This is a genomic window from Streptomyces sp. Ru72, from assembly GCF_002920635.1.
Taxonomy (GTDB): domain Bacteria; phylum Actinomycetota; class Actinomycetes; order Streptomycetales; family Streptomycetaceae; genus Streptomyces.
In genome coordinates, this window is the sequence record NZ_PQSR01000002.1 from 113,775 (window position 1) to 171,445 (window position 57,671).

General features: G+C 71.5%; 42 protein-coding genes and 1 pseudogene (1 of these 43 only partly in view). 16 read left to right on the plus strand and 27 right to left on the minus strand.

The genetic code is table 11. The annotated features are described in order from the left end of the window. The first annotated feature begins 559 nt into the window (after positions 1–559). Complete coding sequence (locus C3488_RS01640; RefSeq protein ID WP_103837472.1) at positions 560–1,417, plus strand: alpha/beta fold hydrolase; 858 nt, start codon at positions 560–562, stop codon at positions 1,415–1,417. 301 nt (positions 1,418–1,718) lie between these two features. Next, the gene (locus tag C3488_RS01645) at positions 1,719–3,221 is read left to right on the plus strand and encodes a M23 family metallopeptidase (RefSeq protein ID WP_258053249.1); all 1,503 of its coding nucleotides are present in this window, start codon (positions 1,719–1,721) and stop codon (positions 3,219–3,221) included. A 117-nt stretch (positions 3,222–3,338) separates the two neighbouring features. Here C3488_RS01645 and pcrA read toward each other — a convergent pair whose 3' ends face one another. Then, complete coding sequence (gene pcrA, locus C3488_RS01650) at positions 3,339–5,849, minus strand: DNA helicase PcrA (protein WP_103837474.1); 2,511 nt, start codon at positions 5,847–5,849, stop codon at positions 3,339–3,341. Positions 5,850–6,308: 459 nt separating this feature from the next. On the opposite strand from pcrA, the gene C3488_RS01655 reads away from it, so the two are divergent. Further along, positions 6,309–7,469: an NlpC/P60 family protein gene (locus C3488_RS01655; protein ID WP_103837475.1), complete on the plus strand. Its 1,161-nt coding sequence runs from the start codon at positions 6,309–6,311 to the stop codon at positions 7,467–7,469. A 308-nt stretch (positions 7,470–7,777) separates the two neighbouring features. On the opposite strand, the gene C3488_RS01660 is transcribed toward C3488_RS01655, so the two are convergent. Next, positions 7,778–8,740 (minus strand): phosphotransferase family protein, encoded by a 963-nt coding sequence (locus tag C3488_RS01660; protein ID WP_103837476.1) that lies wholly within the window; start codon positions 8,738–8,740, stop codon positions 7,778–7,780. Positions 8,741–9,066: 326 nt separating this feature from the next. On the opposite strand from C3488_RS01660, the gene C3488_RS01665 reads away from it, so the two are divergent. Continuing rightward, positions 9,067–10,041 (plus strand): tellurite resistance/C4-dicarboxylate transporter family protein, encoded by a 975-nt coding sequence (locus C3488_RS01665; protein WP_103837477.1) that lies wholly within the window; start codon positions 9,067–9,069, stop codon positions 10,039–10,041. On the opposite strand, the gene C3488_RS01670 is transcribed toward C3488_RS01665, so the two are convergent. Next, positions 10,019–10,372 (minus strand): hypothetical protein, encoded by a 354-nt coding sequence (locus tag C3488_RS01670; RefSeq protein WP_103837478.1) that lies wholly within the window; start codon positions 10,370–10,372, stop codon positions 10,019–10,021. The two genes, C3488_RS01665 and C3488_RS01670, sit on opposite strands and share 23 nt — an antisense overlap. 443 nt (positions 10,373–10,815) lie before the next feature. Here C3488_RS01670 and C3488_RS01675 point away from each other — a divergent pair, with 443 nt between their 5' ends. Beyond that, the gene (locus tag C3488_RS01675) at positions 10,816–11,883 is read left to right on the plus strand and encodes a C40 family peptidase (RefSeq protein WP_103837479.1); all 1,068 of its coding nucleotides are present in this window, start codon (positions 10,816–10,818) and stop codon (positions 11,881–11,883) included. Positions 11,884–11,899: 16 nt separating this feature from the next. Here the strand turns inward: C3488_RS01675 and C3488_RS01680 are convergent, their stop codons facing one another. Together C3488_RS01680 and C3488_RS01685 are read right to left on the minus strand one after the other, a co-directional pair. After that, a complete protein-coding gene (locus tag C3488_RS01680) occupies positions 11,900–12,607 on the minus strand; it encodes a response regulator transcription factor (protein ID WP_103837480.1) in 708 nt (235 codons plus the stop codon). After that, complete coding sequence (locus C3488_RS01685; protein ID WP_103837569.1) at positions 12,604–13,896, minus strand: ATP-binding protein; 1,293 nt, start codon at positions 13,894–13,896, stop codon at positions 12,604–12,606. The genes C3488_RS01680 and C3488_RS01685 overlap by 4 nt, the downstream gene beginning before the upstream one ends. Before the next feature lie 178 nt (positions 13,897–14,074). Here C3488_RS01685 and C3488_RS01690 point away from each other — a divergent pair, with 178 nt between their 5' ends. Beyond that, positions 14,075–15,721 (plus strand): PspC domain-containing protein, encoded by a 1,647-nt coding sequence (locus C3488_RS01690; protein WP_103837481.1) that lies wholly within the window; start codon positions 14,075–14,077, stop codon positions 15,719–15,721. Then, entirely contained in the window at positions 15,708–15,971 is a 264-nt protein-coding gene (locus C3488_RS01695; RefSeq protein WP_103837482.1) for a hypothetical protein, read from the plus strand. Before C3488_RS01690 ends, C3488_RS01695 begins: the two co-directional genes overlap by 14 nt. Here the strand turns inward: C3488_RS01695 and C3488_RS01700 are convergent. From C3488_RS01700 to C3488_RS01710, 3 genes are all read right to left on the minus strand, one after another. Beyond that, entirely contained in the window at positions 15,962–16,492 is a 531-nt protein-coding gene (locus tag C3488_RS01700) for a TQO small subunit DoxD (RefSeq protein WP_103837483.1), read from the minus strand. The two genes, C3488_RS01695 and C3488_RS01700, sit on opposite strands and share 10 nt — an antisense overlap. A 257-nt stretch (positions 16,493–16,749) precedes the next feature. Further along, positions 16,750–18,039: a hypothetical protein gene (locus C3488_RS01705; RefSeq protein ID WP_103837484.1), complete on the minus strand. Its 1,290-nt coding sequence runs from the start codon at positions 18,037–18,039 to the stop codon at positions 16,750–16,752. Positions 18,040–18,353: 314 nt separating this feature from the next. Then, positions 18,354–19,148, minus strand: a complete 795-nt coding sequence (locus tag C3488_RS01710; RefSeq protein WP_103837485.1) for a class II aldolase/adducin family protein — start codon at positions 19,146–19,148, stop codon at positions 18,354–18,356. A gap of 360 nt (positions 19,149–19,508) precedes the next feature. On the opposite strand from C3488_RS01710, the pseudogene C3488_RS01715 reads away from it, so the two are divergent. Beyond that, positions 19,509–19,983 (plus strand): annotated as a pseudogene (locus C3488_RS01715) (pyridoxamine 5'-phosphate oxidase family protein). Positions 19,984–19,992: 9 nt separating this feature from the next. Here C3488_RS01715 and guaA read toward each other — a convergent pair. Next, the gene (guaA, locus tag C3488_RS01720) at positions 19,993–21,573 is read right to left on the minus strand and encodes a glutamine-hydrolyzing GMP synthase (protein WP_103837486.1); all 1,581 of its coding nucleotides are present in this window, start codon (positions 21,571–21,573) and stop codon (positions 19,993–19,995) included. 346 nt (positions 21,574–21,919) lie between these two features. Here guaA and C3488_RS01725 point away from each other — a divergent pair, with 346 nt between their 5' ends. Together C3488_RS01725 and C3488_RS39900 are read left to right on the plus strand one after the other, a co-directional pair. Next, a complete protein-coding gene (locus C3488_RS01725) occupies positions 21,920–22,210 on the plus strand; it encodes a chorismate mutase (protein WP_103837487.1) in 291 nt (96 codons plus the stop codon). An 845-nt stretch (positions 22,211–23,055) separates the two neighbouring features. Beyond that, positions 23,056–24,063, plus strand: coding sequence for an LPXTG cell wall anchor domain-containing protein (locus tag C3488_RS39900; protein ID WP_107528736.1), 1,008 nt, complete (start codon positions 23,056–23,058; stop codon positions 24,061–24,063). A 100-nt stretch (positions 24,064–24,163) separates the two neighbouring features. Here the strand turns inward: C3488_RS39900 and C3488_RS01740 are convergent, their stop codons facing one another. The 9 genes from C3488_RS01740 to C3488_RS01780 all read right to left on the minus strand — a co-directional run bounded on the left by C3488_RS01740 (position 24,164) and on the right by C3488_RS01780 (position 42,280). Further along, positions 24,164–25,969, minus strand: coding sequence for a GMC family oxidoreductase N-terminal domain-containing protein (locus C3488_RS01740; RefSeq protein WP_103837490.1), 1,806 nt, complete (start codon positions 25,967–25,969; stop codon positions 24,164–24,166). 38 nt (positions 25,970–26,007) lie between these two features. Continuing rightward, a complete protein-coding gene (locus tag C3488_RS01745; RefSeq protein ID WP_103837491.1) occupies positions 26,008–27,648 on the minus strand; it encodes a succinic semialdehyde dehydrogenase in 1,641 nt (546 codons plus the stop codon). Between the two features lie 115 nt (positions 27,649–27,763). Beyond that, positions 27,764–29,527, minus strand: coding sequence for a serine/threonine-protein kinase (locus C3488_RS01750; protein WP_103837492.1), 1,764 nt, complete (start codon positions 29,525–29,527; stop codon positions 27,764–27,766). A gap of 91 nt (positions 29,528–29,618) precedes the next feature. Beyond that, on the minus strand, positions 29,619–31,253 hold the full coding sequence (locus C3488_RS01755; RefSeq protein WP_103837493.1) for a serine/threonine-protein kinase: 1,635 nt from the start codon (positions 31,251–31,253) through the stop codon (positions 29,619–29,621). A gap of 86 nt (positions 31,254–31,339) precedes the next feature. Continuing rightward, entirely contained in the window at positions 31,340–32,953 is a 1,614-nt protein-coding gene (locus C3488_RS01760) for a serine/threonine-protein kinase (protein ID WP_103837494.1), read from the minus strand. Between the two features lie 727 nt (positions 32,954–33,680). Then, a complete protein-coding gene (locus C3488_RS01765) occupies positions 33,681–35,372 on the minus strand; it encodes a serine/threonine-protein kinase (protein ID WP_103837495.1) in 1,692 nt (563 codons plus the stop codon). Between the two features lie 174 nt (positions 35,373–35,546). Further along, the gene (locus C3488_RS01770) at positions 35,547–38,021 is read right to left on the minus strand and encodes a protein kinase (protein ID WP_103837570.1); all 2,475 of its coding nucleotides are present in this window, start codon (positions 38,019–38,021) and stop codon (positions 35,547–35,549) included. Between the two features lie 174 nt (positions 38,022–38,195). Beyond that, positions 38,196–40,250 (minus strand): serine/threonine-protein kinase, encoded by a 2,055-nt coding sequence (locus tag C3488_RS01775; RefSeq protein WP_103837496.1) that lies wholly within the window; start codon positions 40,248–40,250, stop codon positions 38,196–38,198. Positions 40,251–40,573: 323 nt separating this feature from the next. Then, a complete protein-coding gene (locus C3488_RS01780; protein ID WP_103837497.1) occupies positions 40,574–42,280 on the minus strand; it encodes a glycerol-3-phosphate dehydrogenase/oxidase in 1,707 nt (568 codons plus the stop codon). Between the two features lie 263 nt (positions 42,281–42,543). On the opposite strand from C3488_RS01780, the gene C3488_RS01785 reads away from it, so the two are divergent. Beyond that, positions 42,544–43,752, plus strand: coding sequence for a nucleotide sugar dehydrogenase (locus C3488_RS01785; protein WP_103837498.1), 1,209 nt, complete (start codon positions 42,544–42,546; stop codon positions 43,750–43,752). A gap of 701 nt (positions 43,753–44,453) precedes the next feature. Here the strand turns inward: C3488_RS01785 and C3488_RS01790 are convergent. From C3488_RS01790 to C3488_RS01805, 4 genes are all read right to left on the minus strand, one after another. Next, positions 44,454–45,578 carry a GuaB3 family IMP dehydrogenase-related protein gene (locus C3488_RS01790; RefSeq protein WP_103837499.1) on the minus strand — a complete coding sequence of 375 codons (1,125 nt, stop codon included), beginning with the start codon at positions 45,576–45,578 and terminating at the stop codon, positions 44,454–44,456. Between the two features lie 137 nt (positions 45,579–45,715). Continuing rightward, positions 45,716–47,221 carry an IMP dehydrogenase gene (gene guaB, locus C3488_RS01795; RefSeq protein WP_103837500.1) on the minus strand — a complete coding sequence of 502 codons (1,506 nt, stop codon included), beginning with the start codon at positions 47,219–47,221 and terminating at the stop codon, positions 45,716–45,718. 230 nt (positions 47,222–47,451) lie between these two features. After that, a complete protein-coding gene (locus C3488_RS01800; protein ID WP_055493219.1) occupies positions 47,452–48,027 on the minus strand; it encodes a sigma-70 family RNA polymerase sigma factor in 576 nt (191 codons plus the stop codon). 293 nt (positions 48,028–48,320) lie between these two features. Then, positions 48,321–48,932: a response regulator transcription factor gene (locus C3488_RS01805; RefSeq protein WP_003948568.1), complete on the minus strand. Its 612-nt coding sequence runs from the start codon at positions 48,930–48,932 to the stop codon at positions 48,321–48,323. A 379-nt stretch (positions 48,933–49,311) separates the two neighbouring features. Here C3488_RS01805 and C3488_RS01810 point away from each other — a divergent pair, with 379 nt between their 5' ends. After that, positions 49,312–49,650, plus strand: a complete 339-nt coding sequence (locus tag C3488_RS01810) for a WhiB family transcriptional regulator (protein WP_103837501.1) — start codon at positions 49,312–49,314, stop codon at positions 49,648–49,650. Positions 49,651–49,925: 275 nt separating this feature from the next. Here C3488_RS01810 and C3488_RS01815 read toward each other — a convergent pair whose 3' ends face one another. Further along, complete coding sequence (locus C3488_RS01815; protein ID WP_103837502.1) at positions 49,926–50,822, minus strand: LysR family transcriptional regulator; 897 nt, start codon at positions 50,820–50,822, stop codon at positions 49,926–49,928. Positions 50,823–50,901: 79 nt separating this feature from the next. Between C3488_RS01815 and C3488_RS01820 the strand changes: the two genes are divergently transcribed. The 3 genes from C3488_RS01820 (at position 50,902) to C3488_RS01830 (ending at position 53,222) form a co-directional block, all read left to right on the plus strand. Further along, complete coding sequence (locus C3488_RS01820) at positions 50,902–51,576, plus strand: MOSC domain-containing protein (RefSeq protein ID WP_103837503.1); 675 nt, start codon at positions 50,902–50,904, stop codon at positions 51,574–51,576. Between the two features lie 89 nt (positions 51,577–51,665). Then, the gene (locus C3488_RS01825; protein ID WP_103837504.1) at positions 51,666–52,439 is read left to right on the plus strand and encodes an SDR family oxidoreductase; all 774 of its coding nucleotides are present in this window, start codon (positions 51,666–51,668) and stop codon (positions 52,437–52,439) included. A gap of 75 nt (positions 52,440–52,514) precedes the next feature. After that, positions 52,515–53,222 (plus strand): ester cyclase, encoded by a 708-nt coding sequence (locus C3488_RS01830; protein WP_103837505.1) that lies wholly within the window; start codon positions 52,515–52,517, stop codon positions 53,220–53,222. A gap of 69 nt (positions 53,223–53,291) precedes the next feature. Here C3488_RS01830 and groL read toward each other — a convergent pair whose 3' ends face one another. The 4 genes from groL to C3488_RS01855 all read right to left on the minus strand — a co-directional run bounded on the left by groL (position 53,292) and on the right by C3488_RS01855 (position 57,465). Next, the gene (gene groL, locus C3488_RS01840; protein ID WP_103837506.1) at positions 53,292–54,917 is read right to left on the minus strand and encodes a chaperonin GroEL; all 1,626 of its coding nucleotides are present in this window, start codon (positions 54,915–54,917) and stop codon (positions 53,292–53,294) included. A 116-nt stretch (positions 54,918–55,033) separates the two neighbouring features. Next, positions 55,034–55,342, minus strand: coding sequence for a co-chaperone GroES (gene groES, locus C3488_RS01845; RefSeq protein WP_009190181.1), 309 nt, complete (start codon positions 55,340–55,342; stop codon positions 55,034–55,036). Positions 55,343–55,696: 354 nt separating this feature from the next. Then, entirely contained in the window at positions 55,697–56,509 is an 813-nt protein-coding gene (locus C3488_RS01850; RefSeq protein WP_258053250.1) for a polysaccharide deacetylase family protein, read from the minus strand. Next, positions 56,506–57,465, minus strand: coding sequence for a polysaccharide deacetylase family protein (locus C3488_RS01855; protein ID WP_103837507.1), 960 nt, complete (start codon positions 57,463–57,465; stop codon positions 56,506–56,508). The genes C3488_RS01850 and C3488_RS01855 overlap by 4 nt, the downstream gene beginning before the upstream one ends. A 90-nt stretch (positions 57,466–57,555) precedes the next feature. On the opposite strand from C3488_RS01855, the gene C3488_RS01860 reads away from it, so the two are divergent. After that, positions 57,556–57,671 carry the start of a class I SAM-dependent methyltransferase gene (locus C3488_RS01860; RefSeq protein WP_258053251.1) on the plus strand. 1,057 nt of this gene lie beyond the right edge of the window, so 116 of the gene's 1,173 nt are visible here — the first part of the coding sequence; it begins with the start codon at positions 57,556–57,558; its stop codon lies beyond the right edge, outside the window.

Below are 57,671 nucleotides of genomic sequence, written 5' to 3' on the forward strand. Positions count from 1 at the left end.
CACGGTCGGCACGCCTCGAACCGGCGGATCAGCCCCGTCGGCACCGGCGTCCCGCGCCATACCGACCCGGGAAGTGAACGAACGTTATCGCCAGCATCCCGCAACCGGCAGTTTCACGGTGGTGACCGAGGGGGAAATCACACAATGGGACACGTTCGCCGCGCAGGGTCCCCCCTCCCCGCGGCACACGCGCCGCAGCAGCGGCTCGAGCGCCGTGGACCGAGGGGATCGTGCGCAAGGAGAGCCGCACCAAGGCGGCCGCACCACCGCCCCGCCAGCGGGGCGCCGTGGTGGTGGGGTACGCCGGCGAAAGGAATGCAAGGGCACGAAAGCGGGGAGTACCACCCGTACGAGGAGGACGGGACACCGCGCCACGAGGACGGGCGGGTTCGCGTCACCACGACGAAAGCGGCGCCCGTCGCGTCACCGGCGCCGTAACGCGCCGCACCCGCGGCACGGCCGTACCCGCGGCACCTGCCCCAGGCCACCGCCACGGCTTTCCATGAGGGCACACGGGGGCACGGAGACGTCCTCGCGCGTGCCGACGGGAGGTCGGCCAATGAAGGTCACCGGGGTGGTAGAGCCTCTGGTTCCGCTGTGCCAGCGCCTGTTCCCCAGCAGACTGGCCGGACTCTCCATCGCGCTGCTGAAGGCGACGGCTCTGGAGCTGGCGATTCTCGCCGGGCACCTGCTCCTCTACCCGTCAGGCATCATCCAAGAGCGCCGCTGCGCCCCGCTCCCGCCCCCTCCGGACACCACCACGCTCCCCACCGAGGCGAAGCCTCCGGTGATCCTGCTGCACGGGTTCATCGACAACCGCTCGGTCTTCGTCCTCCTGCGCCGGAACCTCGCACAGCACGGCCGTCAGCATATCGAGTCACTCAACTACTCTCCGTTGACGTGTGACATCCGGATCGCAGCCGAGCTGCTCGGCCGGCACGTGGAGGAGATCTGCGAGCGCACCGGGCAGCGGCAGGTGGACGTCGTCGGGCACAGCCTGGGCGGTCTGATCGCCCGGTACTACGTGCAGCGACTCGGGGGCGACCTCCGCGTCCGCAGGCTCGTCACGCTCGGTACACCCCACTCCGGCACCCGCGTCGCCCCGCTCGCGAACGCGCACCCCATCGTCCGCCAGATGCGTCCGGGATCCGAGCTGATCGAGGAACTGCGCGAGCCGGCGCCCGGTTGCCGGACGCACTTCGTGAGCTTCTGGAGCGATCTGGACCCGCTGATGGATCCGCTCGAGGCGGCATGCGTCGACCATCCGGACCTGGTGGCGCAGAACATTCGGGTGAGCGGCATCGGCCATCTGGCCCTGCCGGTGCACCCGGCGGTCGCGGCCGGGATACGGCAGGCCCTGGACCTCGAGGAGCCGACGGCGGCCGCGGCCCACACCGGCGGCCTCACGGTGGCGTGAGCCCCGCCGAGCGCCACGGCTGACACAGCGCCCGGCTTCCGCGCCCGACCCGGCACCCGGCACCCGGCACCCGCGCTCGAAACCCCGCCGGGACGGCCGTCGACACCTCCCGGACACCCGCACATCTTCGAACATTCATCGAACGCAGCACCAAGGCCTAGTGCGGTGACCCCCGAAACACGGCCGATTGCCCGTTTCCTGCCCACCGGAAACCTGCGGAAGATTGTCGCGCCCGCGTACCGCCGGGTACAGTCGCCGCACTGCTCTGGCAGCCCCTGTTGTCGAGGCGAAAGAGAAGTCGGTGCACGACCGTCACCCGTCGGGGACCGCAACTCCCCCGGCTCCGGCCCCCGATGCCGCCTCGGCGCAGTACGCGCCGTACGGCCCGCAGGGTGGCCAGTACGGTGAGTTCACGACCTACGCCGACTCCACCGCGGCCTTCGCGACCGATCCCCTCTTCGGCGACCTTCCGGGTGACGGCGGGACCGGTTCGTACGACACCGGCCAGTGGTCCACCGGCAGCCACGACACCGGCAGCCACGAGACCTTCGGCACCGGCACGCACCAGACGCTGCACTACGACCCGTACGCCGCCCAGCACCACGCCGCGTTCGACACCGGCGCCCATGACACGGCGGCCTGGGCGGCCGGGTACCAGCAGCTGGCCGCCATCCCCGCGCAGGCCCCGGCACCCGACGCCACCGGCCAGTGGGACGCTCAGGCCTGGCTCGAGGCGGAGCAGTCGGCGGTCCTCACCCAGCAGTGGGAATGGGGCACGCAGACCTTCGACACGGGCACGTACGACGCCACGCAGTGGAACTCGGCGGAAAGCCCGGAACACGAGTCGGAACAAGCCGCCACCGGCAGCTTCGAGCACGCCGTCCCCGAGCCCTCCGCCGACGCCGAGCCCTTCGAGCACCAGGCAGCCACCGCCACGTTCGATCAGCTCCCGTCCCAGCGGCGCCCCGACGACGACGCCCCGTCAGGAGCGGCCGACGACGTCTCGTTGCTCGACGACCAGGAAGAGCGCACACCCCTCCCGTCCTCGCGTACCGCGTCCCGAGCCGCGAGCCGTTCCCGGCGTCGCACCCCGGCGAGGCGGTCCGCGCTGCTGACGGTCGCGGTGCCGTCGGTGTGTGTGATGGGGGTCGCCGGGATCGCCGCGGCGACCGTTGGCGTGGGCGGGGAGGACGGGAAGGACACCACGGCGAGCGCCGCCGAGACGCCGGTGAAACCGTCCGCCGCCAACAAGAAGCTGGACTCCCAGCTCGCGAGCCTCTCGGCAGGCGCGAACGACTTCGCGGACCGGGCGAGTCGCACCCAGGAACGTATCGACCTCAAGGCCCAGCAGGCGGCCGAGAAGAAGAAGGCGGCGGCCGAGGCGGCGCTGAAGGAGCGGCTGCGTCCCAAGTTCGCGCTGCCGGTCCTGCAGAGAGGCCTGAGCGCCTACTTCGGCCAGGCGGGCGTCAACTGGATGTCCGTGCACACCGGCATCGACTTCCCGGTGGCGTACGGGACGACGGTGATGGCCGCGACCGACGGCACCGTGCAGACCAAGTGGAACAGCGCGTACGGCAACATGCTGATCGTGACCGCCAAGGACGGCACGCAGACCTGGTACTGCCACCTCTCCAGCTACCGGGTCCCCTCCGGAACGACCGTGAAGGCCGGTCAGCCGATCGCGTACTCCGGCAACTCGGGCAACTCCACCGGCCCGCACCTCCACTTCGAGGTACGACCGAGCGGCGGCGCCGCGATAGACCCGCTGCCATGGCTGCGGAGCCACGGGCTCGACCCGACCTGATCGACCGGCTCCTCGGCCGACCGGCTCCCCGAACGACCGGTCGCCGACCGTACGGCTCGCCGGACCGACCGACTCCGCGACGAGCCCCCGCCGTTCAGCGAGGGCCCGGACACACGGCTACAGCTTCTCCACCGGCGCGTACCGCAGCAGCAGCCGCTTCGGCTTCTCATCCCCGAAGTCGATCGTCGCCTCGGCGTTCGACCCCGTGCCCTTCACAGCGACGACCGTCCCCAGGCCGAACTGGTCATGGGTGACACGGTCGCCCACCGCCAGCGAGACCACCGGCCGCTCCGTCGCACCGCCCCGGCGCGTGGCGAACCCGGACGCACCCGCCGCCGACGAGCGGGAACGAGACGACGACAGCGAGGCGGCCACACCCGAGAGCGGCCCGGACGACGGCGCCGCGAAGGAACCACCCTTCCGCTTCCACTCCACGTGCTGCTCCGGGATCTCCTCCAGGAACCGCGAGGGCGGGTTGTACGACGGCTGGCCCCAGGCGCTGCGCATGGCCGACCGCGTCAGGTAGAGCCGCTCCCGCGCGCGCGTGATGCCGACGTACGCCAGGCGCCGCTCCTCCTCCAGTTCCTTCGTCTGCCCGAGGGCGCGCATGTGCGGGAAGACGCCGTCCTCCATGCCGGTCAGGAAGACCACCGGGAACTCCAGGCCCTTCGCGGTGTGCAGGGTCATCAGCGTGATGACGCCCCCGCCCTCTTCCTCGTCGGGGATCTGGTCGGAGTCGGCGACGAGTGCGACCTGCTCCAGGAAGTCGGCCAGGGTGCCGGCCGGAGCGGCAGCTCCTGCGGTCTCCGCCCCCTCTCCGCGCTCCTGTTCGAACTCCAGGGCCACCGCGGCGAGTTCCTGAAGGTTCTCGATCCGGGTCTCGTCCTGGGGATCGGTCGAGGACTGCAACTCGGCGAGGTAACCGGTGCGTTCGAGGACGGCCTCGAGGACCGTGGCCGGTCCGGCGCCCGACTCCACGATCGTGCGCAGCTCCTCCATCAGCACGTTGAACCGTTTGACCGCGTTGGTGGAGCGGGCCGCCATGCCGTACGCCTCGTCCACACGGCGCAGCGCCTGCGCGAAGCTGATCTTCTCGCGCTGGGCGAGGGCGTCGATCATCGCCTCGGCGCGCTCGCCGATCCCCCGCTTCGGCACGTTCAGGATGCGCCGCAGCGGGACGGAGTCCTCCGGGTTGGCCAGGACCCGCAGGTAGGCGAGGACGTCCCGGACCTCCTTGCGCTCGTAGAAGCGGACGCCGCCGACGACCTTGTAGGGCAGGCCGACGCGGATGAAGACCTCTTCGAAGACACGGGACTGGGCGTTGGTGCGGTAGAAGACGGCGACGTCCCCGGCCTTGGCCTCGCCCGCGTCCGTGAGGCGGTCTATCTCGTCGGCGACGAACTGCGCCTCGTCGTGCTCCGTATCGGCGACGTAGCCGGTGATCCGGGCGCCGGCACCCGCGTTGGTCCACAGGTTCTTCGGGCGGCGGGACTCGTTGCGCTCGATGACCGCGTTGGCGGCGGAGAGGATCGTCTGCGTGGAGCGGTAGTTCTGCTCCAGCAGGATCGTCGTGGCGTCCGGGTAGTCCTCCTCGAACTGGAGGATGTTGCGGATGGTCGCACCGCGGAAGGCGTAGATCGACTGGTCGGCGTCGCCGACGACGCACAGTTCGGCGGGCGGTACGTCGTACCCGTTCGGCGGGACGTCCTCGTCGTGCGCGCGGGTGCCGACGAGTTCGCGCACCAGAGCGTACTGGGCGTGGTTGGTGTCCTGGTACTCGTCGACGAGGACGTGGCGGAAGCGGCGGCGGTAGTGCTCGGCGACGTCCGGGAAGGCGCGCAGCAGATTGACCGTCGTCATGATCAGATCGTCGAAGTCGAGCGCGTTCGCCTCGCGCAGGCGGGACTGGTAGAGCGCGTACGCCTGGGCGAGGGTCTTCTCGAAGCCGTCGGACGCCTGGGCGGCGAAGTCCTCCTCGTCGATCAGCTCGTTCTTCAGGTTGGAGATCTTGGCGCTGAAGGACTTGGGCGGGAAGCGCTTGGGGTCGAGGTCCAGGTCACGGCAGACGAGGGCCATCAGGCGCTTGCTGTCGGCGGCGTCGTAGATGGAGAAGGAGGACGTGAAGCCGAGCTTCTTGCTCTCCCGGCGCAGGATGCGGACGCAGGCGCTGTGGAAGGTCATCACCCACATCGCGTTCGCACGCGGGCCGACGAGCTGCTCGACGCGCTCCTTCATCTCTCCCGCGGCCTTGTTGGTGAAGGTGATCGCGAGGATCTGCCCGGGGTGGACGCCCCGCTCGGCCAGCAGGTACGCGATGCGGTGGGTGAGCACGCGGGTCTTGCCGGAGCCGGCGCCGGCCACGATGAGCAGGGGGGAGCCGGCGTGCACGACGGCCGCGCGCTGGTTCTCGTTCAGCCCCTCCAGCAGCGCCTCCATGTCGACGGCCGGGCGGTGCGCGCCGTTGCGGTAGTACGCGTCCCTGTCCGGTGGCAGGTCGAACTTCCCGCCGAACAGATCGTCCGGAACCGGCTCCGGAACGTGCTGGTCCTCGGGCGGCGGGGGCTCCTCCTCGTGGGCCGGAGTGGCCTTGAGGTCCGCCAGGAAGCTGTCGTCAAAGAGGCTGCTCATCGCTCTCCGAGTCTAGGCCGCCCCACCGACAGCCCGCCGCCACCCCGGAAACTCCGCCTCGCGAGCGACCGCCCAAACCGTCGCCACCCGCCGGAATCACCCGCTCACCCTGCGCGCCCGGAAAGCGCTGACACCGTGAAGGTCACAAAAACGTATCGGGCATATCACGCATCACCTTCACAGCAGCCACACCAGTTGGCTACCGTGCCGGGCGGGCCGTACGACCACCACCGGCGAACGTCGCCGGGCCGCGCGGCCTCCGCCGAGTCCGGTGCCCGACGGGCGGCCGGAGCCGGGGACCCAGCCGGCCTCGGGGTGAATCGGCCGCCGCCCCGCGCGGCACGGCCGTAGGGCACACCTTCCGGACCCACCCGCCCGAACCCTCCCCAGAGCCTTGACGGCCTGGGGGCGCCCCCCACCGCTGACTCGGTAGGCGGACTACGGAAGGAGACGCCTTTCATGGCGCCGCACCGCAAGGCGCGCCCCGCAGGCACGCGTATCGCCGGCATACGGACCCCCGCCCTGGCGACGGCCGCCCTCACCTCCGTGGCCCTGCTCTCGCAGACCGCCGACGCCGCGCCCTCCGCCGACGGCAGGCCGAGCGTCGAGGAGGTCGAGAAGAAGGTCGACGACCTCTACCGCCGCGCCGAGTCGGCCACCGAGCAGTACAACGCGGCGAAGGAGAAGAGCGACCGGCAGCGCGGACGCGTCTCCGCGCTCCTCGACGACGTCGCAAGACGCACCCAGAAGCTCAACGAGGCGCGGGACCGGCTGGGTTCCTTCGCCGCGGCCCAGTACCGCACCGGGGAGGCGGCCCCCGACACGGCCACCTTCCTGCTGGCGGACACGCCGCAGGACTACTTCGACCAGGCCCAGCTGATGAGCCGGCTCACCAGCCGTCAGAAGGAAGCGGTCGACGAGTACGTCACCGAGCAGGCCGCGACGATGAGGAAGCGGCAGGAGGCCACCGAGAGCCTGCGGTCGCTCACCGAATCGCAGCTGAGGCTCCGGACGGCCAAGGCCGACGTCCAGAAGAAGCTCGCCGCCGCGCGGGATCTGCTGTCCGAGCTGACCGCGCGGGAGAAGGCACGGCTCGCCGCGCTGGAGAAGAAGAAGCAGGAGGAGGCGCAGCGGCAGGCGCAGGAGCTGGCGCGGCAGCAGGCGGCACAGCAACAGTCGCCCCCCGCGGCCCCCACGACCACGACGACCGGCTCGCCGGGCTCCTCCCCGGGCGCCACGGATTCCATAGACGCCTCGTATGCGACGAAAGCCGCCAAAGCGCTGGCGTTCGCCCGTGCCCAGATCGGCAAGCCGTATGTGTGGGGCGCCACCGGGCCCGGCTCGTACGACTGCTCGGGCCTGACGCAGGCCGCCTGGAAGGCCGCCGGGGTGTCACTGCCGCGCACCACCTACGACCAGGTGAACGCGGGCACGACGGTCCCGCTCACCGACGCGCAGCCCGGTGACCTGATCTTCTTCTACGACGACATCAGCCATGTCGGCCTCTACATCGGCAACGGCATGATGATCCACGCGCCGAAGCCGGGGGCATACGTCCGCGAGGAGTCGGTCTACTACGGGGGCGCCTCGATCATCCACAGCGTGGTGCGCCCGGCCTGACCTTGCCCAGCCCGACGACCACACCCTGGAAACCGCCCACGCCAAGTTCAGGATCCGCCGCAGCCCCGGCCCGCCCACCCCCTTCAGCAACATCTCTGTCGAGCGCCTGCGCATCACCAGACCGACGCTCATCCTCCTGCGGGATCTGGTCACTCACCCACATCAAGAGTTCTCCGGAGCGGAGGTCATCGCGCGCACGGCGGATCGGACCGTGATGGGGATGACCCGGAATTCCCCAGGATCTGCTCGGTTCCCACTCGGAGGAACGATGAACGATGAGGCGGGGCCGCGCCCCCGACCGTCTTGGCTCAGCCCAGCGTGTCCATCAGGGCGGTGACATAGGCATCCAGCCGCTCCTCCACGACTCGCGTCGTCAGGTCTGTCCTCCCTGCCTCCCGCCATGGCTGCGACACCGACTGCACTTCTTCTGAGGACGCCAGCCCGTCCCGGACCAGCCAGTACAGCCGCTCGCTCGCGGCCGAGGCCAGCACCCCGCCGGCCTCCTCATATGCCTCAGGGAACCGCAGACCCCACGCCGGGCCGTGCAGCAGCGCAAGATTGACGGAGCAGTGCGCCACGTCGAGATCCGCCGGGCCCCAGGAGGTCCCTGCCCAGTCGATGACGCCGGTGATCCGGGCACCTGCCGGCCTTGAGGGCGGCACGTCGAACAGCACATTGCCGGGCTGGAAGTCCCGGTGCAGGAACCGCCCTTCATAGGGCGGCACAGGCTTGCGGATCACGTCGATCGCCGCGGCCCATGCCATCGCGTCGGCGCCCTTCGGAACCACGACGGTGTCGGCGGTCGTCAACGTCACATACTTCCGGGGCCGCTCGGCAGGTCGCCATGCGTGGATCGCCACGAGTTGGCGGGCCAACTGAGGGACGCGCGTCTCCAATCCCCCATCGTCGAGGACCGTCCGGCCCGCCAGATGTGTCATGAGGAGCGACGGATACTCGCAATGCGCGGCGGTCGGATCAGCCGCGAGCAGTCCAGGGGCCGGCACGCCGGTCCCCGTGAGCAGGATCAGGGCGCCAGCCTCCCTGTTCAGCGAATCCTCGGCGTGCTCCACGTAGAACGGGTCGACGAAGCTCCGCAGCACCAGGTCACGTGTGCCTCCGTCCCGCGTACCGATGGTCAGCCTCCGCATTTCGGCAGTAATGCCGCCCTGCAGCACCTCGGTTCTGACGATTCGTTCGCCGACCTCCAGGTGCTGGTTCACCCAGGCCAGTGTCAACGGTCGGACGGCCGCCGCCTCATCGTGGTTGGTCACCGTGCCACCTCATCATCCGGACGGCGGTACGCGCGAAGGCTTTGTCGGACGCGATGTCCGTGCTGCTCAGTCGGCGACTCCCCCGGCAGTCTGCTCTCCCACCTGAGAACTCCGCCTCAAAGCAACAGAGGGGGGGTGCGAAGCGGTCCGACAACCGACTACATCAATCTCTATGCGGCGTGAGAGCCGAGACTTTACGCACCCACGCCCGTCGAACAGGTGCGCGTGGGACGCCCTCCGTCCGGCACGCGCGCGTGGGGTTGTTTTCCGTCGTCGCGCGCGTGCCCCCGTACGCAAGCCGTGTGCGCGTCCCTAGCATCGGGCGCATGTCAGGCACCTCCGCGCTGCGCACCTGGTGGGCGCCGCGTCCGCCCGCCACCGGGTCCGCCGTCATGGCGACCGGCGTCCTGTCGTTCGGGCTGCACCTGACCGGCCAGCAGATCCTCTCCCGCCTCGCCCTGGTCCTGGCGGGTGCCGCCTGGCTGGGGCTCGCCGCCGACATCGCCCTGCAACTGCTGTGGGACCGGGAGCAGTGGCGGGCCAGGGCCGGCTCGCCGGCCGCGCTCACCATGGTGCCGGCGACCACGGTGCTGGGCTCAGGAGTGTCCGCTCTGAACGGGCAGCCGCTCGCCGAGGCGCTGCTCGCACTGGCCGTGGTGCTCTGGGCCTGCCTGGTCCCGTTGACCGTGCAGGGCTGGGAGCGCCGGATGCCCGGCGCGGTGTTCCTCGGGTGTGTGGCGACGGAGGGGATCGCAGCGCTCGGGGCGGTGCTCGCGGCGGCCCTGGGGGTGGCGTGGCTCGCCCATACGGCGCTGGTGTTCTTCTGGCTCGGGCTGGTGTTCTACCTGATCGGGCTGGGTTGCTTCGACCCTCGACAGGTGGTGACAGGGCCGGGCGACCACTGGATCTCGAGCGGCGCCCTCGCCCTCTCGGCGCTGGCCGGTTCGCAGCTCATGAGCGCCGCGCGCAATGGGCTCTACCTGTGGAACAACGACGACGGCAGCGTCCTGCGCGGCGTGACCGTCGCCCTCCTCGTCCTCGCCCTGGCCTGCTACCTCGTCCTTGCGGTGGCCGAGGTGCTGCGGCCCCGGTTCCGCTACGACGTCCGGCGCTGGTCGACCGTGTTCCCGATGGGGATGACGGCGGCTGCGGCGCTGTCCGTCGCCTCCTCCGTCGGCGTGCCGTGGCTGCGCGGCCTGGGCCGGGTACTGCTGTGGATCGCGGTCGCGGCCTGGCTCCTGGTCCTCGCGGGAGCCGTCGCGTCCGCCCTGGCCAGCGTCAGGTCCAGAGCACGGCGATGAAGATGTTCGCCAGGGTCGCGGCGCCGACGAGGCCGAAGAGGGGCTTCTCGACGGTCTCCTCGTCCCGCTTCACATAGACCAGGCCGAGGATGACGATCAGCAGGGCCAGCTTGACCCCGATCTTGATCGTGTCGACCGAGTGGTGGTCCGCCTGGTTGAGGCCGACCAGCGCCACCCCTGTGACCAGCATGGTCAGCGCGCCGTGCAGCATGGCGGGCACGAAGCGTGCCGTGCCCTGACCCATCGCCTTCATCTGGGTGAGGAAGCCGCCGAGGAGCGCGCCGATGCCGACGATGTGCAGGCCGACGAAGAGGTGGATGAGTACGTCCATGGGGCCGGAGCCTAATCAGCTCGCCCGTGCCCGCTGACACCGCCCCGGCGGATGGGACGCCGCTCGCTCATTCCTCCGGACCGGTCGGGACCGGCCGCATATATGCGCCCCATAGCACTCCGCAGCCGCCCGGTGCACCGGATCCCGCGCATTGGTCATCGCAGAACGTGAAGACGGCGACCCGGCATCGGGATCACGGTCACATACGGTCATCGTCAGTCCGGTCGCGCCACTTCCGTACACCCGGTCACGGGCGCATCACGGACGGGTTTAGCGTCCTGCCCCAGGTGTCCGGCTCCCCATCGCCGCCCGGGCCAGGGGCGGCCGTCGGGCACCACCGCCGAGAAGGTCCGGCGGCGGCCTGTTCCCCCTGTGCGGACCGCCGCCGGACGCGTGGCACCGCCCGTGGCCCCGGCGGTCGTACGAAAGGACGTGACGTCCAGGTGGCAGCGCACCGCAAGCCCAGACAGCGTTCGCTCGGGGGCGGCACGGCCCGCACCGCCGCCACGATCGCCCTCGCGGGAGCGGCTACCGCGACCGGCTTCGACGGCACGGGGCACGCCGAGCCGCCGCTCTCGCCGGCCCAGGTCAAGGCCAAGGTCGACAAGCTGTACCAGGAGGCCGAGACAGCCACCCAGAAGTACGACGGCGCCAAGGAGCAGGCGCAGGAGGCGCAGAAACGGCTGAACGCACTGCGGGACGAGGCGGCCCGCCGCACGGACCGGCTCAACTCCGCCCGGGAGGCCCTGGGTTCCTCGGCGGCGGCGCAGTACCGCGACGGGGGTCTCGACCCCGCGGTGCGGCTGCTGCTCTCCTCGGATCCCGGACAGTACCTCGACAACGCCGCGTTCGCCGAGCGGGTGGACGACCGCCAGGCGGCGGCCGTGACGCGCGTACGCGACCAGCTGCGGGAGATCGAACGGCTGCGCGGTGCGGCACGGATCGAACTGGCCTCACTGACGTCCCGGCAGGCGGAGCTACGCCGGCAGAAGCGGACGATCACCGAAAAACTGGGCGAAGCACGACAGTTGTTGTCCCAGCTCACGCAGGGGCAGCGGGCAGGAGCCCCGGCCGACGGGGGCGCGGGGCGGGCGTCGCGGTCCGCGGGGCGCGATCCGGTGGGCGCCGTGTCCGCCGCGACAGCGACGGCCGAGGCGCCGGACGCCCGGGCGGCGGCCGCGGTGGCGTACGCGTACGGCAAGCTCGGCAGCCCCTACGTCTGGGGCGCGACCGGCCCGGACGCCTTCGACTGCTCGGGCCTGGTGCAGGCCGCGTACCGCTCGGCGGGCATCTCGCTCCCCCGGACGACCTACTCCCAGATCGGCGCGGGCCGGCGCGTCCCGCGTTCGGAACTCCTCCCCGGTGACCTGGTGTTCTTCTACTCCGGGATCAGCCATGTGGGGATCTACGTCGGCCACGGCCAGATGATCCACGCCCCGAACCCGTCGGCACCGGTCCGCCTGGCGCCGGTCGACGAGATGCCGTTCGCGGGGGCCACGCGGGTGGTGTGAGACGGAGGGCCCTCGGTCACACCAGCCGGCGTGCCGTCGCCCACCGTGTCAGCTCATGCCGGTTCGACAGCTGGAGCTTGCGCAGGACCGCCGAGACATGGGACTCGACCGTCTTCACCGAGATGAACAGCTGCTTGGCGATCTCCTTGTACGCGTAGCCGCGGGCGATGAGGCGCAGCACCTCGCGTTCGCGCTGGGTGAGGCGGTCCAGGTCCTCGTCGACGGGCGGTGCGTCGGTCGAGGCGAAGGCGTCCAGGACGAAGCCGGCCAGGCGCGGGGAGAAGACGGCGTCGCCCTCCTGGACGCGGAAGATGGAGTCGACGAGGTCCGAGCCGGTGATCGTCTTCGTCACATAGCCGCGGGCGCCACCGCGGATCACGCCGATCACGTCCTCGGCGGCGTCCGACACCGACAGCGCCAGGAACCGCACCGGCTGCTCGGGGTCGGCCGTCAGCGAGGCGCAGCGGCGCAGCACCTCCACCCCGCCGCCACCCGGCAGGTGGACGTCGAGAAGGACGACCTCGGGGCGGGTGGCGGTGATGACGGCGACCGCCTGGTCGACATCCGCCGCCTCACCGACGACCTCGACGCCGGTCAGCTCGGTCCGACCGATCTCGGCCTGGACTCCCGTACGGAACATACGGTGGTCGTCGACGAGTACGACCCGCACCCGCCGGTCCGCGTTTCCGCCGGACACCGCGGCCTCCCCGTTCGCGTCGCTCATGACGTCGTCTCCGCCCTCTCCATCTCCAGCTCGACCTCCGTGCCGCCGTCCGGTACCGCGCGCAGCCGTGCCGTGCCGCCGTTGCGCTCCATACGGCCGATGATCGATTCTCTGACACCCATGCGGTCGGCGGGTATCGCGTCGAGGTCGAAGCCGGGGCCGCGGTCGCGGACGGACACGAACACCGTCTTGTCCTCGACCTCGGCGTAGACCTGGACGGCTCCGCCCTCGCCACCGTACTTGGCGGCGTTCACCATTGCTTCGCGTGCGGCCTGCATCTGCGCGCCGATCCGTTCGTCGAGCGGGCAGTCGCCGACGATGACGACCTCTATGGGGACGCCGTGCTTGTCCTCCACCTCCGCCGCGTTGCGCCGGACCGCCTCCGCCAGGGTGTCCGGCTCCTCGCTCTCGTCCTTGCCGGTGCCCTCCGGTTTGTACAGCCAGGCGCGCAGGTCGCGCTCCTGGGCGCGGGCGAGGCGGCGCACCTCGCCCGCGTTCTCCGCGTTGCGCTGGATCAGGGTCAGGGTGTGCAGCACCGAGTCGTGGACGTGGGCGGCGACCTCTGCGCGCTCCTGGGCGCGGATGCGCATCAGGCGCTCCTCGGACAGGTCCTGGGTGATCCGCACCAGGTACGGTCCGGCGAGCAGGGTGATGCCGACGAGAACCGCCAGCGCGGCCTGCAGGACCGAGCCGAGGTGGGCGGCGGAGCCCTGCAGGACGAACATGCCGGAGACACCCGCGGTGACCAGCAGGACACCGGCGGCGGCACGCAGCAGGGTGAGCGTGCGGCGGCGGCTGCCGACCTCCATCCAGCGGGCCCGTCGCGCGTTGTCCGCCTGACGCCAGACCAGGGCGACGCCCGCGGCGACGAGCACGGCCGGTATGAGGTAGACCTTGGCGACGCCGTCGAGCTTCATGCTGCCCACGAAGGTCAGCGCGACGAGGACCATCAGGAGCAGGGCGACGATCTGCCCCCGGTCGGGCTTGCGGGCGACGAGTCGGCGGCGGCCGTGGGGTGAGGTCTCCGCGCCGACCGGGGACGGGGAGCGCCGGTCGTCGACGCCGCCGACCCCGAGCGGGACGAAGAACCAGAACGCCGCGTACAGCAGCGCGCCGAAGCCGTGTGCCAGGAACAGGCCGACGAAGACGAGGCGCACCCAGATCACGGGCAGCCCGAGGTGCCCGGCGAGCCCCCGCGCCACGCCCCCGAGCCAGCGTCCGTCGCTGCTGCGGTAGAGCTTGCGCGGCGGCCGCGGATCGGCGAGGGGCAGCGTTGCGGCGTCCGGCATGCCAACGATGGTCACACGACCGGACCGGCCGGGCATCAGGGTCGGCCCCTTAGACACCCCTGATCTTCGAATCCGGGTGATCGAACACTTCCCCCGGCGGCCTGTCGGGGCAGATTTCAGGGTTGCGCCAGGGTCGTCCCGACTGCCGCCCGGCGCCCGCGGCGGCGACCATGGACGCATGACAGATCAGCAGCACGCGGCAGCGGGGCACGGCCCCGGTGCGGGGCACGCCTCCACCGCGGGGCGCGGCCCCGGCGGGGAGCGGGGTGGCCGGCCGCCGGGGGACGGCGCGCCGGACGCCGCCCCGCAGCACGCCGGGCCCGTGTCCGGCCCTGCCGCGGGCGCTGCGGATGAGGAGCCGCGTGCGCAGGCGGGCGCGGGCGTGCGGGAGGATGCGGCCGTGCGCGAGAACGGAGGCGAGGACGCCGGCATGGGCCAGGACGCGGCCGGGCACCGGGAGCCGGGCGCCCGCACGGGTGGGGCGACGCGCGAGCGGGCGGGCTCCGGGAAGGACGCGCCCGGACGCGGCGGAACCGCCGCGCCCGACCACGCCGCGGTGGCCGAGGAGCCCGGCCGGTTCCGGCGTGACCGGCGGCACAAGATGCTGGCCGGGGTCTGTTCGGGCCTGGCCCGGCAGTGCGACATGGACCCGGTGATCTTCCGGATCGTGCTGGCGGTGCTCTCGGCGGCGGGCGGACTCGGCCTCATCTTCTACGGCTTCGTCTGGCTCCTCGTGCCCTACGAGGACGAGGAGGAGAACGAGATCCGCAAGCTGCTGACGGGCCGCGTCGACGGTCAGGCCCTGGCCGCGGTGCTCTTCGCCCTGGTGGGCTGCGGGATCTTCCTCTCGATGCTCAGGAACGGCAGCGTGCTGACCTTCGCCGCCGTCCTGTCCCTGCTTCTCGCCGGCGCGGGGTACTGGTCTCGACAGCGCGGCGCTCCCGACCCCGACCCCATTGCCGCGCAGGCCGTGGCCGACGCCCCGCCGGAGGCCACGGCACCGCCCGTCCCCGCCTCCTACCCCTCCTGGTGGCGTGACCCCATCGTCAAGGACGGCACCCACGTGGGCGGCACGGGCTATCTGTGGGGCCCGAGCGACACCGCCGGCCGTGACGTCGCGGCGGCGGTCGCCATCGCCCGCGGCTCCTCGTACGCCGAGCGCATACGCCCCGAGCCGCGGCCCAGAGCGCCGGAACCGCGCTGGACAGGCGGCTGGGTGTTTCTCCTCGCCCTGCTCGCGGGTGGCCTCGGCACTCTTCTGACCTGGGACCACCGGGCGCTCGGCACAAGTCTGCAGACGGGCCTGGCGTGCGCGCTGGTGGTCTTCGGCCTGGGCATCGCGGTCAGCTCGTTCCTGGGCCGCACGGGCGCCGGCTCGGTCTTCCTCGCGGTGCTCACGGCGGCCCTGCTCGCCGCCTCGGCGGCCCTGCCGAAGGACATCGGCACCCAGTGGAGGCACACCACCTGGGCGCCGGCCTCGGTGGCCGCCGTGCAGGAGAAGTACGGCCTGGGCACCGGCGTCGGCACGCTGGACCTCAGCCGTCTCGGACTCGCCGGGAACCAGACCGTGACGACCCGGGCCCAGGTGGGCGTGGGCCTGCTGAAGGTGGTGGTCCCTCGGGAGGCTGCGGTGGAGCTGAACATCGAAACGGGTGTCGGCGACATCCGCTTGCCGGGCGAGACCGACAAGGACGTGGATGTGAAGCCGGGCAAGCACCGGCAGGTGACCCTCACCCCCGCCGCGGGGACGAAGAAGACGGCCACGCTCCGCCTCGACCTCGAGGTCGGCGTGGGCCGCGTGGAGGTGGACCGTGCTGCGTCATGAGTTCCAGCCGGGCCGGCTCGTGGCCGGGGTCTTCCTGGCCGGTGGGGGCGTCGCTTACGTGGGTGATGCCGGCGGGGCGTGGGAGACACCGTGGTTCGCGATCATCCCGATCGTGATCGGCGGCCTCTGCCTCGCTGCCGTGACCGGCCTGCTGGCCCGCGCGATACGCAGGCACCGGGCGCGCCGCGCCGGCCGGCCGGCCGAACCGGAGGGGGCGAGGGCGGCCGCGGTGCCGCCGGCTCAGCGGTAGCCGCCCGTGCGTTGCCGTCGTCGGGCGCGCAGGGCGGCGTCGAGGGACAGGACCGGGGTGCCGGCGAGGACCAGGGGGATCCAGGCCATCAGATAGGCGAGGTCGTTGCCGTAGTAGTAGGGGGTCGAGGCCCAGCTGACGGTCAGCCACAGGCTCAGCGAGATCAGCGCGCCACCGAGCGCGGCGAGGCGGCCCAACAGGCCGAGGAGCGTGCCGATTCCGACGGCGAGTTCGCCGAAGGCGATGGCGTAGCCGAAACCGACGGGGTGCTTCAACGCCAGGTCGACCAGGGCCGGGATCGCCGACGAGCCGCGCACGGAGTGCATCAGCTCGCCGATGGACCCGGGGCCGGAGGCGTGCATGAAGGCGCTGTTGGTGAGCTTGTCCAGGCCCGCGTAGATGAAGGTGATGCCGAGGAAGACGCGCAGAGGGAGCAGTGCGTACCGCACGGCGGTGTCCCGCCAGGTGCTGCCCTCGTCGACGTAGGAGGTGTGGGAGTCCGTGCGAATGCCATGAACCATCGTGCCGCCGCCTCTCGCCCGCCGTGCCCAGCCCTTACCCCTCAACAGACCATACGTACGAAAGGAGCCAACCGCTCAACCGCTGCGCACACAAACTTTCCCGGCTCCTTGGTCCGGGAGTTCCGCATCGGCCCCGGACCGACGGGAGGAGGCCCCCGCTCGGCAGGGCGGACCAGAGGCACCCCGGCTGGGCCGAACGGGGCACCGCCCCCGGCGGTCACGAGAGTCCGGAGCCCGCTCGCCCAGCCCGTGCCTGGTCACTCCGTCACGTCGATGGCCACCCGGTTGGTCTCCACCCCGGCAGCCGTCACCACCTGCACCTCGATCCTGCCCGGTTCCACATCAGCCGGCACCGGCACCGTCAGCAGGGTGTCCGTCGGGTTGCTGAAGCCGCCGGTGACCGGGACCAGCGGGACATGGACGTGCACGGCGCCGATGCGGACCACCATCCGGGACAGCCGGTCCGCGTTCTGGGCGCCGGGCGGTACGAAACCGGCGCCGCGGATCTCGATGTCGTCGCCCGTGCGGATCGGCGCGTCCAGGTCCCCCGCCTCCCGCGCCCGGACCACCGAGAGGATCACCGGACGTCCGCCTTCCGCGTATTTCCCGGCGAGGTAGGTGGCCGCCGAGACCAGGACCAGCAGGGCCAGCCCCCACGGCAGATCGGGCAGTTGGTCGGGCCGGCGGGCCAGCCGTACCACCGCGAAGACCAGGGCGACCGAGCTGACGATCACATACTGCGTGTCCGGGAAGCTGCCCCGCCCCGCGTCGTCCGTGAGCAGGTCCGCCGCGCGCGGCCGGTCGGCGCGCACCTTCTGCAGCCGCTGGCCGAGCACCCGCAGCCCCACCACCCGCCGCACCAGCACCGAGATCCCGCACACCACGGCGACCACGGTCACCACACCCCCGCCGCGCGCGAGGCCGAGCCCGGCGATCAGCTCCTCGCGCCGGCCCTCGGCCGAGGCCGCCGTCAGCTCGACGACCAGCACCAGCACCGCGTACAGGACGAACAACACCCAGCCCGCGGCCACCGCCCGGGAGGTCGACAGCCGGTTGTCCTCGCCGATGACGGGCGCGAACACCCCGCCGCGCGCCCGGTGCAGATAGCCTGCGGCGGTCAGCACCGCACCCACCAGCACCGCCGCCACGAGCCCGGCCGTACGCGCCACGGTCCACCCCGCGCCGATCGCGGTGAGCGCCTGTGCCGGCAGCAGGACGCCGACGGCACCCCACACCGCGACCGCCGTGCGCCTCCACAACCGGCCCAGCCATGCCTCGGCGTCCGCGCGACCTCGCTCGGCGACGACCGCGGCGGACTGGGTCAGCTCGTCGGACACCCACTGGCGGGACGCGGACGCGGAGTGGGCGACCGCCGCGGGCAGTCCCCGCCCGGACGCGAACTCCTCCCGCTTCGCCAGGAACTCGGCGACCGCGCGCCGGTGCCCCTCGCGTGCGCCGTGCGGGCAGTCTCCGCAGGTGCAGCCACCCTCATGCGCACCCGGACCGTTCCCGAGCCGTTCGCCCTGCCTCGCCTCCTGCACCGCCACGACCGCTGCCGCCTTCCCCGCGCCCGAACACCACACCGCGCCCGGCCGCCGATCGGGCCGGACGTACGCTCACCGGAGCCACCCGGCCCCGCCGTACAACTGCCGTGTGACGACAGCGAATTGTGCCGTACGGAACAGCCCCCGCGTCCGTCAGGTCCGGTCAGGGCGGGTGAAAGCGCGAACCCCCGGTTGACCGACCGGCCACCGTCGGCGGCCACCTGGCGCGCTAGGGCGTGCTCAGGGCGCGGAGTTCGCGACCACGAGGGCGGTCGTGCTGCCCGGCTTCTGAGCGTTGCGGCGTCGGCGGGTCCGGGTCAGCCGAGCAGGTCCGGTTCGCTGCGGGTGATGTCCTGCCACAGCGGCTGGTAGTTGATCCAGGCCACCAGGTCACCGCCGAGCTGCTCCCGGGTGGCCACCGCCTGCCGGTGGTCGATGAGGACGGGGCGTCCCGCGGCCTTGGCGGTGAGCTGCACCTGGCAGGAGCGTTCCATCGACAGGAACCACCAGGCCGCCGCGTCCACCGAGTCGCCCACGGTCAGCAGCCCGTGGTTGCGCAGGACGAGTGCCTTGCGGCTGCCGAGCGCGGTCGCGATCCGGCGGCCCTCCTCGGCGTCGACGGTGACGCCGGTGTAGGCGTCGTAAACGGCATGATCTTCGTAGAAGGCGCAGGACTCCTGAGTGATGGGGTCCAGCAGATCGCCGAGTGCGGCGAGGGCTCGCCCGTGCGCCGAGTGGCAGTGGGCGACGGCGACGACATCGGGACGGGCGGCGTGGACCTGGGCGTGCACGGTGAAGGCGGCCTGGTTCACGTGGTAGCGGCCGTCGATCACCTGCCCGTCCTGGTTGGCGAGCACCAGGTCGCTCACGGTGACGTGCCGGAACGACATTCCGAAGGGGTTGACCCAGAAGCAGTCCGTGAACTCCGGGTCGCGTGCGGTGATGTGTCCGGACACCCCGTCCTCGAAACCGAGCCGCCCGAAGATCCGCAGGGCGCCCGCCAGCCGTTCCTTGCGGTGCCGTCGCTCGTCCTCGACCGAGTCGTGCATCGGCGGCATGGCGAACCGCAGCTGGTCGGTGGGCAGGGGCGGGGGCGGAGTGGGGCCGTGCATGGGTCCTCCGGCACTTGACGTCGTCGACGGGCCGGAAGGTACCGCCGGCCAGGTGAGGATGACAGGGCTGGTTGGTAAAGATGCGGCGCAGGTGGTGCCGTGACGCGGCTTGAACGCGAGCCGGGTGCGTCCGCCTCGAGCCGTGCGGATCCGATGCCCGAGCCGGGTGCGTCCGTCCCCCGAGCCGTGCGGCTCCCATGCCCGAGCCGGGTGGGTCCGGTCTGGAACCCCGCCGATCCGACACCCGAGCCCGGCAGATCCGACACCCGGGCCCGCCGATCCGAGACCCGAGCCCGGCGGATCCGATACCGGACAGAAGATGTCGGGTTTCGGCGTCAGACTCGCCGTATGGCAACGCGCATGTCAACGAAATGGGCGGCTTTCGCCGAAGCGGAACCGGACCTCGCCCGGAGCGTCGAGGCACGCTTCGGATCCTTCACGCACCACGTGCTGGCGACGCTGCGCCGGGACGGCTCTCCCCGCACCACGGGCCTGCCAGGTCCGCTTCCTGAACGGCGAGCTGTGGCTCGGCATGATGCCCGGCTCGCTCAAGGCACTCGACCTGCGCCGCGACCCCCGCTTCGCACTCCAGGCGAACCCGGGCCCGGGCACCGGGATGGGCGGCGGTGATGTGCGGATCAGCGGACGGGCCGTGGAGGTCGAGGACGACAGGACCAAGGGCGCGTACGTGAAAGAGGTGGAACCGCCGGAGCCGTTCCACCTCTTCCGCACCGAGTTGACGGAGGTCGTCAGGACCTGCGTCGAGGACGACACGTACCTCGTCGTCCAGGTCTGGAGGCCCGGAGAGCCGGTGCGCACTCTCCGACGGACGTGACCTGCGGGCTCACTCCCACTCGATGGTGCCCGGCGGCTTGGACGTGACGTCCAGCACCACGCGGTTGACGTCGCGGACCTCGTTGGTGATCCGGGTGGAGATCTTCGCCAGGACGTCGTACGGGAGCCGGGACCAGTCGGCGGTCATGGCGTCCTCGGAGGAGACGGGGCGCAGCACGATCGGGTGGCCGTACGTGCGGCCGTCGCCCTGGACGCCGACGCTGCGGACGTCCGCGAGCAGGACCACCGGGCACTGCCAGATCTCACGGTCGAGGCCGGCCGCCGTCAGCTCCTCGCGGGCGATGGCGTCGGCCTCGCGCAGCAGGTCCAGGCGCTCCTTGGTGACCTCGCCGACGATACGGATACCGAGGCCGGGGCCGGGGAACGGCTGGCGCTGGACGATCTCCTCCGGCAGGCCGAGCTCCTGGCCGACCATGCGGACCTCGTCCTTGAAGAGCTTGCGCAGCGGCTCGATCAGCTTGAACTCGAGGTCCTCGGGGAGGCCGCCGACGTTGTGGTGCGACTTGATGTTGGCGGTGCCGGTGCCGCCCCCGGACTCGACCACGTCGGGGTACAGGGTGCCCTGGACGAGGAACTCGACCGCCGGACCCTCGTCCGCGATGATCTCGGCCTGGGCCTGCTCGAAGACCCGGATGAACTCGCGACCGATGATCTTCCGCTTCTCCTCGGGGTCGCTGACCCCGGCGAGCGCCTTGAGGAAGCGCTCCTCGGCGTCGACGACCTTCAGCTGGACGCCGGTGGCCGCGACGAAGTCCTTCTCGACCTGCTCGGTCTCGCCCTTGCGCATCAGGCCGTGGTCGACGTACACGCAGGTCAGCTGGGAGCCGATGGCCTTCTGGACGAGGGCGGCGGCGACGGCGGAGTCGACACCGCCGGACAGGCCGCAGATCGCGCGCTTGTCACCGACCTGCTCGCGGATCGCCTCGACCTGCTCCTCGATCACGTTGCCGGTGGTCCAGGTGGGCTTCAGGCCGGCGCCGCGGTAGAGGAAGTGCTCCAGTACCTGCTGGCCGTGCGTGGAGTGCATGACCTCCGGGTGGTACTGGACGCCGTACAGCTTCTTCTCGTCGTTCTCGAAGGCGGCGACCGGGACGACGTCCGTGGAGGCCGTGACGGCGAAGCCCTCGGGGGCGGCGGAGCAGGCGTCGCCGTGGGACATCCAGACCGACTGCTCGGCCGGGGTGCCCTCGAAGAGGGTGGACGACGGCTTGGAGACGGCGAGGGCCGTACGGCCGTACTCGCGCGCTCCGGTGTTGTCGACGGTGCCGCCGAGGGCCTGCGCCATCAGCTGGAAGCCGTAGCACATGCCGAAGACGGGGACGCCGGACTCGAAGATCTCGCGGTCGAGACGGGGGGCGCCCTCCTCGTACACCGACGAGGGGCCGCCGGAGAGGATGATCGCCGCCGGGTTCTTGGCGAGCATCTCCTTCACCGGCATGGTGCTCGGCACGATCTCGCTGTAGACCCGGGCCTCGCGGACGCGACGGGCGATGAGCTGGGCGTACTGCGCGCCGAAGTCGACGACCAGGACGGTGTCGGGAGCGGCGGCAGCGGGGGTCGCTGATGACACGGGGTGCCTTCCGGCGGTTGGGCGGGTCCTTGTGCCACCCGATTCTACCGAGGTGGCCGTGGGTGCCGTCCCGCCGCTGCCAGGACCGTCGCCCGCGGAGCCCGTCTCACCATGCGGGCCGCTTTGGACGCCGTCCTCCCCCACGGCATACTGGCCCCATGCTCACGCACTCGACGATCTTCGTCTTTACCTATGGCAACCGGCCCGCCGGCTGCCATGGTCGTGCTGCTTGAGCTACTGACAAGCGACTTCCCAGGCGCCCCGGGCCGACAAGGTCCGGGGCGCCTGGCGTTTCCCGGGTCCTGTCGCTCCGGGGCACCGCGCACCCGTCCACGAGGAGCCCCGCATGACCGCCACCGCAGCCACCGAGAAGACCGGCGCCCGCACCGACGACGCCGCGAACCTGATCAGTGACGCCCGTGAACGCATCGACTCGCTCGACGACCGCATCATCGGCCTCATCCAGGAACGGATGGCCGTCTCAGCCGTCATCCAGGAGGCCCGTATCGCCTCCGGCGGCCGGCGCGTCAACCTCTCCCGCGAGATGGAGGTCCTCGGCCACTACCGGGACGCGCTGGGCAAGCCCGGCACGGCGCTCGCGATGACCCTGCTCGAGCTGTGCCGCGGCCGGATCTGAGGCCGGACCCGACCCGCACCCGCGTTCCGCGGCCGTACGTACGCGTACCCCTCACCCGTACGGCGCGTGACCGGGCCCGCGGGGACTTCGTTGAGCCGGGCGTCCGTGCCAGCCAGGGGCGGGCCCGAAAGAACCACGCGTGGCTCCGCTGGAGCGATGAGACGCACGGATCGTGCTGTGCGTCGTGGGACCTCGCTCCAGGGATGTGACCGGACGGCAGGGGACAGCAGCCCGGTCACCCAGTAAACGGTCGGCTCCGGGGACGCCCGGAGCCGACCGGCGGAATCTGTTCAGAGGTGGTCGAAACGGTTGCGGAGGCCGTGACCCATCCAGCACGATGCGAGGAACAGAGAGTCGACGGCATCCCCACCCGGTCCCTGGCGGACAACAGCATCGCTCCTCCCACCGACTGCCAATGGTCGACACCATGCGCGCTCCTCGCGCGAGCCGGAGCGCACCACCGGCGGTCACGCAGACAAGCGGCGCACCCCCCGGCGCCGCTCCCCGGGCACCGGCGCTGCCCTGACGTCGGTGCTGACGGAGAAGGGCCCCGCGGTCTTCCCCGAGCCCTCGGCCACGCCGAGCCGGGATCCCCCGCCGCGGGGCCTTTCGCCGTCCCAGGGCCTGCTCGGCCTCAGGTACGGGAGACCGTCCCACGGCTCTGTCGACCGCCCAGGTTCCGTGTGACGCAGCACACATAAGAATTCCGTGAATGGGAGCGCAACCATTCACCTCGCACACAGGTCACACCTGGCGAATCATGGGCCACACCCGCGCCGCCACGCGGCGGGCTCGCCCCAAGATGCGTCGCGTCGTAGCGGCGCACCAGACTCTTCGAGGTCTTCATGAAGCTTCGCCGTGCCCTGGCCGCCGCGGCGGCGACGGCTGCCATAGCCCCGCTCGCGCTGCTGTCGGCGCCGGCCGCGTTCGCGGAGGACGCGACTCCCTCCGCCACCGCGACCGCGACCACGGCCACCCCGTCGCCGACCAGCTCCGCGACGGAGACCACCGGCACCGCCACGCCCCAGGCCGGCGGCCAGTCCACGACCGCAACCTCGTCGGCGACGACGACCACGACACCCACCGGCACACCGACCTCCTCGGCCACCACGTCGACGCCGACGAAGAGCGCGGAGCCCACCACCGAGCCGACGCCCTGCAGCGACGACCTGAACGACCCCGACTCCCAGCTGAGCATCGACGTGTCCGGTCTGCCCGGAAAGATCGTCGCGGGCAGCGGCTGGCACACCTTCAAGCTGACCGCGGCGAATCACAGCGACCAGTCCCTCGGCAAGGTCCAGTGGCTCGCGGCCGTCGACAACGACTCGGCGAGCGACAACGAGAAGGACTGGCTGAGCACCTACGCCCTGCTCGAGTACTACAACCCGGAGACCAAGCGCTGGGAGTCCCTCGCGGACGAGATCGGCAACGGCATCTACTTCGGTGAGACGCCGCTCGGCCCCAAGCAGACGGTCGACATCAAGCTGCGGGTCAACATCACCGCGAAGGCCCCCGCGGGCGCCGGCTACACCGTGGGCCTCGGCGGATACGTGGACCAGGAGAAGAGCTGCGAGCACAGCGCGTTCGGGTACTTCGAGTTCACCGTCCTCAAGCCCGGCAGCAGCAACGACAACCCCGGTCAGGCCAAGCCCGGCAAGGGCCAGAAGCCGGCGGGCGGCAAGACGCCGCAGGGCGGTGCGGCTGAGATCCCGGCCACCGGCACCCTCGCCTCCACCGGTTCCTCCTCCGCGCTGCCGACCATCGCGCTCGTCGGCGGTGTCGCCGTCGTCGCCGGTGGCGGCGTCATCTTCGCGGTGCGGCGCCGCAAGGCCGGGGGCCACGCCGCCGCGTAACCATCCCGGGCGTGGGCGGACCGTGTGAGCGGTTCGCCTCGCACCAAGGAGAAGGACCTGGGCTCGGAGGGGGGCCCAGGTCCTTTTCTGCTTCTGCGCGCTACTGCTTGGGCGGCATCGTCGGCATCCCCAGGAACGGCAGCCGCAGCGCCCCGAACGCCTTGACGGGCACCGCCGGGTGACGGGGTTCCACCGGCTTGAGCCGCTCGTACCGCGCACCCTGCGCCGGGCGCGGATCCGCCTCGCCCTTGTTCGGCCAGTACGACATCGCCCGCTCGGCCTGTGCGGTGATCGTCAGTGAGGGGTTGACGCCCAGGTTCGCCGACACCGCCGCGCCGTCGACCACCGAGATGCCGGGGTGGCCGTAGAGCCGGTGGTACGGGTCGATGACGCCGGTCTCGCGGGAGTCGCCGATCGGGCAGCCGCCGAGGAAGTGGGCGGTCAGCGGGGTGCCCATCAGTTCGCCGACGTTGCTGCCCGCGAAACCGTTGATCTCGGCTGCGAGCACGGACGCCGCCTGAGAGGCCGCCCTGATCTGCTTCGGGTTGGGCCTGCCATGGCCCTGCCGGGCCGTCAGCAGGCCCTTGCCGACGCCGTTCGGCTTCAGATACGTCGTCAGGGAGTTGTCCAGCGACTGCATCACCAGGCCGATGATGGTCCGCTCCGACCAGCGTCGGTTGGACAGGGAGCGGGCCATCAGCCACGGATGACGTGCCGCGTTCGCGAGCCAGGCCAGGGCGCGGGAGCGGCCCTCCGCATAGGGGACCTGGAGGATCGACAGGCCGCCCATCGCGTTCGAGCCCCTGCCGTAGCGGACCGGCTCGATGTGCGTGTTCTCGTCCGGGTGGATCGAGGACGTGATCGCCACGCCCCGCGTGAAGTCGACCTTCGGTGCGCCGTGCGCCGTGCGGTAGCGCCGGTTGTCGGTCTGCGCGCCCACCAGTGCCTCGGAGTTGGTGCGGGTCAGCTCGCCCAGCCGGTCCGAGAGGTACGGCAGTTGGCCGTTCGCCTTCATGCGGTGCAGCAGGGTCTGGGTTCCGTAGGTGCCCGCCGCGAGCACCACCCGCCGTGCCGTGAAGACGCGTCCCCTGCCCTTGCGCCGGTCGTCCGTCGGCAGGGTCGCCACGGCGTACCCGCCCCGGGAGTCGTCCGTGACCGACACGACCGTCGTCATGGGGTGCACGACCGCGCCCGCCTTCTCGGCGAGGTGGAGGTAGTTCTCGTTGAGGGTGTTCTTCGCGCCGTGCCGGCAGCCCGTCATGCACTCGCCGCACTCGGTGCACGCCCGGCGGGCCGGGCCGGCGCCGCCGAAGTACGGGTCCGGGACCTCCTCGCCGGGCCGGGCCTTCGCCGTTTTGTCGGCGTCCTCGCCGTCACCGAAGAACACGCCCACCGGTGCCAGATGGAAGGTGTCCCCGACCCCCATCCGCTCGGCGGCCGCCTTGAGGTGCACGTCGGAGGGGGTCATGGTCGGGTTCAGCCGAACGCCGAGCATGCGCCGGGCCTGGTCGTAGTACGGGCTCAGCTCCTCCTGCCAGTCGGTGATCCCCCGCCACTGCGGGTCGTCGAAGAAGGCCTTCGGAGGCACGTAGAGGGTGTTGGCGTAGTTGAGGGAGCCACCGCCGACGCCGGCGCCCGCGAGGACCATGACGTTGCCGAGCAGGTGGATGCGCTGGATGCCGTACATGCCAAGGGCGGGCGCCCAGAGGTAGTTCTTCAGGTCCCAGGAGTTCTTCGGCAGCGTCTCGCGGGTGAAGCGGCGGCCCGCCTCGAGGACCCCGACGCGGTAGCCCTTCTCGGTCAGTCGGAGCGCGGAGACGGATCCGCCGAACCCCGAGCCCACGACGATGACGTCGTAGTCGTACCCGTCCTCGTCCCTGGTCTGGACAGACTTCTCCTGCGACACGTGCTCTCCTCGTTGAGAACGGGTTGCCTGCTGGGGAACTAGCGGAGGCGGAGCGCCTTCATCGCCTTCAGGCTCCGGCTCATGAACGCCGCGTACTTCTCGTCGTCCATCCCCAGCGAGGGGGCCATCGGCAGCAGTCGCTGCTGGGCGACCGTCTGGGCCTCGGTGTACTTGAGGATGCCCTCCGAGCCGTGGCGGCGGCCGAGGCCGGAGTCCTTCATGCCGCCCATCGGGGACTGGACGCTGCCGTACGCCGGTGCGTAGCCCTCGTTGACGTTGACCGTGCCCGTGCGCAGCCGGGCCGCGACCTCGCGCCCCCGTCGGCCGTTCTTCGTCCAGACCGACGAATTCAGGCCGTACGGCGTGGCGTTGGCGCGCTCGATCGCCTCGTCCTCGCTCTTGAAGCGGTAGATCGACACGACCGGGCCGAAGGTCTCCTCCGCGCACACCGCCATCGGGGCCTCGACGCCGTCGAGGACGGTCGGCTCGTAGAAGTACGGGCCGACGTCCGGGCGGGCCACCCCGCCGGCCAGCACCTTCGCCCCCTTGGCCACGGCCTCCTCGACATGCCGGGTCACGGTCTCGAGCTGCCGCTCGCCGACCAGCGACCCCATGTCGGCACCGTAGGCGAGGGACGTGCCGAGCCGCAGGGCCTTGGTGCGGGCGACGAACCGCTCCAGGAAGGCGTCCGCGACCGACTCGTGGACGTACAACCGCTCGATGGAGATGCACAGTTGCCCGGCCGAGGAGAAGCAGGCCCGCACCGCGCCCTCGGCGGCCTTCTCGACGTCCGCGTCCTGAAGGACCAGCATGGCGTTCTTGCCGCCGAGTTCGAGGGAGACGCCGACGAGCCGGGCGGCGGCGCCCTGGGCGACCTCGCGGCCGGTGCGGGTGGAGCCGGTGAAGGAGACGTAGTCGGCGTGCTTGACGACCTCTGGGCCGACGACCGGGCCGTCGCCGATGACGACCTGGAAGACCTCGGCGGGCAGTCCGGCCTCGATCAGCAGGTCGCGTGCCCACAGCGCGGTCAGGCAGGTCTCCGTGTCGGGCTTCATCACGACGGCGTTGCCCGCGGCGAAGGCGGGGAGCGCGTCGCCGACCGACAGCTCCAGCGGGTAGTTCCAGGGGGCGATCTGGCCGACCACGCCGCGCGGATGGCGCAGTTCGGTCACCTTGGTCAGCGTCGGCACGGCGCCGGTGTGCCGCTTCGGCCTCAGGTACGAGGGCGCCTTGCGGCCGTAGTGCCGGGCCGCGACGGCGACGGCCTGCACCTCCTCGTGGGCGTGCAGACGGGCCTTTCCGGTCTCCAGCTGGATCAGGTCGAGGACCTCGGCCTGCCGTTCCAGCACCAGGTCGTGGAAGCGGAGGAGCACCGCGGCGCGCTGCCGTACCGGGGTCTGTGCCCAGACCGCCTGGGCGGCACGGGCCCGGTCGAAGGCGACGGCGACGTCCTCGGGGGTGGACTCGGGCAGGTCGGCCAGCTTCTCGCCGGTGAACGGCGTGTGGTTGGCGGTGCGGCCCGAGCCGACCACGCCCTTGGTGAGCTGGGCGACCAGCTCCGGCGTCACCACGTCGACGGCGGTGCGGGCACCCGTGGGGGCGGGAGCGAGGGGGTTGGTGCCGGCCGTGCCCGTACCGGTCTGTGCGGTGGCCTTCTCCGGGGCCTGCGAGTCCGTCATGAGCCGCAGGGTATGCCGGGGCGGAGCGTTTGGGTACCCGTCGGTAACGCGCTTTCACGGGGCGTCCACACCGCGCCAGTGACCGCTGGCAGCGAATGCGCTGATCAGGGCGTCGTCAGGACGTCAGCATGTTCTTGCCCACTTTCAGGCGGTCCCGGGCGCCCTTGAAGAGGGAGGTGCCGCGCTTCTCGTCCGGGGTGCCCTTCGGCATGTCCACGCGCAGCACGTAGTACTCGCGGGCGGCCGTGACGATCAACAGTTGCAGGACGCGGTACCGCTTCTTCCCCACCGTGTAGGTGGTGTCGGTGAGCATGGCGTCGTCGCCGTGGAAGCTCGTCGGGGTGTAGAGCGTGCCGGGGTCGTCGGCGGGCCAGGAGGCGGTGGCCTGCCGTGCCCAGGCCTTCAGGGGGGTGGGGACCGATGTCTCCCGGGTCAGGCGGAGCCGGACGGTGTCGTCGCCGTAGGTCACCGTGCGGTCCGTGGCGGCGCCCCTGGGGATGTCCGACGGTACGGAGACGATCGCGTCGAGCTTCGCCTCGCGGTGGGCGATCCAGGAGCCGGGGGATGCGACGGCCGGGGCCGAACTGTAGGTGGCGGTGTGTTCGGTGACGCCCTCGCTCTCGGGGGTGCCGAAGTAGGAGGTGGCGAACCAGGTGCCGCCGACGAGGAGGACGCCGAGCGCGGCGACGGGGACCGGGCGGAGGAGGGCGGGACGCTTCGGCTTCGCCTCCGGCACCACCACGGCGGCGGTCCCCGGGGCGAACGGAGCGGGGGCCTCCGTCTCGGACGGCTCGGCAGGTTCCGGCTCGGACGGCTCGGCGGCCCCCTGCTTCGACGCCGAGGCCGCCTCCGCCTGCGGCGCGGCTCCGAGTGACGTGCCGGGACCGCCGGCGCCCACGGCTTCCGGACCGCCGGCGACCACGGTTCCGGGGCCGCCGTCGTCCGCAGTCCGCGACGGCGCGGCCCCGAACCGTACCGTCCCGACGTCGTCGGCGAACTCCCCGAGACCGGAGGCATCCTGAGCGGCCGTCGAATCCCCCCGTTCCGCACCCGGCACCGGCCACCCCCCGGCCACCGTCTCCAGAACCGCACCGACCTCCTCCGCGTCGGGCCGCCGCTCGGGCTCCTTGACCAGCAGCCGTGCGATGAGCGGCCCGAGCCTCCCGGCCTGCCGGGGTTCGGGAGGCTCGGTGGCGAGGATCGCGGCGAGCGTGGACTCCACCGTCGTACGGCGAAAGGGCGACGATCCTTCGACGGCGGCGTACAGCAGCACGCCCAGCGACCACAGGTCGGAGGCGGGACCGGCGCTCCGGCCGGACATCCGTTCCGGTGCGACGAACTCGAGCGAGCCGACGAACTCCCCGGTGACGGTGAGGGATTCCTCGCCCTGGACGTGTGCGATACCGAAGTCGGTGAGGACCACCCGGCCGCGCGGACCGAGCAGGACGTTCGCCGGCTTCACGTCGCGGTGCACGATGCCGACGCGGTGCGCCGCGTCCAGCGCGCCGACGACGGCGAGCCCGATGCGCGCCGCCTCCTCGGCCGGCAGCGGCCCGCGGCGCAGCGCGTCCGCCAGGGACTCCCCTCGGACCAGCTCCATGACGATCCAGGGGCATCCGTCCTCCACGATCACGTCGTGGATCGACACGGCCGCGGGATGGTCGACGCGGGCCGCGGCACGTGCCTCGCGGTAGAGCCGGTGGGCGGCGCGCCGGTGTGCCTCGTCCTCCGGATCGCCGGGCAGGTGGGGCTGCTTGACGGCGACGTCGCGCTCCATGAGCTCGTCCACGGCACGCCACACGGTGCCCATGCCGCCGGAGCCGAGGCGTTCGGTCAGCCGGTAGCGACCGTCGATCAGACGTCCCGCGTCAGTACGCATGTCTCATGAGTACCGTGCGGAGTCGCGAGTTGTCGAAGCGGGTCCCGGCCGCCGGACGCACACCGTTGCCGTCCTGTGAGGCACACGCGGCTCAGAGTGTGTCGATCTCCAGGTTCGCCCTCGCCGTCCGCGCCACTTCGCGGCCGCGTTCCGTGAAATCGCCCTTGCCCGGGTAGCTGACCGTCAGTTTGTACATGTCGCCCGCGGAGTTCTTGTAATAGAAGATCGTCAGCTCGCGCGGGCGCGGATCGAGGCTGTCGTCGGTCATGTAGGAGACCGTGTTCTCGGCGGCCTTTCTGCCGTGGTACGTGATGCCGTCCTTCGGGGCCGTCCTCGGGCCCTTGGGCATGTCCAACTGATAGGCGCCGCTGTTCTTGAAGGCGTCGTTGTCGGCGTACATCTCGGCCGCCGACGAGTCCTTGATCTGGTGGGAGGTGTCCTGGGACTTCCTCGCCAGGTGCAGGGCGATCGAGATGCTGCCGCTCCAGTCGGTGTACGTCACCCAGTTCTTGTCGGTGTCGTCCTTCTTCGGCCGGCTCGGCTGGTAGTCGGCGGGCACGGCGAGTGTGGCGCCCAGTGCCTTCTCCGGGTGTTGCCGCCAACCTCCCGGCAGCGGCCCGGCGAACGGGTCCGCGACGACCAGGTACGCCGCCACCGCGGCCGCGACGACGGCCGCCCCGGCCGCGAGCAGGGTGCCGCGGCCCAGGCGGACGCCCTTGCGACCGGGCACGGTGATCTGCACGGGCGCCGGCTCTCTCGCCGCCTCCTGAAGCAGCCGGCGCACCTCAGCGGCGTCGGGGCGGCGCGCCGGGTCCTTGTTCAGCAGGCCGCCGATGGCGTCGGCGAGCGGACCCCGCGCGGAGGCCGGGGGCGCCGGTGTGGAGTTGAGCACCGACTGCAGGGTGGCGGGCGTGTTGGTGCGCCGGAACGGCGAGATGCCCTCGGTCGCCGCGTACAGCACCACCCCCAGCGACCACAGGTCCGACTCGGGGCCTGGGCGCCGGCCCAGCACCCGCTCCGGCGCGATGTATTCGGGGGAGCCGACGAAACCGCCCGTCTCCGTCAGCTTCGTCTCGCCCTCGATCTGAGCGATGCCGAAGTCGGTGAGCACCACGCGCTCGTACCGGCCGAGCAGGATGTTGTCGGGCTTCACGTCGCGGTGCAGGACGCCCGCGACGTGCGCGGCCTCCAGCGCGCCGAGCACTTCGAGACCGATCCGCGCCGCCTCGCGCACCCCGAGCGTGCCCTCCTGGAGCACATCGCCCAGGGACCGGCCCCGCACCAGCTCCATCACGATCCACGGCCTGCCGTCCACGACGGCGACGTCGTGCACGTCGACGACCGCGGGGTGGTCGAGGCGGGCGGCGGCCCGTGCCTCACGGCGCATCCGCTCGTAGGCGTTGGACTGTTCACGTTCGGGAAGGTGGTCGGGCACCCTGGGTTCCTTGACGGCGACCTCCCGGTCCACTGTCTCGTCCTTGGCCCGCCACACCGTGCCCATGCCGCCGTGCCCCAGCTTGGCGAGCAGCCGGTAGCGCCCGGCGACAAGCCGTCCGGCGCCCGGGTCCCGCGGCGCCTCGGGGGCCGCCTGGGTGGGGACGGCGTGGGCCTGCGGCTGCGGCCGGGCGTAGGGGTTTCCCGGGTACGGCACGGCCGGCCGCGGCGGTTGCAGTCCGAAACTCGTCGGTTCGCCCGCCTGTTGGGGCACTCCCCCGTGGTCGCTCATGCGCTCATGCTTATCGTGTCGGCGCCCCCTCAGCCACCCTTGTCCCGTTCCAGTCACAGACCCGTGACGCGGGGCCTCGTACGGGGTCACCCCGGAGCGAACGTGTCCACCGCCACGTCGAAGTACTCCTTCGCCTCCCGGACCTTCCCGACCGGCGCCGACACCCATACGTCGTACATCCGGCCGCCCTCGTCCCAGCACAGGTCGTAGGTGTGCCGAGGTCCCTCGGCCGCGGTGAAGCCGTCCCAGGTGAACTCCCACAGCGCCGCCGGGTTTCCGCGGTGCGAGGTCTCGGTGACCCGGCCGTCGTGATAGCCCGGGTTGGTGGACGGCCCGTCCTCGTCAGAGCGCCGCATCACCGCGAGGGGGCCGCCCGCCGCGGGGTCCGCCACCTTGATGCCGAGGCGGAAGGTCCCTCCCGGAGACACGTAGAAGATCCGCTCGCCCTGCGGACTGCGGGTGAAGCCGTCCGGTACGGCCAGCGAGAAACCGTTCGGGTCCCGTACCAGCCGGTACCCGGAGGGCGCCCTGCGGGTGACCTCCGACGTCGCCGAGGCCGGCGTACGGGTCACCGTCACCGTGGGCGCGGGCCGGGCAGTGGACGGGAGCGTCGGCCCCCGGCTCACCGACGTGCGCGCCGTACCCGGGCTCGCCGCTCCCCCGCCGTCGCCTCCGTCGCGCAGCAGCAGCGCCGCCGCCGAGACACCCGCGCCCGCCATGGCCGCGACCAGGGCGGCGGCCACGAACACGCCCCGCACGGACTGCCTGCCGGAGGCCGGCGCCACGGGCGCCTCCTGCGGGGACGGCGGCGTGTCGCGAGGCACGTCCCGCTGCGTCGGCGGGTACGGCACGGGGGCCGTCGGCGTACGCCCGGTCTGCAGAAACTCCCGCAGCAACCCCTCCGCCTCCGCCGCGTCCAGACGCCGGTCGGGATCGCGTTCCAGCAGCCCCCGGACGACGGGCAGGATCGGCCCGGCCTGCTCGGGCGGGCGGATCTCGCCCGCGACCACCGCGTGCAGGATGCCGCCCAACGAGTCGCGGCGGAACGGCGACTCGCCGCTCAGCACCGTGCACAGCAGGGCCCCGAGGGACCACAGGTCGGACTCGGGCCCGGTCCGTTCGCCGGACATCCGCTCGGGCGCGGTGTACTCGGGGGACCCGACGAACGCGCCGGTCTCGGTGAGCGTCGTGGCACCCGTGACCTGGGCGATGCCGAAGTCGGTGAGGACGACGCGGCCGGTACCCGCCTCCATCAGGACGTTCGCGGGTTTCAGATCGCGGTGCAGCACGCCCGCGTCGTGCGCCCGGCGCAGCGCGCCGAGCAGGGCGATGCCGATGCGGGCGGCCTCCCGGGCGTCCACCGGCCCGCGGGTGGCGATGCGCTGGGCGAGCGAGCCGCCGTCGATCAGCTCCATCACGATGTACGGGCGTTCGTCGTGCTCGACGACGTCGTGGACGACGATGATGTGCGGGTGCCGCAACCGCGCCACCGCGCGCGCCTCGCGCAGGGTGCGCTCACGGTGCAGCCGGGCCTCCTCGGCGGACAGGGAGAGGTCGAGGACGAGCTCCTTGACGGCCACCTGCCGGTCGAGAAGCTCGTCGGACGCCCGCCAGACGACGCCCATGCCGCCGCGCCCGATCCGCTCCTGAAGCCGGTAACGCCCCGCTACGAGCCGGCCGTTCTCCCCCTCGGTCCCCATGCGCCCCATCATGCCGCACCGGACGGACGCCTTCCGGCACGGCGACCGGCCAAGTGTGCCGCTGTCCCGAGACAGCCGGTGGCACACTCCTCAGGCCCTGGCGCGGGCCGTGCTGTACCGGATCGACGAGACCACCGCGATGGAACGGCGGCGATGGCCACCACGTGGCCATTCAACTCATATCCTCCCTGGGTGGGGATTCCCTTAAGGGTTGGACCTGGCGCCACGAATACGGCGGAAACGGATCGACTCTCTCCTTCACCACTCACGCGTCGACCACCGATAATTCGCTCCGCTATATCGGTGTGCACGTTGCGGTCTGGGAGGGGGACAAAATAGTCAGCGGGCACACTTGCTCGGATTGGGCTTGATCCCCGCACGACAATCTTAGTCATCTTCACGGCCTGTTCGGCGGATCTCTTATACGGAGTTCCGCCGAAGGCCTGTCGTGGAACCGAGCTGATTCAAGCGGTGCAGAGCGCCCGTGACCTGCGTCCCGGGCGCGCCGAGCGGCGCCCGCACGTCGATGCGGCCCCATCAGGCCCGGACGCTTGCATGGTGAACGTCGGCGAGCGGACCGCCGGGCTCACCACGGTGGTCCGCCCTCCGAATTCGCCCGGCTCTCCGTCAGGTTCCTCAGCCTGGTGTTCTGCGTCCCCTCAAGGACCCTCGGATACAGCAGCCCGGCAGAAAAGCCGGACGCGCTGCCAAGCGCCGATCGGTGCGCTCACCGCCTGACTTCGCCCTCTCGCCAGGTCTGCAGCACAGTCTCAAACTGCTTGCGAGTGGCGGTCCACTCCTCCACAGGAGAGGCCATGCTGATCGCGTACTCAAATCCGCTCCGGGCGATGTACATCAGGTCGACGGTCCGGTACGCGCCAGGGGGACGCGAACCATTGGCCTGCTCCGTCCACTTGTATTCCAGCCGGGAGCCTTTCCGGTCACGGTAGACCTGGCGCTGCATGCTCAAGCGCTCGTAGTCCGCCAACTGGCGCCTCAACTGCTGTTCCAGTTCCACTTGGTGCAGGTACGGGTCGTCGTAGTCCGGCGAGGTGTCGACGGCGATACGCACCAGGTGCTCACCCCTGTCGGGCGAATAGTCGACTTGCTGCAAGCCGTCCTTGCTCTTGATGGAGACCGACCGCTTCCAGCCCGCGGGTAGGTAGAGGCTGAAGCCCGCAGGATCGTCGTACTGCTGCCAGCCCGTGGGAATCGTCCCCTGCGGCTCCTCCGGCGGCTTGGAGCTCGACGCCGTGGTGACGGAGGTGCCGCCGACCGACTCCGGGGCCCCCTGGCCCCACTTGTGCAGTACCACGGCCGTACCTCCGCCGACGATCGCGGCGAGGGCGACCACCAGGGCGAGCGTGCGCAGCCGACGGCGCTTGGGCGGCCGTACCGGCTGTATCGGCTGCCCCTGCGGGACGGAGGCGTGTTGCCCGGAATCCGTGTCGTACGGACCGAAGGCCCGCCTCGGCCCGGTCACAGTCACGGGCGGATACGGCGTTCCGATGGCCCTCTCCGCGCCGGTGGGCCTGGGACCCGTCTGCGTCTCCGGCTGGAAGCGGCCGTGCTGCGTCGGTACGAACATCTGAGCCGCGTTCGACCGCCGCCCCTCCGCGGCCTCCGCGAGCATCTGCTCGGTCTCGTCGGCGCCGGGCCGGTGCGCCGGGTCCTTCTGCAGCAGGGCGGTGATGACGGGGCCGAGCGGGCCGGCGTGCTCCGGCTCGGCGACGTCCTCCTCGACGACCGCCTGCATGGTGGTCAGCGGCGAGGTCCGCCGGAACGGCGACCTGCCCTCCACCGCCGTGTACAGCGTGGCGCCGAGCGCCCACAGGTCGGAGGCCGGGCCCGGGTCGTGGCCTCGGACGCGCTCGGGCGCGAGGTAGTCGACCGATCCGACGATCTCTCCGGTGCGGGTGATGGTGGTGTCGCCCTCGACCTGCGCGATCCCGAAGTCGGTGAGGAGTACCCGCCCGTCGGCGGCGAGCAGGACGTTGCCGGGCTTCACGTCGCGGTGCAGCACGCCCGCGGAGTGCGCGGCACGCAGTGCGCGCAGCACCCACACCCCGATCCGCGCGGCCTCGCTGGGCTCGACCCGGCCGCGTTCCTTGACCGCGTCGGCCAGTGAGCCGCCCTCGACGAGCTCCATGACGATCCACGGCCGGTTGTCGTGCTCCAGCACGTCGTGCACCGTGACGACGGCCGAGTGGTTGATGCGCGCGGCGGCCCGTGCCTCGGCGTGGGTACGGGCGAGGAGTACGGCTCGGTCACTCTCCGTGACATACAGTGCGGCCGTCAGTTCCTTGATGGCGACCGCCCGGTGCAGCACCTCGTCGTGGGCACGCCACACCCGGCCCATGCCGCCGCTGCCGATCGAGTCGACGAGCCGGTAGCGGCCCGCGAGGAGCAGGCCCTGCATCTGATTCACGTTTCCCCGCAATGTTCTTGACGAGGTCACATTAAAGAGCGGTCCCCGTGCAGGGAACCGGCGGGGCCGTAACGGAGACCGCACTGTGACGGTTCTCCCTTCCCCGTACGGGACGGAACCACCGCACACTCAGCGCAATCGGACCACTGTGGGTGCCGGGATCGGTCAGTTCGTCACCCTGTAGGTGGCCTCCGCCTGTTCGAACAGCCGGGTGACCTCGTCGCGTTCGGCGTCGGGGCCGCGCACCTGCACCACGTGGTAGTGGCCGCCGACGAGGACGGCGAGGTTGCGCACGAACAGCTCCTGCCCGTTGCCGTTCGTCCAGGTGAACTGCCCCTCGGCCATGGTCCGTCCGCCGACGTCGATGCGCCGCATGCCGCTGGATGTGGCCCACGTCGAGTCGCGGAACGGCTGCAGTTCCGGCTCGGACTCCCGCTGGTACGTCAGCGGGTCACTGCCGTACCTGCCGGTGGTGTCGCGCCCGGGCACGACGATCAACTGGAAGTCGCCCTGGGAGTAGACGACCTGGCCCTGCGCGTTCTTCGGGGTCCGGTTCCAGCCGTCGGCCACGGCGACGCTGAAGCCTTCGGGGTCCTTGCGCAGGGTGAATCCCTGGGCCACCTGGGGGCCGGTGGCCTGCGTCTGCGGTGAGTCGGCCGGTTTCGAGGGGCTGCTGGAGCCGCCCTGCTGCGGCTGCTGCGCGACGCCCGTGTCCGACTGCTGGGGGGCGGGGCTCGCCTGCCCGGCGGTGCCCGTGCGCTCCCCCGCGGTGCCGCTGCCGCCGCTGGTCCCGGCCTTCGGCATGAACGCCATCGCATACGCGATGGCCGCGGCCAGCGCGAGCAGGATCAGCAGCAGAAGGGTGCGGCCGAGGCGGCGCGGCTGGGGGCGGCCGTCCTTGGCCCGTTTGTGGCGGGCGTGGGCGGTCGCGGGCAGTCCGGCGCGCCGCCTGCGGACCAGTTCGCCCCGTCGCCGCACGATCGGCAGCCGGGCGGGGTCGACGGGCGGCGCCGCTATGACGTGCGCCCCCGCCTCCGGTTCGGGCGCGGACCGCACGAGGGAGCGCAGCCAACCGCGCAGCTCCTCGAAGTCGGGCCGCTCGGTCGGGTCCTGGCGCAGCAACGACTCCACGACCGGACGCAGCGGGCCGCACTCCTCGGCGAAGGCGGGCGGCTCCGAGCAGACGAGCTGCACCAGCTCGGCGGTGCTCTCCTCGGGGTAGGGCGCGTGCCCCTGGACGGCCCGGAACAGCAGCGCGCCCAGCGCCCACAGGTCGGTCGCGGGCCCGATCGGCGGTGCCAGCTGCCAGTTCTCGTGCACGGGCCCGGCCTGTTCGGGCGCCCAGCGCTCGGTGACCGGCCCGACCACGGCCATCCGGGCCTGCCGCGCCCGCTCGGCGGCGAGGGGGGTGGCGGGGCCGCGGTGGGGCCAGGGGGTGTCGGAACCGGGGAGCGCGGCCTTGTCGTACGGGCCGCTGCCGCTGCCCCGAGCACCTTGTGCGGCGTCGGCGGTGGGGGCCGTGGGGCGGGGGACGGCGCCGTGCCAGGACGCCGTACGGCCCGTCCCGTACGGGTCGGCGATCTGGCCCGGGGGCGGAGTGCCGGGGCCGCCGTCCTGGCCGGACGGCGACTGCGGCGGGGTGTCCGGGCCGGTGTCGGCCGGGCGGGGCGCGGGCAACGCCGTGTGGGCGCCGCGCTGTTCCTCCTGCACCCGTGCCGCGGCCCGGGCCCCGGCGCGGTAGGCCGCGATCGCCCCGGCCCGTGCCGCGCGCACGTCCTCCGCGGACTCAAGCGTGCGGGGCGCCACGGCGGGCACACCGGCGCCGGCCGGGCCCGCACCCGGAGCGGCGCCGTTCGCCCGCGCCTCGATCGCGGCCCGCCGCGCTGCCTCGGCGTCCACAGCGCGCACCGACCCGCCGGGCCCGAACGGGCCGCCGCCGGACCCGCCGGGCCGGGGAGCGGGCACGGGAGCCGTGGGGTCCCGATCCGTCGCACCGGACCCCGGCTCCGGCTCCCGTGCCGGCACCGGGTCGTACCCGCACAGCGCCTCCTCGGCCGCCCCGGCCGCCAGGCCGGTCAGTATCACGCGGCCGTCCTCGCAGACGAGCACCGTGCGGGCGGTGATGTTGCGGTGCACCCAGCCGTGGGCGTGCAGGACGCGCAACGCCATGAGGACGTCGGAGGCGACCTCGGCCGCGCGGTACGGCGTCAGCGGCTGTTCCGCGAGCAGGGCGGCGAGCGGGGTCGCGGCCACGAGTTCGCTCACGATCCACAGCGAGCCGCCCTCGGCGAACACGTCGAAGACCTGGTCGAGCCGAGGGTGGTCGGGTATTTGGGCGGCTGCCTGCGCGGCCTCGACGGCGCGCCGCACGGCCGGGTCGGTGGGCCGGCGCGTGGCCGTCGTCCGGCCCGGACCACCGCCGCGCGCGCCGTGGCCGTCCCGCGCCACGAAACCCGCGGGCAGCCCGTCCGCGTCGAGCACCTCCGCCTCGACGACCTCGGGCAACGGCACCTGCCGTATCAGGACCTCCTGCCCGCTGTAGGTGTCGAAGGCCCGGGTCTCGGCGAACTCGTACTCGTCGGCGGGGGGCAGCGGCAGGCGGTAGCGGTCGGCGAGTACCCGTCCCGCATAGTCGTCCACGATGCCTCCCCCGGCCGCCCGGTCGGTCAAGTCCGTTCGTCCCGCGTCCTGTTCTGGATGCGTACGGTTCGCGATCCGTCCTTCACGATACGTGCCGGAGGCAACCCGCATCCCGGGGATGTCATATCTGCCCCCGCCACGATCGGACGGAACGTCAGACGGACGCTCGGTACGTCACGACTTCGGCTGGAACGTCTGGGTCAGCGTCTTCCAGGTGTTCTTGCGCAGGTTCCCGTCCCAGTCGTCCGCCTTCGCCGTGTACATCAGCCCGTACCCCAGGTGCGGGTCGACGACGAATCCGCGGTCGATCACCCGGTAGGTGGTGTCCGAGTCCACGTAGGTGAACTCCCAGTCGGCGGTGTTCCAATCGCGGTAGTCCACCTTCTCGATACCGATCCGGTGGTACTGGGGACGCACCATGTAGCGCTCCTGGCTGTTCCAGTCCGCCACCGGGTCGTCCTTGGGCGTGGAGGTCCAGGCGACCAGCAGCTTCTGCCCGTTCGGACCGGTGAAGCGGTCGCCGGCGTCGTCCGACGACGCGTACTTCCAGTCGGCCGGCAGCCCGATCGAGTAGCCCTGGCCGCCCTTGTACGTCCTCACCGCGGCGCCGCCGCCCGCAGCCCCGGAGGCTGACGCGCCGGCACTCGCGGCGGGCTCGCTGTCCGCCGCGTTCTGCTGGTCCGACCCGTTCGTCGTGGTCGTGCCGGAGGTGCCGCCGTCGGAGCGCGTCCCGCCGCCACTGCCCTTGCCGCCACTGCCCTTGCCGCTGCTCCCGGCGGTGGCGGTGGGCTTGTTCGCGCCCTTCGAGCCGCTCCGCGAGCCGTCGTCCCCGCCCCACGGGATGAGCGCGAGCACGGTCCCGAGCACCGCGAGCGCCACGACGACGGCGATGATCACCAGCGTCCGCTTGGGCACCACGTCGGTGAGCGGGGCCCGGGGCGGCGTCACCGGACGCGGCGGCCGGTCCGGGTCCGGCACGATGGGCCACCCCGAACTGGGCTTCGCCGGACCGGCGTTCGATCCGACGGCAGCCGTGTGTGACCGTGCGTCCGCGGAGGCGGCCCCCGAGCGTCCGGCGTCGGAGGCCCCGGTCGCGGGAGCGTCCACACGCGCGGCCACCGCGCCCTCGGTCACCTTGGCGGGGGCGGACCCCTTGGTCCGCGCGGCCGTCGCGGCACCGGCCGTCGCTGCGCCCGCCGACGCCGCCGCCTTGCGCACCGACCGCAGGGCCCCGCGCAGCCGATCCGCGGCCTCCTCGCCCCGCTTGGCCCCGGAACCCGACGCCCCCTTCTCCTTCTCCTTCTCCTTGGACTCCTCCGGCACCGGCGGCAACGCCACGACCCGCGTCGCGTCCGCCGGTACCTCCTCCTCCGTCTCGGGGGCGTGGATGACCTCGTTGAGCATCGCCCGCGCGCCCGCGTCGTCGAGTCGCTGACCCGGGTCCTTGGTGAGCAGGCCGTAGATGACGTTCTTCAGCGGGCCGGCGTTCTTCGGCTCCTCGAGCGGCTCGGTCATCACGGCGGTCAGGGTGGCGATGGCCGACCCCTTGTCGTACGGCGGCACGCCCTCGACGGCCGCGTACAGCAGTCCGCCGAGCGACCACAGGTCCGCCGCCGGGCCGGGCTTGTGCCCGCGGGCCCGCTCCGGCGAGATGTAGGAGGGGGCGCCGACGAGCATGCCGGTGGAGGTGATGGACGGGTCGCCCTCGACCTGGGCGATGCCGAAGTCGGTGAGCACGACCCGGCCGTCCTCGTCGATCAGCACGTTCGACGGCTTCACGTCGCGGTGCAGGATGCCCTCGCGGTGCGCGGCGCGCAGCACGTCGAGGATCGCGAGCCCTACCTCGGCGGCGCGCTTCGGTTCGAGCAGCCCGTCCTCGCGGATGACCTCGGCGAGCGACTTGCCCTCGATCAGCTCCATGACGATCCAGGGCCGGTCGTCCTCGTGGACCACGTCGTAGACGGTCACCGCGCCGTTGTTGCGGATCCGGGCGATCGCCTTGGCCTCCCGCAGTGTGCGCGTGATGAGCCGGCGCTTCTCGTCCTCGTCGATGTTCGACGGAAACCTGAGCTCCTTGACGGCGACCGTACGCCCCAGGGTCTCGTCCTTCGCCCGCCACACCGTCCCCATGCCGCCGCGGCCGAGTACGTCCCCCAGCCGGTACCGCCCGGCGAGGAGACGTTCGCTCTTGTCCTGACGGGGTGTCCCCGCCCGCTCCGCCTCCGACATGCGTCCCCTCATGCAACCCGCCCTGACAGAGCCTTCATTGTCCCCCACGCACGGACCACCCCACGCCCAGGGTGCCCCTGATTCGACGGCTCCCCCCGGTCGGAGGACGCCCGGAGGCGGCGGACCGGGGCGGTGCGGGTGCCCGGGCGTACGCCGGGCACCCGGATCGCGCCGACGTCGCACCCTGCCGCGCCCCACCGCGCCGCCGCGGCCTGCCCGCCGGCAGCCCTGGCACGGTGCTTTGACGCGCCTTCAGGCCGTGGGCGTCACTCTCTCCAGTCCTGCCCGCCCTCCCAGTCCTTCCCAGTCGTTCCCAGTCCTTCCTACAGGGGCACTATGTCCGGCGCTCCCAGCCTCGCCGCGTCCGCCGTCAGGTCGTCGGGCTGGCGCTGGGACTCCCTCTCCGCCTGGACCCTCTTCTCGTAGTGCTCCACCTCGCGCTCGATCTGGTCGCCGTCCCAGCCGAGCACCGGCGCCATCAGTTCGGCCACCTCCCGGGCGCTGCGCGCCCCGCGGTCGAACGTCTCGATCGAGATGCGGGTCCGCCGGGTCAGCACGTCGTCCAGGTGGCGCGCTCCCTCGTGCGACGCCGCGTAGACGACCTCCGCGCGCAGGTAGTCGTCGGCCGCGTGCAGCGGTTCGCCCAGTGACGGGTCGTCGGCGACCAGGTCGAGCACTTCCTCCGCCAGCGAGCCGTAGCGGTTCAGCAGGTGTTCCACCCGCACCACGTGCAGCCCCGTGCGCGCCGCTGTGCGGGCCCGCGCGTTCCACAGCGCCCGGTAGCCCTCGGCGCCCAGCAGCGGGACGTCCTCGGTGACGCAGTCGGCGACCCGCCGGTCCAGGGCGTGCACCGCCTCGTCGACGGCGTCCTTGGCCATCACCCGGTACGTCGTGTACTTGCCGCCCGCCACGACCACCAGGCCGGGCACCGGATGCGCCACGGTGTGCTCGCGGGAGAGCTTGCTGGTCGCGTCCGACTCCCCGGCGAGCAGGGGCCGAAGGCCCGCGTACACACCCTCCACGTCGTCGCGGGTGAGCGGCACCGCCAGGACGGAGTTCACGTGCTCCAGCAGGTAGTCGATGTCCGCGCTGGAGGCCGCCGGGTGCGCCTTGTCGAGGCTCCAGTCGGTGTCGGTCGTCCCGATGATCCAGTGCCGGCCCCAGGGGATGACGAAGAGGACCGATTTCTCGGTCCGCAGGATCAGACCCGTCGTGGAGTTGACCCGGTCCTTCGGCACCACCAGGTGGATGCCCTTGGACGCCCGCACGTGGAACTGGCCCCGCTCGCCCACCATCGCCTGGGTGTCGTCGGTCCACACCCCCGTCGCGTTGACGACCTGCTGAGCGCGGATCTCGTACTCCCCGCCGGCCTCCACGTCCTGCACCCTCGCGCCGACGACCCGCTCGCCCTCCCGCAGGAAGCCGGTCACCCGGGCGCGGTTGGCGACCTTCGCGCCGTACCACGCGGCCGTACGCACCAGCGTCGCGACGAAGCGGGCGTCGTCCATCTGTGCGTCGTAGTACTGCAACGCCCCGACCAGCGCGTCCTTCTTCAAGCACGGGGCGACGCGCAGGGCGTGACGACGGCTCAGGTGACGGTGCAGCGGCAGGCCCCGGCCGTGCCCGCGAGCCATCGACATGGCGTCGTACAGGGCGACGCCCGAGCCCGCGTACAGCCGCTCCCAGCCCTTGTGCTGGAGCGGATACAGGAACGGCACCGGCTTCACGAGGTGGGGCGCCAGGCGCTCCAGCAGCAGCCCGCGCTCCTTCAGCGCCTCGCGTACGAGGGCGAAGTCCAGCATCTCCAGGTAGCGCAGGCCGCCGTGTATCAGCTTGCTGGACCTGCTCGAGGTGCCCGACGCCCAGTCACGCGCCTCGACCAGGCCGGTGGACAGACCACGGGTGACGGAGTCCAGTGCGACGCCGGCACCGACCACACCGCCGCCCACGACCAGTACGTCCAGCTCGCGCTCGGCCATTCCCGCCAGTGACTCGGCGCGCTGCGCCGGCCCCAGTGCCGCTGTCCTCACCGCTGCCTCCCGCTCGGTCGCGCCGGCCGCACCCGTCAGTCAGGCGAAGCCCTGCTCCTTTCCCCCATGCCCAAAGTCTGACCGTGATGCCCGACTTCGGCCACCACGCGCCCGCGGCCTGTGGACAACACTCACGGAAACGCCATCAGTCAATACCGCAAATCGGTCATATTTACTCCTAGTCTGACATTGCTCTCGCTCGTTCTGTCCACAGCGCTTGCGCACCTCTCCCACCTCGGCTATTGGGAAGGACGGCCCACGCCATGCCCGCAGATCTCGCCGTCATCGGACTCGGTCATCTCGGCCTGCCCCTGGCCCAGGCCGCCGTCGCCGCCGACATCTCCACGCTCGGCTACCGGACCGGCCCCGAGGCCGGTTCCCTCACCGCCGCCGAACTGCGCCGGATGCTCGCCCGGGGCTTCCGCCCGACCGCCAACCCCGCCGAGCTCGGCCGCGTCCGCACCGCCGTCATCTGCGCCCCCGTCCCGCGCGGCGCCGACGGCGGGCTCGACCTCACCCAGCTGGAGGCGGCCGCCCGCACCCTCGCCGCGCGGCTGCGCCCGCACACCACCGTGATCCTGGAGTCGCCGGTGCCGCCGGGCACCACGGAGGGGTTCCTGCGCCCGCTCCTCGAAAAGACCTCCGGGCTGCGCGCCGGGCGCGACTTCCACCTCGCGTACTCACCGAGCCGCGTCGACCCCGGCAACCGCGACTTCCACGCCGCGAACACCCCCAAGGTCATCGGCGGCCTCACCCCCGCCTGCACCGAGTCGGCCGCCACCTTCTACGGGCGCCTCACCGACAAGGTGGTACGCGCGCGTGGGCCCCGCGAGGCGGAGACCGTGCAGGTGCTGGAGACGAACTACCGTCAGGTCAACATCGCCCTTGTCAACGAGATGGCAGTGCTCTGCCACGACCTCGGTGTCGACCTGTGGGACGTCATCCGCTGCGCGGAGTCCAAGCCGTTCGGCTTCCAGGCCTTCCGCCCCGGCCCCGGCGTCGGCGGCCACTCCGTCGCCCAGGACCTGTCGGGCACGACCGGGCGCACCCTGCGGATGGTGGAACTGGCCCAGCAGGTCAACGGCCGTATGCCCCAGTACGTCGTCCAGCGCGCCGCCACACTCCTGAACGAGCACGGCAAGTCGGCCCGCGGCGCCCGCGTCCTGCTGCTCGGCGTGACGTACAAGCCGGACGTCGCCGACCTGCAGGGCACCCCCGCGCAGGAGATCGCGCTGAGGCTGATGGAACTGGGCGCGTCGGTCAGCTACCACGACCCGTACATGCCTGCGTGGAGCGTCCTCGACCGGCCGATCCCGCGCGCGGACTCCCTGTACGAGGCGGCGGCGGGGGCGGATCTGACGGTTCTGCTGCAGCAGCATCGGACGTACGACCTGCAGGGGCTGTCGGTGAAGGCGCAGTTGTTGCTGGACACGCGGGGGGCCACGCCTACGGGGGCGGCGCACCGGTTGTGAAGGGGGCGCGTGGGTGCTTGAGCCTCTGGGGCTGGTGGCTCGGGGTTCTGGGCATCGATGGCGTACGAGCACGGAGCTCGTCGGCCCGGCGGCGAGCTCCTGGCCGACAAGGGGTGTCCGCCCCTGGTTCACACAGGGGCGGTCGCTCTTCTGGTGCCGTGCCGGTCGACGGCCGGATCCGGTACCGTACAAAAGGCGGAGCCCGCCGCAGCGGGTACTGCGGCAGGCTCCAGGATGGTTCACGGAGTGTCCACCCCTAGCTCTCATAGGGGTGGCCGCTCACCATCCGAAAATCCGCAAGATCCACCTCCTCCGGCACTGCACCGCCCGAAGGCGGAGCCGGTCCCAGGCCTCCACCGTCCGAAGACGGATTCGATCCCAGCGGGTGAGCTTGCGGTGGCGTCCCATGGGCGCCCCCTTCCATGACGCCGCCCAGAGACCCGGTAGGCGGTGCATTGGATTTCGGGCCGGGCCCCGAGGGCGGGGTCCGGCACGTGTCCTTGGAAGGGGGCGCCCCAGAGAACCGGGTCGCCGGACACGGACGCTACCGCCTCGGAACCGCCCTCCCCCGGCGTATCGGCCGGGAAGGCAACCGTGCGCCCCCATCCCACCGCACGCTCCCCCACCTGCGGAAACGCCCAACACGCACAAAGGGGCCCGGCCCACCCCCGCGGGTGAACCGGGCCCTGAACGCCGTACGGCTACCGCCGGTGCTGCGAGTCCGCCACCGTCACCTCGACCCGCTGGAACTCCTTGAGCTCGCTGTACCCGGTGGTCGCCATGGCCCGCCGCAGCGCGCCGAAGAAGTTCATCGAGCCGTCCGGCGTGTGCGACGGGCCCGTGAGGACCTCCTCGATGGTGCCGACCGTGCCGAGGTCGACCTTCTTGCCGCGCGGCAGCTCCTCGTTCACGGCCTCCATGCCCCAGTGGTGGCCCTTGCCGGGTGCGTCCGTGGCGCGGGCCAGCGGGGAGCCCATCATCACCGCGTCCGCACCGCAGGCGATCGCCTTGGGCAGGTCGCCGGACCAGCCGACGCCGCCGTCCGCGATCACGTGCACGTACCGGCCGCCGGACTCGTCCATGTAGTCGCGGCGGGCCGCCGCCACATCCGCGACCGCCGTCGCCATGGGCACCTGGATGCCGAGCACGTTGCGCGTGGTGTGCGCGGCGCCGCCGCCGAAGCCGACCAGGACGCCGGCCGCGCCGGTGCGCATCAGGTGCAGGGCCGCGGTGTACGTGGCGCAGCCGCCGACGATGACCGGGACGTCGAGCTCGTAGATGAACTGCTTCAGGTTCAGCGGCTCGTGCGAGCCGGAGACGTGCTCCGCCGACACCGTGGTGCCGCGGATGACGAAGATGTCCACACCCGCGTCGACGACCGCCTTGGAGAACTGCGCCGTGCGCTGCGGGGAGAGGGCGGCCGCGGTGACCACGCCCGAGTCGCGCACCTCCTTGATGCGCGCGCCGATCAGCTCCTCCTTGATCGGGGCCGCGTAGATCTCCTGCAGGCGCCGGGTCGCGGTGTCGGCCGGCAGCTCGGCGATCTCGTCGAGGAGCGGCTGCGGGTCCTCGTACCGCGTCCACAGGCCCTCGAGGTTCAGCACACCGAGGCCGCCGAGCTCCCCGATGTGGATCGCGGTGGCCGGGGAGACGACGGAGTCCATGGGGGCGGCCAGGAACGGCAGCTCGAAGCGGTAGGCGTCGATCTGCCAGGCGATCGAGACCTCCTTCGGGTCCCGCGTACGGCGGCTGGGGACGACGGCGATGTCGTCGAAGGCGTACGCCCGGCGGCCGCGCTTGCCGCGCCCGATCTCGATCTCAGTCACGTCTGTGGCCTTTCCCTGATGCGTTTCAGCGTCTTCCAGTATCGCCGACGGCTGCGGCGGCGGCCCTCCGCAGGTACGGAGAGGGCGGCCCCGGAGTCCGGGACCGCCCTCTGTACGACCTTACGCGTGCGCGTGCGTCACTTCTGGGCGCTGTAGTTCGGCGCCTCGACCGTCATCTGGATGTCGTGCGGGTGGCTCTCCTTCAGGCCCGCCGAGGTGATGCGCACGAAGCGGCCCTTGGACTCCATCTCCTCGATGGTGGCGGCGCCCACGTAGCCCATGGTCTGGCGCAGACCGCCCACGAGCTGGTGCAGCACGTTGGACAGCGGGCCGCGGTAGGGCACCTGGCCCTCGACGCCCTCGGGCACGAGCTTGTCGTCGGAGGAGACCTCGGCCTGGAAGTAGCGGTCCTTGGAGTAGGACTTGCCCTGGCCGCGGGACTGCATGGCACCGAGCGAGCCCATGCCGCGGTACGACTTGAACTGCTTGCCGTTGATGAAGAGCAGCTCACCCGGCGACTCCTCGCAGCCCGCCAGAAGGCTGCCGAGCATCACGGTGTCGGCACCGGCGGCGAGCGCCTTGCCGATGTCGCCGGAGTACTGCAGACCGCCGTCGCCGATCAGCGGGATGCCCGCCGGGCGGGCGGCGAGGGAGGCCTCGTAGATGGCCGTGACCTGCGGGACACCGATGCCGGCGACCACGCGGGTCGTGCAGATCGAGCCGGGGCCCACGCCCACCTTGATGCCGTCGACGCCGGCGTCGATCAGGGCCTGGGCGCCGTCACGGGTGGCGACGTTGCCGCCGATCACGTCGACGTCCACACTCGACTTGATCTTCGACATCCAGCTGAGGGCGTTGCTGTTGTGGCCGTGCGAGGTGTCGACGACCAGGAAGTCCACCCCGGCCTCGGCGAGGGCCTGGGCGCGCTCGAGCGCCTCGGGGCTGGCGCCCACGGCGGCACCGACGAGCAGGCGGCCCTCGGCGTCCTTGGCGGCGTTGGGGTACTTCTCGGCCTTGACGAAGTCCTTGACCGTGATGAGGCCCTTGAGGAGACCGGCGTCGTCGACGAGGGGAAGCTTCTCGATCTTGTGGCGGCGCAGCAGTTCCATGGCGTCGGCGCCGGAGATGCCGACCTTGCCGGTGACCAGCGGCATCGGCGTCATGACCTCGCGCACCTGCCGGGAACGGTCGGTCTCGAAGGCCATGTCGCGGTTGGTGACGATACCGAGCAGCTTGCCGGCCGGGTCGGTGACCGGGACGCCGCTGATGCGGAACTTGGCGCACAGGGCGTCCGCCTCGGCGAGCGTCGCCTCGGGGTGCACGGTGATGGGGTCGGTGACCATGCCGGACTCGGAGCGCTTGACCAGGTCGACCTGGTTGACCTGGTCCTCGATGGAGAGGTTGCGGTGCAGCACGCCGACGCCGCCCAGGCGGGCCATCGCGATCGCCATGCGGGACTCGGTCACCTTGTCCATCGCCGCCGAGAGCAGCGGGATGTTCACCCGGACGTTGCGGGAGATGCGGGACGAGGTGTCGACCGCGCTCGGGAGCACCTCGGACGCTCCCGGCAGCAGCAGCACGTCGTCGTAGGTCAGCCCGAGTGTCGCGAATTTCTCGGGCACTCCGTCGACGTTTGCAGTCATGACACCTTCCCCAAATGGCCTTGATCGGTGCGGATGTCCATGCTAACGGGAAGCATGGTGCTGTCATTCCACGGTCGAGGGTGCTGCTCGGCTTCGTAGGTTCCTACGGAGTCGGTGAGCTGCCTGTTCATGTGTGGGCCCGACGGCCTCCGTCCCCACGGGCAACTGTGTTCGGCAGCGCCGGAACTGCGCCGTCGCGGCTGGTCGCCGTCGCGGCGGAGAGGAACTCGCTACTGCTCGGCGAGCGCCCGCAGGCGGCTCAGGGCCCTGTGCTGGGCCACCCTCACCGCTCCCGGTGACATTCCCAACATCTGACCCGTCTCTTCCGCCGTCAAGCCCACGGCGATGCGGAGCAGGAGCAGCTCGCGCTGGTTCTCCGGGAGGTTGGCGAGGAGTTTCTTGGCCCACTCGGCGTCGCTGCTGAGCAGGGCGCGCTCCTCGGGGCCCAGGGAGTCGTCCGGTCGTTCGGGCATCTCGTCCGAGGGGACCGCCGTCGAGCCGGGGTGGCGCATCGCGGCACGCTGCAGGTCGGCGACCTTGTGCGCGGCGATCGCGAAGACGAACGCCTCGAAGGGGCGCCCGGTGTCCTTGTAGCGCGGCAGGGCGAGCAGAACCGCGACGCAGACCTCCTGGGCCAGGTCCTCGACGAAGTGCCGGGCGTCGCCGGGCAGCCGGGACAGTCGCGTACGGCAGTAGCGCAGCGCCAGGGGGTGGACGCGGGCGAGCAGGTCGTGGGTCGCCTGCTCGTCGCCGTCGACGGCGCGATGGACGAGTGCACCGATCAGCGTTGTCTCGTCGTCGCGCATCGGTCCATGGTGCCTCGGCGTCGTCCGGTCCGTGGCACCGCGTCCGTAGTTGTGCACCGAAGCGTTATGAGCAGGTGCGCCGGAACTCATCTCCTGCGCCCTCCCCTCCCGCTCGATCGACTCGTCCCCGAGGAACTCCACACCCTCAAGGATGCGGCATCCGCGACGAAACGAGCAGCGGGCATCCGGCAGGCCCTTTCGCCGGGCGGCTCCAGGGAGGAGCTTCCCTGAGGTCGCCGTGCCCCGCCCGCCGTGCGGCAGGCGGGGATCTGCGCACCCCCGCGGTGATCCACTTAGCGGACCAGGCCCCACCGGAAGCCGAGCGCCACCGCGTGTGCGCGGTCGGACGCGCCGAGCTTCTTGAACAGGCGCCGGGCGTGCGTCTTCACGGTGTCCTCGGAGAGGAACAGCTCGCGACCGATCTCCGCGTTGGAACGGCCGTGGCTCATGCCCTCGAGCACCTGGATCTCCCGCGCGGTGAGCGTGGGCGCGGCACCCATCTCGGCCGAGCGCAGCCGCCTCGGGGCGAGCCTCCAGGTCGGGTCGGCGAGGGCCTGGGTGACGGTCGCGCGCAGCTCCGCACGCGAGGCGTCCTTGTGGAGATAACCGCGCGCGCCGGCGGCGACCGCGAGCGCCACCCCGTCCAGGTCCTCCGCGACGGTGAGCATGATGATGCGCGCACCGGGGTCGGCGGACAGCAGCCGCCGCACGGTCTCGACGCCGCCCAGACCGGGCATGCGTACGTCCATCAGAATCAGGTCCGAACGGTCGGCCCCCCAGCGGCGGAGGACTTCCTCGCCGTTGGCCGCCGTCGTCACGCGCTCGACACCGGGCACGGTCGCCACCGCGCGGCGGAGCGCCTCTCGGGCAAGCGGGGAGTCGTCGCAGACGAGGACGGATGTCATGACCGCCCTCCGCAGCTGATGCGCGTCACCTTGAGCCTCCAGGCTGGTACGAATCGTCACCTGTGCGGTCGACGCCCTCGGACGCCTGCCCGAGCGCTTGTTTTTTCAACCGCCTCCGCACTCTCAACGATGGTCACTCGAAAGAGTTACGGTGCAGCAAGCCATCTTCGGCACTGTACGTGAGGGCGCGGACACGGTGCATACACGCGCAGCGTAACCCCCAACTTTCATCACAACCTATGCCCCATTTAGCCGCTTTTCTTCCCGTTAGCTGGTGTCTGGAGCTAGATTCGCAATGAGTCATATTTTCATCTCATAAGATCGTCGATGTACGGTCGAGAACACATATCCGCCCAGAACGGCAACAAGGGGACACGCAATGGCAGATTTCTCCCGCCTTCCCGGTCCGAACGCGGATCTGTGGGACTGGCAGCTCCATGCGGCCTGCCGTGGGGTCGACAGTTCGCTCTTCTTCCATCCGGAGGGTGAACGCGGGGCGGCCCGGAGCGCTCGCGAGAACTCGGCCAAAGAGGTCTGCATGAGGTGCCCCGTCCGCGCCGAGTGCGCGGCCCACGCCCTGGCGGTGCGCGAGCCGTACGGGGTCTGGGGCGGGCTGACAGAGGACGAGCGCGAGGAGCTCATGGGGCGGGCGCGGAACCGGCTGGTACCGGCCTCGACGACCGGCGCAGGCCACGGCCACGCCGCCTCGAACAACTGAAGGAACGTTTCTTCGATCACGGGCACGCGCATGTGCCCGGCTTTGGGGCGTTGTACCGCCCCGAGGGGGCTGTTTCAGGGGGCAGGCACCGCCCGCGAGGGGGCCGTTTCACGGGATCGGGCCGTTGAGGGGGTAGGCCGGGGGGCCGTTCAGGGGGATCAGGGTATTTGTCGGGGGCCGTTCAGTACACGCCTCAGGGCGCCGTCACCGCTCTTCGAGACCCGCCGCCGCGCGCGAGAACCCGCCGCCGCCCGAGACTCTCTACCGCGGATCCCTTATCTCACGGCCGCCCGCGCCAGCTCCCCCAGGGTCGCCGCCACCGCAGGCACCTGGGCGAGGTCCGGCAGCGTGAGGGCGACGATCTCCCGCCGCACCGCCGGTTCCAGCGCGACCGGGCGCACCCCCCTCGGACGTACGGACTCCACGGCGAGGCCCGGTAGGACGGCCACGCCGAGGCCGGCGCCGACCAGGCCGACCACCGCCGGATAGTCGTCCGTGGCGAAGTCGATGCGCGGCGTGAATCCCGCACTCGCGCAGACCTGAACCAGCTGTCCCCGGCAGCGCGGACAGCCCGCGATCCACGGTTCCTCCGCGAGCTCACCGATGCCGACCGACTCCGCGCGCGCCAGCCGGTGCCCCTCGGGAACGAGCCCGACGAGCCGGTCGGTCAGCAGCGGCCGTACGACCAGGTCGTCCCACTCCTCGACGCCCGCCGCGGCCTCGTAGCGGAAGGCCAGGGCGATGTCGCAGTCACCGGAGCGCAGCTTCTCCACGGACTGGGGCGGCTCGGCCTCCTCCAGGGAGACGCGCGTGCCCGGGTGCGCGGCGCGCAGGGCGGCCAGCGCGGTCGGGACCAGTGTGGAACTGCCGCTCGGGAAGGAGACGAGGCGGACGCGGCCGGCCCTCAGGCCCGCGATGGCGGCGACCTCCTCCTCGGCGGCGGTCAGCCCGGCCAGGATGCCCGCCGCGTGCCGTACCAGCGCCTCGCCCGCCTCCGTCAGGCGCATCTCGCGGCCGGTGCGCACCAGGAGCGGCGTACCGACGGACGCCTCCAGGGCCTTCATCTGCTGGCTGACGGCGGGCTGGGTGCAGCCCAGCTCGCGCCCCGCCGCAGAGAAGGAGCCGGTGGCGGCCACGGCGCGCAGCACACGGAGATGTCGAGCCTCGATCACGCCGTGAGCATAAGCGAAGCTTGGGCAGGTCCGCGAATATTGCGTCAACGCTTTGACCGAAGGCCTTACCGTTGCGGGCATGAAGCTTCTGTCTCTGAACGTGGGCCGGCCCGTGGCCGTGGACTACACCGACCAGCCGGAGGGCCTGACCGGCATCGACAAGCGGCCGGTGGACGGGCCCGTGCGGGTGACCGCGCCCGGGCCGAAGGGGACCGGCGCGAGCGGGCTGGCCGGGGACGCGGTGTGCGACCTGCGGCACCACGGCGGTGACGACCAGGCGGTGTACGCGTTCGCCCGGGAGGACCTCGACGGCTGGGAGCGTGAGCTGGGCCGGTCGCTGCCGAGCGGTTCGTTCGGCGAGAACCTCACCACCGAGGGGGTCGACGTGGCCGGCGCGCGGATCGGCGAGCGCTGGCGGATCGGGGCGGAGCTGCTCCTGGAGGTGACCTGCGGGCGGATTCCGTGCCGTACCTTCCAGGAGCACCTGGGCGAGCGCGGCTGGGTGAAGCGGTTCACGCACAGGGGCGCGCCGGGCGCCTATCTGCGCGTGATCGAGCCGGGTGAGATACGGGCCGGCGACCCCATCGCCGTCGTGCACCGGCCCGACCACGACGTCACGGTCGCCCTCCAGTTCCGGGCCGTGACCACGGAACGGCACCTGTTGCCGCGCCTGTTGGCGGCGGGTGACGCGCTGCACCCGGAGAGCGTGACGGCGGCACGGGAGTACGCGCGCAAGTACGCGGGACGGAACTAGCCCCAGGCGCATGAACGTTGGCGGCGCGACCGGTGAAATGCCCGGTCCGCCAGGCGGACTCGCCGACTCCGGGTCACTATCGTTGGGTCATGACAACGGCTCTGATTACGGGATCGACCGCGGGCATCGGCGCCGCGTTCGCACGGCGGCTGGCCGCCGACGGCCATGACCTCGTCCTGGTGGCGCGCGACACCAAGCGGCTGCGGGAACAGGCGACCGAGCTGCACGACCGGCACGGCATCGAGGCAGAGGTGCTGACGGCGGACCTGGCGACCGACCAGGGCATCGAGGCGGTGGCCGGTCGCCTGTCCGACCTGAAGAACCCGGTCGACCTGCTCGTGAACAACGCGGGCTTCGGCAACAAGGGCCGTTACCTCGACGTGTCGATGGCCGACGAGCTGCGGATGCTCAAGGTGCACTGCGAGGCGGTGCTGCGGCTGACGAGCGCGGCGGCGGAGGCGATGCGGAAGCGCGGTCGCGGCGGGATCGTCAACGTGGCCTCGGTCGCGGCGTTCGTCCCGCGCGGCACGTACGGGGCGTCGAAGGCGTGGGTCGTGCAGTTCACGCAGGGCGCCGCGAAGGACCTGGCCGGGTCGGGCGTGCGGCTGATGGCGCTGTGCCCGGGCTTCGTCCGCACCGAGTTCCACCAGCGGGCCGGGATGGGCACGGACAACATCCCCAACTGGATGTGGCTGGACGCGGACAAGCTGGTCGCCACCGCGCTCGCCGACCTGGCCCGCGGCAGGACGCTGTCGATCCCGGACCCGCGGTACAAGGTCCTGATGGGCGTGGTGAAGGTGACGCCGCGCGCGCTGCTGGGCGGGATCAGCTCGCGGACGGGGCGCAAGTACGGGCCGCAGTAGCACGGGTGACGCCGCCCCTCGGGTGGGAAAATGGGGCATATCTGCGTCAGGACCCAGGGGGCCGGAGGCGGCGTCATGACATTCGTGCAGCTCATCGACTGCAGGACCAGCCGGTTCGACGAGATGAACCGGATCATGGACAGATGGGTCGAGAAGACCAGGGGCAGGCGGACGGCGACCCACGACGTGATCGGCAGGGACCGGTCCGACGCCTCGCACTTCATCGAGATCGTGGAGTTCCCCTCCTACGAGGAGGCGATGCGGAACTCCAACCTCCCGGAGACCGATCAGGTCTTCCGCGAGATGGTCGCCCTGTGCGACGAGATGCCCACCTTCGTCGATCTGGAAGTGGTGCGGGACGAGCAGCTGTACACGGATGCGGTGCGGCGCCTGTTCGACACGCTGGCGACGGCGGGCGAACTGCCACCGCTGAACGACCTGATCGCGGAGGGATGCCACAGCCACGACCCGGTCAACCCGCAAGACACCATCGGCCTGGACGCCATCCGGCGCGAGTACCGGATGTGGCGGGACGCCTTCGACTTCACCTTCACGGTCGAGGACCTGATCGAACAGGGCGACCGGGTGTGCGCGCGGTGGACCTGGGACGCCACCCACAAGGGCGAGTTCCTGGGGATCCCGTCCACCGGACGGAAGGTCACCATGACCGGGATGACCCTCTTCCGCTTCGGTGAGGACGCGAAGATCGCCGAGACCTGGTGGCAGCACGACCAGCTCGGGCTGATGGAGCAGCTGGGGGCGCTGGACGAGCTCGAGCGGTAGGACGCCGGGACAGCGGGAAGGCCCGGCACCCTCTCGGGGCACCGGGCCTTGCGCGACGTGCGTCGTGCGTCAGTGGGCGTGACCGTGACCGTGGCCGGCCGCGGCGGGCTCCTCCTCTTCCTTCTTCTCGACGACCAGGGTCTCGGTCGTCAGAAGCAGGGAGGCGATGGAGGCGGCGTTCTCCAGGGCGGAGCGGGTGACCTTGACCGGGTCGATGACGCCGGCCTTGATCAGGTCGCCGTACTCGCCGGTGGCGGCGTTGTAGCCGTTGCCCTTCTCCAGCTCGGCGACCTTGGAGGCGATGACGTAGCCCTCCAGGCCCGCGTTCTCGGCGATCCAGCGCAGCGGCTCGACGACCGCGCGGCGCACGATGGCGACACCGGTGGCCTCGTCGCCCACCTTGCCGAGGCCGTCGGCCAGCACCTTGGAGGCGTGGACGAGGGCGGAGCCACCACCGGAGACGATGCCCTCCTCGACCGCGGCGCGGGTCGCGGAGATGGCGTCCTCCAGGCGGTGCTTCTTCTCCTTCAGCTCCACCTCGGTGGCGGCGCCGACCTTGATCACGCACACGCCGCCGGCCAGCTTGGCGAGGCGCTCCTGGAGCTTCTCGCGGTCCCAGTCGGAGTCCGTGGTCTCGATCTCGGCCTTGATCTGGGCGACGCGGCCCGCGACGTCCTCGGACTTGCCGCCGCCGTCGACGATCGTGGTGTCGTCCTTGGTGACGGTGACGCGGCGGGCGGAACCCAGCACGTCGAGGCCGACCTGGTCGAGCTTGAGGCCGACCTCCTCGGAGACGACCGTGGCGCCGGTGAGGACCGCCATGTCCTGCAGCATCGCCTTGCGACGGTCACCGAAGCCGGGGGCCTTGACGGCGACCGCGTTGAAGGTGCCGCGGATCTTGTTGACGACCAGGGTGGACAGGGCCTCGCCCTCGACGTCCTCGGCGATGATCAGCAGCGGCTTGGAGGAGCCGGCCTGGATGACCTTCTCCAGCAGCGGCAGCAGGTCCGCGATGGCGGAGATCTTGCCCTGGTTGATGAGGATGTACGGGTCGTCGAGGACGGCCTCCATGCGCTCCTGGTCCGTCACGAAGTACGGCGACAGGTAGCCCTTGTCGAAGGCCATGCCCTCGGTGAAGTCCAGCTCCAGACCGAAGGTGTTGGACTCCTCGACGGTGATGACACCGTCCTTGCCGACCTTGTCCATCGCCTCGGCGATCAGCTCGCCGACCTGCTGGTCCTGGGCGGACAGCGCGGCGACGGCGGCGATGTCGGACTTCTCGTCGATCGGGCGCGCGGTGGCCAGCAGGTCGTCGGAGACGGCCTTGACGGCGGCGTCGATGCCCTTCTTCAGGGCGGCCGGGGAGGCACCCGCGGCGACGTTCCTCAGGCCCTCGCGCACCAGCGCCTGGGCGAGCACGGTGGCGGTGGTGGTGCCGTCACCCGCGATGTCGTTGGTCTTGGTCGCCACCTCCTTGACCAGCTGGGCGCCGAGGTTCTCGTACGGGTCCTCGATCTCGACCTCACGGGCGATGGTGACGCCGTCGTTGGTGATGGTGGGGGCACCGAACTTCTTGTCGATGACGACGTTGCGGCCCTTGGGGCCGATGGTCACCTTGACCGTGTCGGCCAGCTTGTTGACGCCGCGCTCGAGGGCGCGACGGGCGTCCTCGTCGAACTTCAGGATCTTCGCCATGGCAGCGGGAGCCCTCTCGGAAATCTTGGTTAACGAAACTGCGCCCCGGGCGCCCGGCTTCTCTTATCGGTCGCGGGGGCCAGGGGCGCAGCTCACAGCAGGAATGCTGAGGTGACTTACTTCTCGATGATCGCGAGCACGTCGCGGGCCGAGAGAACGAGGTACTCCTCGTTGTTGTACTTCACCTCGGTGCCGCCGTACTTGCTGTAGAGCACGACGTCGCCGACCTTGACGTCGAGCGGAAGGCGGTTGCCGTCCTCGAAGCGGCCCGGGCCCACGGCCAGGACGACGCCCTCCTGGGGCTTCTCCTTGGCGGTGTCCGGAATGACCAGGCCAGAGGCCGTGGTCTGCTCGGCGTCCAGCGGCTGGACCACGATGCGGTCCTCGAGCGGCTTGATGGCAACCTTGGAGCTGGCGGTCGTCACGATCCGACCTCCCCCTTCGGAGATCTCACGGGGTTAACTGTCTGAGGTGGCGACCAGGTCGATCCGTCGTCGCGGGTGCCGGACCTGCCCGTCGCTTTGTTGGCACTCTCCGGTGGCGAGTGCCAGAGCCGAGACTATGACCGCGATTAGCACTCGGTCAAGCGGAGTGCCAATGCGTGCGGCGCGCGCCGTGGAGTTCGGTTGCCCCTTTGGTGTTCACCCGGGGTGGGGCGACCGCCTGGGGGCTCCACCCCCAGACCCTCTATCGGCCTGACGGCCTCGTCCTCGGACTCCCCAAGCTCTTCGAGCAGGGGGGACCCCCGGACAGGGTGGTTCCACCTCCCGGTGCCCCGGTCAGAGGTAGTCCTCCAAGCGGGCCACCGTGAAGCCCCTCGACTGCAGGCGGCGCAGGACGCGGGTCGTTTCCGCGGTCAGGGACGTCAGGGGGCGACCCGGTTCGTGAGGGCGGAGGATGTCGCCCGGATGGAGGGCCGTGGCCCTTCCGTAGGCGCGCGTCGGGCGCCACAGGATCAGGGCCTTGATGCCGCAGTCCGCCGCGGCCCGGAGGGTCGTGCGGTCGTACCGGCCGTAGGGCGGGCGCAGCAGGACGGGGCGCCGGCCCAGGCGGGAGCGCAGACGGTCCCGCCCGGCGCAGATCTGGGCGCGCTGCTCCGCGTAGGGCCGGCCGCGCAGTCCGGCGTGGTCCATGGTGCGGTTCTGGATGGTCGCCCCTGCCGCCCGTAGCCGCGCGACTCGCGCGTACGCCGGCCCGACGGCCGTGTCCGTGAGGAACACGCTGACGGGCAGCCGCAGCTCCCGGACCATCTCGACGAACCGCGGATCCCGCTCAGCGCCCTCGTCGTAGGTGAGGAAGACGACCTTGTCGTGCGTGGGGACGCGGTCGAGCACCTCCGGCAGCGTCTCCTCGTCCGCGTCGGTGTGCCGGGGCAGGGGGCGGGCCGGCCAGGGCGCGGGCGCGAGCGGGGCGGTGAGCCCCCAGTGGCGGTACGCCCCCTCGTGGGGGCCGTACGACCTGCGCACCCTCTGCGCCGCCTTCTTGCCCAGCCGCTCGATGGGGTCGACCGACTGGGCGCAGCCCGCCGTCCCGGACAGGACCGCGGCGGCCAGGATCCCCGCCAGCAGCGCCCGCAGCCGCCGTGCCCTCACAGGTAGTCCTCCAGGCGTGCGACCGCGTACCCCTCGTCGGTCACCTTCCTCAGGAACCTGCGGATCACGTCGGGCATCGTGCCGTTCCAGTCCGCCCGGCCGCGGAAGTGCGTCAGCACGATGTCCCCGGGGTGCAGGCCGCGGTCCCACTCGCGGTACTCCCAGTGGTCGGCATAGACCTCCTCGTCCCAGATCGGCGCGTATCTGATGCCGCAGGACTTCGCGGCGCGCAGGGTGTCCCTGTTGTAGTTCCCGAACGGCGGCCGGAAGACCGTCGGGCGCCTGCCGAACTGCTCCTCCATGACGTCCTGCATGCCGCAGATCTCCTGCCGCTGCTCCTCGTACGACAGCCCCGGCAGGTAGGGGTGGTGCAGGGTGTGGTTGTCGAGCGTGACGCCGCGATCGCGCATCTTCCGGAAGTACCCGTAGTCATCCTTGATCAGGTAGTCGCTGAGGAACGCCGTGTACGGGATCTTCAGGTCGCTCATCATCCGCAGGAACGCCGGGTCCTTCTCGTCGCCGTCGTCGATGGTGAGGAAGACGACCCTGTCCTTCGTGGGGACGGTCGTGAAGATCGGCGGCAGGTCGTCGCCGTCCTTCACCTCGAACCCCTTGCGAAAGGTGATCACCGGCTTCTCCTCCGGCGGCGGGGGAGCGACCAGCGGCACTTTGTTCAGCCCCCAGCGCTTGGCGGCGGCCACGCGCTGGGCGTACGCGGCGCGCAGCTTGGTGGCGTACTCGTCGAGGGCGCGCGCCGCCGGGGGTCTGAAGGGCTCCTGCGGGCCGTGCGCGCCGTGCACCCCTTCGCGATCGGTGCACCCGACGGCAAGGGCGGTGGCAGCCAGGACGGCGAGGCCGGCGCGGGCCGCGACCGTCGGCACAGGACCCGTCAAGCGCGGCACACGGACAGCAGTGCATTTTGCGCACTTTTTGTCATCTTGTCCTACGAGTCGCATGATGCCGGATCCTTCCAGTCATCGGCCGCCACGGCGGGCCGACACCGCGGCCCGGCGCACGCCGTCCACCGACTGGCCGACAATGACCGGGTGAACGACCTCTCCTTCGCCTCCCTGCTCACTCCCGAGGGCCGCGCCCTCCTGGACGAGGTGCGCGGCACCGACCCGGCGCGGGAGTTGGCCGTCGCCACCCGGCTGCGCCGCGA

Excerpts from the sequence above, each read along its gene's own strand:
- C3488_RS01640 (WP_103837472.1), top strand. The coding sequence starts at position 560 with ATGAAGGTCACCGGGGTGGTAGAGCCTCTGGTTCCGCTGTGCCAGCGC.
- pcrA (WP_103837474.1), bottom strand. The coding sequence starts at position 5,849 with ATGAGCAGCCTCTTTGACGACAGCTTCCTGGCGGACCTCAAGGCCACT.
- C3488_RS01655 (WP_103837475.1), top strand. The coding sequence starts at position 6,309 with ATGGCGCCGCACCGCAAGGCGCGCCCCGCAGGCACGCGTATCGCCGGC.
- C3488_RS01665 (WP_103837477.1), top strand. The coding sequence starts at position 9,067 with ATGTCAGGCACCTCCGCGCTGCGCACCTGGTGGGCGCCGCGTCCGCCC.
- C3488_RS01670 (WP_103837478.1), bottom strand. The coding sequence starts at position 10,372 with ATGGACGTACTCATCCACCTCTTCGTCGGCCTGCACATCGTCGGCATC.
- C3488_RS01680 (WP_103837480.1), bottom strand. The coding sequence starts at position 12,607 with ATGAGCGACGCGAACGGGGAGGCCGCGGTGTCCGGCGGAAACGCGGAC.
- C3488_RS01685 (WP_103837569.1), bottom strand. The coding sequence starts at position 13,896 with ATGCCGGACGCCGCAACGCTGCCCCTCGCCGATCCGCGGCCGCCGCGC.
- C3488_RS01690 (WP_103837481.1), top strand. The coding sequence starts at position 14,075 with ATGACAGATCAGCAGCACGCGGCAGCGGGGCACGGCCCCGGTGCGGGG.
- C3488_RS01700 (WP_103837483.1), bottom strand. The coding sequence starts at position 16,492 with ATGGTTCATGGCATTCGCACGGACTCCCACACCTCCTACGTCGACGAG.
- C3488_RS01710 (WP_103837485.1), bottom strand. The coding sequence starts at position 19,148 with ATGCACGGCCCCACTCCGCCCCCGCCCCTGCCCACCGACCAGCTGCGG.
- C3488_RS01725 (WP_103837487.1), top strand. The coding sequence starts at position 21,920 with ATGACCGCCACCGCAGCCACCGAGAAGACCGGCGCCCGCACCGACGAC.
- C3488_RS39900 (WP_107528736.1), top strand. The coding sequence starts at position 23,056 with ATGAAGCTTCGCCGTGCCCTGGCCGCCGCGGCGGCGACGGCTGCCATA.
- C3488_RS01745 (WP_103837491.1), bottom strand. The coding sequence starts at position 27,648 with ATGACGGACTCGCAGGCCCCGGAGAAGGCCACCGCACAGACCGGTACG.
- C3488_RS01750 (WP_103837492.1), bottom strand. The coding sequence starts at position 29,527 with ATGCGTACTGACGCGGGACGTCTGATCGACGGTCGCTACCGGCTGACC.
- C3488_RS01755 (WP_103837493.1), bottom strand. The coding sequence starts at position 31,253 with ATGAGCGACCACGGGGGAGTGCCCCAACAGGCGGGCGAACCGACGAGT.
- C3488_RS01760 (WP_103837494.1), bottom strand. The coding sequence starts at position 32,953 with ATGGGGACCGAGGGGGAGAACGGCCGGCTCGTAGCGGGGCGTTACCGG.
- C3488_RS01765 (WP_103837495.1), bottom strand. The coding sequence starts at position 35,372 with ATGCAGGGCCTGCTCCTCGCGGGCCGCTACCGGCTCGTCGACTCGATC.
- C3488_RS01775 (WP_103837496.1), bottom strand. The coding sequence starts at position 40,250 with ATGTCGGAGGCGGAGCGGGCGGGGACACCCCGTCAGGACAAGAGCGAA.
- C3488_RS01785 (WP_103837498.1), top strand. The coding sequence starts at position 42,544 with ATGCCCGCAGATCTCGCCGTCATCGGACTCGGTCATCTCGGCCTGCCC.
- guaB (WP_103837500.1), bottom strand. The coding sequence starts at position 47,221 with ATGACTGCAAACGTCGACGGAGTGCCCGAGAAATTCGCGACACTCGGG.
- C3488_RS01800 (WP_055493219.1), bottom strand. The coding sequence starts at position 48,027 with ATGCGCGACGACGAGACAACGCTGATCGGTGCACTCGTCCATCGCGCC.
- C3488_RS01805 (WP_003948568.1), bottom strand. The coding sequence starts at position 48,932 with ATGACATCCGTCCTCGTCTGCGACGACTCCCCGCTTGCCCGAGAGGCG.
- C3488_RS01810 (WP_103837501.1), top strand. The coding sequence starts at position 49,312 with ATGGCAGATTTCTCCCGCCTTCCCGGTCCGAACGCGGATCTGTGGGAC.
- C3488_RS01820 (WP_103837503.1), top strand. The coding sequence starts at position 50,902 with ATGAAGCTTCTGTCTCTGAACGTGGGCCGGCCCGTGGCCGTGGACTAC.
- C3488_RS01825 (WP_103837504.1), top strand. The coding sequence starts at position 51,666 with ATGACAACGGCTCTGATTACGGGATCGACCGCGGGCATCGGCGCCGCG.
- C3488_RS01830 (WP_103837505.1), top strand. The coding sequence starts at position 52,515 with ATGACATTCGTGCAGCTCATCGACTGCAGGACCAGCCGGTTCGACGAG.
- groL (WP_103837506.1), bottom strand. The coding sequence starts at position 54,917 with ATGGCGAAGATCCTGAAGTTCGACGAGGACGCCCGTCGCGCCCTCGAG.
- C3488_RS01855 (WP_103837507.1), bottom strand. The coding sequence starts at position 57,465 with ATGCGACTCGTAGGACAAGATGACAAAAAGTGCGCAAAATGCACTGCT.